The following is a 57,671-nucleotide window of genomic DNA, read 5'->3' on the forward strand; positions in this document are numbered from 1 at the left end:
TGCCGTAGGTGATTCGTTCCGCCATGTTACCGAATTGAAAATTTCTTCGTAAAAATAGTTGATCAGGCCATTTACCCGCGTGCCGACGCTAACGGGCTGGCTTTATCCGATACCGTCCATTAGTTGGTCAACGAATGAAACCGGATTATCCGCACAAAAAGTTAACCGACTTACCTGTTTGGTCAGCCCATAAGGCCCTTGAAACCGGATCGGCTCCCGGAATACCAGCAAGGCCGTGGGCGCTGTCAGAAAGGCACCCTGAAGTTGGCCGGGCTGTTTAGCTGGTTTTTCGTGGATGCGTTCCACTGTAACAATTGCCGGGCGCGGAATAGTTGCCCGCCAGCGTACACCAAATCGTATGTGCAGGTGGGTATCGGTCAGATACGAAGGCCGTTTGACCGTCGCGATGCAATCGGCAATGAAAAACAAAAATCCATAGACACTCGCCAGCGTCACCCAGAATGCGACCGATGGACTCCAGCGATTCAGCAGCAGGTGGACGCCAGCGGTTTCAATAACGCCCACCACCAGCAGGCCGATGACCAGGGCAATCTGCCCCGACTCGCGGTGTGTAGTTACGGCAGTCGACCCGAACGGAACCGCTGATGTAAGCCGCCATCCCAGTAATACATAATAGAGGGTAAGGCCTTCGCCGATGATGAAGCCAGCCGCTTTTTCGCCAAAAACACCAGCCAGACTGCCGTGCAGGGCAGATTCTGCATCCATCAGGGGGCGTAATCGTTTGTAGGTCTGCACGATGGTTCGGATGCGGAAACCGGCCAGCGTCAGGGCCATTGCCTCAGTCAGGACTAACAAGTACGGCCAAAACTGGTTTGACAGGAAAGCGGCTTCGGGCAGTATCAACGATGCTAGTCGCAGCATTAAAATGGCGACCAGGATGGTACGGCTGCGGGGGAGCTGAAGGGGTTTTGCCACGAGCCAGTAAAACAGACCCGTAGTGACGACCACCAGATCGAACAGAACACCCAACGACACGGCTACCGGATGCCGACTAAAACCGGTTGTATGGGTTACGGCCAGTTCAACGCTGATGAGCAGTGCTGTTAGCAGGATGAAAAACCCGGTTTTGGGCGTGAGAAAGAGCCGGACAGAGGCCATAAAGCAGATGAGTTACGTTTGACGAAGGCGGTTCAGGGCACAGTTTATCAAAACTAAACCTTTTTAAGGTTAACCAAATTGGACAGGAACAGGAATAGACTACACTTTAGGAATAACAGGGCCTCCAGGCCTTTAAAACGGTGATTTTCACGCACCATAGGGTTAGATAGTTCGCCTTTTGTCTTATATTTACCTACTCCCTATCTCTCAGTTAAACCAGTTAGTCTTATGGTTTTGGATGTACCGGCCACCAGTACCCCGCTTGGTCGTGGTATCAAACACATTGGCATTGGTAAGTATGGCAGTAAGCCACTCACCCCCGAAATGCTTGCCGAATGTCGTGTTGCGCTGGTCGACCCGACGTCCCATCCGCTCCAGCGCGGGGCTTTTCTGGGAGCCTTGCTGGCCAAAGGACCAACCGACGACGAACGGACACTGGAAGAGGTAATTGGAAAGGGCGCTTTTTCGCATCCCACGTTTTTTATCAATAAAGTTTGCCCCGACCTGCCGGAAGGCATGCTTCATATTGCAACCAAACTGGTGCGGGGAGCAAACCTTCAGGTCGCCGAGGCTGAACAACTGGGCGACTATCTGTTTGGTGATGGTTCCTGCGAGACGTTTCGGGGGCTGGCTGCCAGTATTATGCGGGTGCGTCACGAAACGAATGAAGAATACCAGGGCTTGATGCGGGCCGCCGAACGGACGTTTACACCCGGTTTTGGTCCGATGAGCTGCGCAGACCGGCCGCTCATCCAACTGGCCGAACCCTTCGATGGCGTCGAGAACAGCTACCTGATTACGCCCTTGCTGGCGCAGTTTTTCCAGAAACGCGGCTACGGCGCTATTTCCATGGTGGGCCGGTCCGGTGGGCCGAAGTTTACGCTCAATACCCTCGATTTATACATGAATCTCGGTTGTCGGTTCCTTCAGAGCAACCACGAACTGGATACACCGCTGGCATCATACGGCTGGGTGCTGGATCAAAAAGCCCTGTCGCCCGCGCTAAATCGGTGGGTAGAGCGTCGGCATATCCTTATCAAACGCCCATTTCTGGCCACCCTCGAAAAAGTATTGAACCCCTGCCACGCCCAGATTCTGGTGACGTCGGTGTTTCACATTACCTACCAGATGAAAATGGCCGAACTGGCCATGCTCGCCGGATTCGATGCCGTCATTGTGCTGAAACGTGGGCTGGAGGGTAGCCTGGCTCCATCCACTAGCCGGGCAACGGGGGTATTGTGCGCCGTCCGAACGCCCAAAGGCCATTTGTTCTTCCAACATTTTGAGGGCGATACCCCTGCATTCTCGGCCTTCCGTACGGAGTCGGAACCCGAATATGACCAGCCTCAGGCGCTGGACAATGCCCGACTCGTGAAGCAGTTTATGACCACTGGTCAAACCACGAATGCCGATTTTGACAACCGGGTTCGCTTCGCTCATGCCCTTTACGGCCGGGGCCTCGACTGGATTGAGGGACAGTTGCGGTAACGAGCTGTAATTGCCTATTCTACATCAGCAAAAAACGGCTGTGGCGCTGTACCTTTGTGATTCTTTGCTGGTTTTGAATCAGGGAAGAATGGCTCACTGAACAACCCATGACAGACGTAGTAATTATTGGCGGAGGCATCGTAGGGTTAGCCACCGCGCTTCAGCTGAAGCAGCAACGACCTAACTTATCCGTTATTTTAATCGAAAAAGAGCCCGCTGTCGCGCGTCACCAGACGGGGCACAACAGCGGAGTTATTCACTCGGGATTATATTACAAGCCCGGCAGTCTGAAAGCCACCAACTGCATTCGGGGCTATCACATGCTCATCGACTTTTGCGATGTAGAAGGTATCCCGTATGACCTTTGTGGCAAAATCGTTGTCGCCACCAAACCCGAAGAACTTCCTCAATTAGACACCCTCTACGAGCGGGGCCAGCTCAATGGTCTTGGCGGATTGAAAAAGCTATCGCTGGCCGAAATGCGCGAGATCGAACCGCACGTGATAGGAGTGGCCGGTATGTTTGTGCCCCAAACGGGTATTGTCGACTACAAGCAGGTATCCGACAAGTATGCGGAGAAGTTTCTGGCGCTGGGGGGCGAAATTCGGCTCAACGAGCGCGTAGAACAGGTAACGCCGGGCACAAGCCTGAGCATTGTTGTAACGAACAGGAGTCGGTATGAAGCGAAACTCGTGGTCAACTGCGCGGGTCTGTACTCCGATAAAATAGCTCAGCTTACCCAACGGGAGCCGGTCGATGTACGCATCGTGCCATTCCGGGGGGAGTACTTCAAAATTAAGCCTGAGAAGGAATATTTAGTTAAAAACCTGATCTACCCCGTTCCCGACCCGAACTTCCCGTTCCTGGGCGTTCACTTCACCCGCATGGTTCACGGTGGTGTAGAGGCCGGTCCGAACGCGGTATTGGCGTTCCAGCGCGAAGGCTATAAGAAGTCGGATGTGAATCTGAAAGAACTGTACGAAACGCTGTCGTGGCCGGGTTTCCAGAAGGTGGCCGCCAAATACTGGGAAACGGGTCTGGGCGAAATGTACCGGTCGTTCTCCAAAGCGGCTTTCACCAAAGCCTTGCAGGGTCTGATTCCGGAAGTTCAGGAATCGGATCTGGAACCGGGGGGGGCAGGTGTCCGGGCGCAGGCCTGTGACCGTACCGGCGGATTGCTCGATGATTTTGCCATTCTGGAAAGCGATAAGGCTATTAATGTGGTCAATGCGCCCTCACCGGCGGCCACGTCGTCGCTGTCTATCGGCAAAACAGTTTCCGAGAAAGTGCTCGCTCGGTTTTAAGCCAGATTTAACAAACAATATCAGGGACATCGGGTTTTTTAGTAGAATGGTTTTACACCTTCTAACTGATTAACCTTATGAAAGCTGATAATCGAGTTGACGTACTGGATACGCCCTCTGATCTCAAGGATAAAGGCATACAAAAGGTAGCCGAAGCCGTAAACGGCCTGGTAGCCGATGCCTTCGCGCTCTATATCAAAACGAAAAATTTCCACTGGCATATGTCGGGTCGCCATTTCCGCGACTATCATTTGCTGCTGGATGAGCAGGCCGACCAGATCTTTGCTACCATCGACCCGCTGGCCGAGCGCGTTCGAAAATTGGGCGAAAATACCATCCGGTCGGTAGCGCACATTGCCCAGTTGCAGCGGGTGAAGGACAACGATGAGGATTTCGTTGCACCCAAAGACATGCTGGTCGATCTAATGAATGAGAACAAAAAGATGGCAAAAGCGATGCGCGACGCGCACAAAGTAGCTGATGATGCCGAAGACGTAGCTACTGCCAGTCTTCTCGAAGTCTACATCGACGAAACCGAACGCCGTGTGTGGTTCCTGTTCGAAACAACGCGGGAGTTGAATTAGTGTAGTACCGACTATTATGTAATACCGACCGTCCCGGTCGGGCGAGACACAGGTTAATCCTCGCCCGACCGGGACGGTCGGTACTACATTAGTCAATTACTTCAAACCCGCAATACGGCACCAATACTTTAGGTATCTTGATGCCTTCGGGCGTTTGGTTATTCTCCAGAATAGAAGCCAGAATACGCGGCAGGGCCAGCGCCGAGCCGTTCAGCGTGTGCATGAGTTGCATTTTACCCTCTAATTTGCTTCGTAACTTCAGCCGGTTGGCCTGATAAGTTTCAAAGTTCGATACCGAGCTAACCTCCAGCCAGCGTTGCTGTGCCGCCGACCATACTTCCATATCGTAGGTAAGCGCCGAGGTGAAGCCCATATCGCCCCCGCACAGGCGCAGGACGCGGTAGGGGAGTTCCAGCTTTTGCAACAGGCTCTGCACATGTAGGCTCATTTCTTCCAGAGCCGCGTACGAGTTTTCGGGTTTCTCAATCCGGACAATCTCAACCTTGTCGAACTGGTGCAGCCGGTTCAGCCCGCGAACATGAGCGCCCCACGAACCCGCTTCCCGACGAAAACAGGGCGTGTAACCCACATTTTTGACCGGCAATTGATTTTCGGTCAGAATCACATCCCGGTAAATGTTCGTGATGGGTACTTCGGCGGTTGGGATCAGGTATAATTTATCCTCAGTGGCAAAGTACATCTGTCCCTCTTTATCGGGCAGTTGACCGGTGCCGAAGCCCGAATCTTCGTTAACCAGAATCGGCGGCTGTACTTCTACGTAACCGGCTTTCAGGGCTTCGTCGAGGAAGAAGTTGATCATCGCCCGTTGTATCCGGGCACCTTTGCCTTTGTAGACCGGAAAACCCGCGCCGGTGATTTTTACACCCAGTTCGAAGTCGATGATGTCATACTTTTTGATCAGCTCCCAGTGCGGTTGCGCGGCATCGTGGAGCGTGGGCTTGTCGCCATGCTCCAGCATTACTTCGTTATCGTCGGCAGTTCGTCCGGGTGGCACGCTGCTGTGCGGAATGTTTGGAATGGTAACGAGCACGGCCTGCAACTCAACTTCTACTTGCCGCAGGGCTTCGGCGAGGTCTTTCGAGCGGGCTTTCAACTCAGCTGTTTCGGCTTTGGCGGCTTCGGCAGCGGCTTTGTCGCCGGACTTCATCAATGCACCGATTTGACTGGCTTTGGCATTGGACTGAGCCAGCACATCGTCCAGGTCTTTTTGGGTATCGCGCCGTTTCTGGTCAAGCGTCAGCACATTGTCGACCACTGTTTCGGCATTGGCGAAGTACCGTTTGCCAAGGCCCGCCAACACGGTGTCTTTGTTCTCGCGGATAAAATTAAGTTGAAGCATATTACTGGTTAATCAGACGTTTGATAACGTCAATAAATTCTTGGGTTTGGGGGAGTAGGGGTAAGATGTCGTCTTGGTCGAACGTTGAAAAAGCGGCATAATCACTCTCGTGTCGGGCGTCTGATAGGCGTACATATAATTTCCCCCATCTTGGCTCTACTTTACCGGTTTTTATAAAGTGTAATTCGAACATTGCTTTGGCACCCGAATGCGATTTAATACGAATATCTTCCTGAGCCATCAACGCAGAAACGGCCTGATAGACAGCATAATATAGTCTATTAGCTGCGCCAAACCAGTCCTTACCTTCTATTAGTATTCGGGCCGTTTCCAACGTCATGTCGGCACGTTCAAGACGATAATTTATCAAATCAGCTTTCGTGCCGCTCATAACCTTTTCCCTTCGTCCATTACATTCTGATATAAGTCTGTAACCTCATAACGACGTCTTTGCTGTTGAGGCCACACAATGGTACTAATCATCCGACCGCTTTCTAATTGAATATCATACAATCGATCAGAAAACTGCCATCTGCGTCCCCCCGACAGGTCGTTATTTGTCAGTACTAAAAAATCCCAGTCTGAATCCGCACGCGCATCGCCCCGCGCCCTTGAACCGAATAGCCAAACTTCGGCCTGGGGATCAATAGCGCACACTTGCTTCTTTACTTCCTGTAAAAACTGCTCGTCAGTCATGGTCGGAAAGGTTAATTGTTTTGTTGATCAAACTGGTCAAACGCTATATCTTGAAGATATGGCGTTTGACCAGTTTGATCAACAAAACATCTCAGAACGCAAAGTTACACCGAAAACAATCCGTCGTTCAAGGCATTCAGCGCGTCGGACTTGTAACGGCCGTGAACGAGCAGCGACAGGTTACTTTCCGTGCCACCGTATGATACCATACGAATCGGGATGTTTTTCATGGCGTTGAACACCCGAACGGCAACCCCTTCGTTATCCGCACTGAAATTGCCCACCACGCAAATAATTGTCTGGTCATAGTCAGGTTCTTCGAGCGTACAGAAGGTGTTGAGTTCGTCGGTGATCTCCTGAATCCGTTCGGTATTATCAATCGTTACCGAAACCGAAACCTCGGATGTCGTTATCATGTCGACCGGTGTTTTGTACTTCTCGAAAATTTCGAAAATACGACGCAGAAACCCGTAGGCATTCAGCATGCGGGTCGAGTGAATGTACAAAGCCGTAATGCCGTCTTTAGCCGCAATCGCTTTGAATACCTCTCTGGATGCGGCCGACGCTTCGGGACGGTCGGCGATGAGTGTGCCGGGGGCGGCAGGGTCCATCGTGTTTTTCAGGCGAACGGGTACACCGAACATCCGGGCGGGGGTGATTGTGGACGGGTGCAGAATCTTCGCTCCGAAATACGCCAGTTCAGCCGCTTCATCGAAAGTTAGCTCGCGAACGGGGAAGGTATTTTTAACGATACGGGGGTCATTGTTGTGCATCCCGTCGATGTCGGTCCAGATCTGGATTTCTTCCGCCCGGATGGCACCGCCAATCAGCGAAGCCGTATAATCCGAACCGCCCCGCTTGAGGTTGTCGACTTCGCCCCGTGGGTTCCGGCAAATAAAGCCCTGCGTAACAATAATTTGCTTGTCGTCGTGAGCAGGCAGCAGTTCGGCGAGTTTCGCTTCCGTGTACTGGATTTCGGGTTCGTTATCGGCGTCGATGCGCATGAATTCCAGCGCGGGCAGCAGCGTCGACGGAACGCCTTCCTCGACCAGATACGCCTGGAAAATCTGCGTACTCAGCAACTCACCTTCGGCCACCAGTTCTTTCTCCTGCTTCAGCGTAAACGGTTTGATGCCCGTCAGCGAGCGGATGAATGAGAATTCGCTGTCCACAATCTTCTGACCAGCCGCTTTCCCGCCGGCGGTTTTATAAAGCTCGCTCAGAAACGCATCGTAATGCGCTTTCAGCGTGTCGATCTTGGCATGGGCATCGGCATCGTTGTTCGCTTTCAGCGATTCGCCAATAGCCAACAGCGCATTGGTGGTGCCGGATAAAGCCGACAGGACGACGATCTTACGGGTATCGTCGCTGGTAATCAGAGTACGGATGGAGTGCATACGCTCGGGCTTCCCGACCGATGTGCCGCCAAATTTCCAGACGTGCATTTTAATGAGTGAATTAGGGAATGAGTGAATGATAGAATGAGGAAACGGACTGTGTTATACTATTCGCTCATTCTATCATTCACACAGTCAGAATTAAAATTTGGAGTAAACCTGTTGCTGTAAGCCTAACATTTTAATGGCGGTGATGGCCGCTTCGTCGCCTTTGTTGCCGTGTTTGCCGCCCGCCCGGTCAATGGCCTGTTGCTGGTCGTTAGGCGTCAGGACGCCGAAGATGACGGGCTTGCCGGTTTTGAGGCTAACGTTCGTCAGCCCCTGGGCCACCGCGTGATTGATGTAATCGTTGTGCTTGGTTTCGCCCTGAATAACGCAACCCAGTGCAATAACGGCATCAATATCGTCGCGTTGAGCAAACCAGAGCGAGGCCAAACTCAACTCATAACTACCCGGCACGTTGCCCCGGATAATGTTTTCGGCCTTGGCTCCGTGAAAAAGCAGGGTTTGATAAGCTCCCTCAAACAGGGCTTCTGTCACTTCGGTGTTCCATTCCGAAACCAGAATGCCAAACCGGCGATGAGTTATATCGGGTAATTCGTCTGTTGAAAAGACGCTTAGGTTTTTTAAGTCTGATGCCATCTAAACCGGGATTTATTTGATTTTAATGATTTCCTTGATTAGCCCGCTAAAGCGACCTTTATAGGATTTTTATGATTTCCTTAACTGACCAGTATTCATTGAATATTTGCGAAGGTCCCGCAAATCGAATCATAGTCAGTCAATAAAATCATAAAAATCCAGGTTAAGACAAACAAAAAAAAGGACAAAACCGGGTCGGCCTTGTCCTTTGCTGTATTGATTTGTTCAAGTACGCTTACGACTCACCGACCGCTGCTTCAAGTACGGATTTATACTTTTTGGCAGTAGGTGCTTCAGCCGATTGATTGTACTTCTCGATGATCTCGTTGTAAGCAGCAATTGCTTTATCATTCTGTTTCGCCTGTTCATAGGCAACTCCTAACTTAAGCAGGTAGCCTGGCGAAAAGAATTTGTTTGACTTATAATCAGCCGCTTTCCGATAATGATCGGCGGCTTCGTCAAAGCTTTTCTTTTCCATATAGGCATCGCCAATGAGTGCATAAGCACGCGCCTGCACCAACAGATCAGAAGAGCTAAACCCTTTCAGATGGTCAATGGCTTCATCGTACTTACCTTCTTTCAACAAGCCAAGGCCGGCATAGAATTCGGCCAGGTTACCACCGGGCGTTGACCCGTAATTATCAGCAACAGCTAACAAACCGGGATTTCGTCCGTCGCCGTTGAGCGCTTTTTTCAATGAATCGGCTTCGAGCTGATAAAGTGAGGGGAACATCTCGACCTGGGCCGTTTCGTCCTGCGTGCTGATGTAGTACCGATAGCCGAAGAAACCAACGACCAAGAGTACGATGCCGCCAAGGATGCCGAGCACAATATTTTTGTTCTGCTGGAAATAATCACCAACGTCCTCTAATTTTCCTTCTAATGCGTCTGGATCTTCCAGAAAATCCAGGCCTGGGTTCTTCTTGCTCATGCTTTTGCAATTTGGAGTGCAAAATTAGGAATATTTACTATCATGGAAAAGGGTATGGGTCAAAAGTTTATGATTCATTTTATTCCTGTAGCGCCATATCGCGCACAGCTAATACTTCCGATGATCGAACCGGCCTGATTTGATGCGCCAGAAGCGTCTCAACGGCCACAGATTCGCCGGTTAACGTCACAAATTCGACTTCAAAGCCTTTCCCTTCATTATAGACAGTTAAAATCGTGCCAACATCACCTACTCGTAAGCGTCCGTTAGCTGTATCCTCCTGTAAAACAACTAAATCAAACTCATTCATACGTCAATACACTAGTTCGAAACAAAAACGACCAAGGACGAAATCTTGTTTTGTTAAAATTAAGTTAACTTTGTCCCGCTAATCTTCTAAGGGGTGCCCTAACCTAACGGGCTGAGATTATACCCATTGAACCTGCGCGGGTAATGCCGCGAAGGGAAATGAATTCACAGATTGTGTCTGTGAGTAAATACAACCATCATACCTAAAAACAGGTAGGACAGGCCCCTTGCCTATCGTCATGCTTTTTCGTCATGAAAAAACCGACGACCTATTCTTTTCTTACGATAGCGCTTTTGTGGCTATCGACGTTGCCCGCCTGGGCTCAACTCACCATTTTGGGTACTGTCAGCGATGCCGATGGCGGTCCATTGCCCGGTGCTTCTATTGTCCTTACAGGTACGTATAAAGGTACCTTCACGGATGCCTCAGGCGCTTTTCGTCTGACTAATCTTAAATCTGCCCCCGCATCAATACAGGTATCTATGCTGGGCTATGAAACTAAAAACCAGACGATTGATCCTACTCAAAACGCTTCATTGTCGATAAAATTATTCAAAACGGCTGTTGCAGTCGATGAAGTCGTTGTCAGTGCTACGCGGGCGAATCAGAAATCGGCCATTGCCTACACGGATGTTACGCGCCGGGATCTTAATAAATTGAACCTGGGGCAGGATATTCCACAACTGCTCAATTTCACGCCATCCATCGTCACAACCTCCGATGCTGGGGCAGGTGTGGGCTACACAGGCATTCGTATTCGCGGGTCCGATGCCACGCGGGTAAACGTGACGTTGAACGGGATTCCATACAATGATGCCGAGTCGCAGGGTACCTTCTTTGTCAATATGCCGGACTTTGCGTCGTCTGTCAGTACGATTCAGATTCAGCGCGGGGTGGGTACATCGACCAACGGAGCCGGGGCGTTTGGCGCTTCGGTCAATATCCAAACCAACAAACTGGAAGAGAAACCGTATGCTGAGGTAAACCTGTCGGGTGGTTCGTTCGGGACACGAAAGGTGAATGTGCTGGCTGGAACGGGCCTTCTTAATAACCACTTCGTGCTGGATGCCCGGCTGTCCAAAATTCATTCGGATGGCTACATCGACCGCGCTTCCTCCGATCTGAAGTCTTTTTATCTATCGGGTGGCTACTACACTAAAAAGAGTTTCTTTCGGCTGAATGTGTTTTCGGGTCAGGAGAAAACGTATCAGGCCTGGAATGGAGTGCCGGAGCAATTTCTTAAAACGAACCGAACGTATAATTCCTTCACCTACGATAACCAGACGGATAATTATCAGCAGGACAATTACCAGTTGATCACTTCGCATGAGTTAACCAAAAACTGGCGGGCCAATTTGTCGTTCTTTTACACGAAAGGGAAAGGGTATTATGAAGAATATAAAGCAGACGACCCGTTCAGCAAGTACGGACTGCCCGATGTTGTCATTGGCGATTCGACTATCAAGAGTACGGATTTGATCCGGCGGCTGTGGCTCGACAACGATTTTTACGGCACCGTTTTCTCGTTCGACTACAACAGTTTCGGGAAGTTGACGGCCAATATTGGTGGTGGCTGGAATCAGTACAAAGGCATTCACTACGGTGAAATAATCTGGTCGCGGATGGCCGGAGCCAGCAATATCCGGGACCGCTATTATCAGGACGATGCGACCAAACGTGATTTCAACCTGTTTGCCAAAACGTTTTACCAATTCACGCCCCAACTGAACGGCTTTGTCGACGCTCAGATTCGGACCATCAATTATTCATTTTTGGGCTTTAACAGCCAGTTGCAGAACGTTCAGCAGAACGCTACTCTCACGTTCTTCAACCCGAAGGCCGGTTTTACCTACACGATCAACGACCGCAGCACAGTGTACGCGTCGGTGGGTGTGGGGCAGCGGGAACCAAACCGCAACGATTACACCCAGTCGACACCCGAAAGTCGACCAAAAGCCGAGAAGTTGATTGATTACGAAGCCGGTTATAAAGTTCAGAATGAAAAGCTGGCGTTTACGGCTAATGCGTATTTTATGAACTACAGGGACCAGTTGGTTTTATCGGGTCAGTTGAACGACGTAGGCGCGTATAACCGGGTGAATATACCAAGTAGTTACCGGACCGGCATTGAATTGGAAGCGGGGGCGCGTTTAGCTCAGCAATTGCGCTGGAACGTTAACGCGACCTTCAGCCAAAACAAAGTGAAGAATTTTACCGAGTACCTGGATAATTTCGACAACGGCGAACAGGAAAGTCGGCAGTACCGTGAGACGGACATTTCGTTTTCGCCAAACGTCATTGCCGGTTCACAGTTGTTGTTTACTCCCGCAAAGGGATTAGAACTCGGTCTGCTCTCGAAGTACGTCGGCAAACAGTACATGGACAACACCTCGAACGAAAGTCGTAAGTTGAACTCGTATTTTACGAATGATATTCGAGTGATTTATAGTCTGAAGCCCAAATTCGCACAGGAAATCGCGTTCACGTTGCTGTTCAACAATGTACTCAACGAGCTTTACGAGTCGAACGGCTTCACGGTTCCGTACATTGCCGAAGGCAAAGTAACCGCCGATAATAGCTATTATCCGCAAGCCGGTCGGAATTTCCTGGCTGGCGTTCGGGTAAGGTTCTAGACTGGGATTTTTATGATTTTTTTGACGGACTATGATCTTGAAATTTCTGCTTTCACAGAAGCTTAATCTAAAAATCATAGTCCGTCAAAAAAATCATAAAAATCCTGGTTCAGACTAATTTATTGCCCGCTCCAGATCCTGAATCAAATCTTCCACATCCTCAATACCCACACTGAGCCGGATAAGGATGTCTTTGAGGCCGTTTTTGATTCGCTCTTCTTTCGGAATGCTGGCGTGCGTCATGCTGGCGGGGTGCGTACACAACGATTCAACGCCACCCAACGATTCGCCCAGCGAAAACACTTCGAAGCTCTCCATAACCCGAACGGCTTCGGGCATCGAATCGCCTTTCAATTCAAATGATAACATACCGCCAAAGCCACGCATCTGCTTCTTCGCCAGCTCATGGCCGATGTGCGAAGGCAGGCCGGGGTAATAGACCTGGCTCACTTTAGGGTGCTGCTGCAAATATTCGGCTACTTTCTGTGCGTTCTCGCAATGGCGCTGCATCCGGACGTGCAGCGTTTTGATGCCGCGTAGTACCAGAAAACAATCCTGCGGGCCAGGTACCGCGCCACAGGCATTTTGAATGAATGCCAGTCGCTGGGCGGTTTCGTCGTCGTTCAGGACGATAGCACCCATGACGGTATCTGAGTGGCCACCGAGGTATTTCGTCACCGAGTGCATGACAATGTCGGCCCCTAAATCGAGCGGATTTTGCAGATAGGGCGAAGCAAAGGTGTTATCGACGACTAGCTGAATACCGTGTTGCTTGGTAATGGCCGCTACAGCCGTTATATCCACTAAACGAAGTAGGGGGTTGGTTGGCGTTTCGATCCAAACCATCTTTGTGGCGGGCGTAATGGCCGCTTCCAGCTTCGAGGCATCCGATAAATCGACAAAGTTGAACTTCAGCCCGAATTCCTGAAAAACACGTACCATAATGCGGTAAGTGCCGCCGTAGAGGTCATTACTGGCAATGATTTCGTCGCCGGGTTTGAACAGTTTCAGGATTGCGTCTGTTGCGCCCAGACCCGATGAGTAGCAAATGCCATATTTCCCGTTTTCGAGGGCAGCGAGGTTATTTTGCAGGACTGTTCGGGTTGGGTTTTGCGTGCGGGCGTATTCGTAGCCTTTATGCTTACCCGGCGACTCCTGGACGTAGGTCGATGTTTGATAAATGGGCGTCATAATCGCGCCCGTTGTGGGGTCCGGCTCAATACCGGCATGGATGGCTTTGGTTCCGAATTTCATAATCAAATGTAACGAAGATTGTAACGCAGAGCGGTACGTCGCCCGACAACTAAAACCAGAACGGCCCTTAACCCGTTTGATACAGTGTGAAGTTATCTATTCCAAAATCCGTTACCGGTCCGGCCCTTCTGGGAGTTCTATTGTCGGTAACGCCCATCGTCTTTACCTCGCTATTGACCTACTTTTCGGTAGTTCACGAAGCCACCATTGCGAACTTTACCACCTGGGAGTGGGCACTTATCACACTTGTCTGTTCCATAACATCGGCCGGGCTTACCCCGCCCACCATGCTGGCGCTTATTTTTGGGTATTTTCTAGGCTGGGGTGCTGTGCTCCCTATTTTCATCATCAATTTCGGCGGTATCCTCTTTATAAACATGCTGGTTCACTGGCTCGACCACGACCGATTTATCGCTTTTTTGAAGCGTAATCCCAAAGCTCAGTCGGTACTGGATCGAATCCTGAATAATGAACTGGAAGTTATTTTCTTCGCCAAACTATCGCCCATTCTGCCCTTTGGCCTGACAAATTTGCTTTTCGCTTTATCGGGAGCGAAGCTGAGAAATATTTTGCTGGGTGGTTTTTTGGGGATGACCCCCCGAACGCTGATCGCTATCTGGTCGGGCCACGAAGCCCGGGAAATAAAAGCGTTGCTTGAGAATCCCAACCAGAGCTCCTGGACCCAAATTATTATCGTTGTCCTGATTCTGGTTTCCATTGCCGGGCTCTGGCAAGTTATCCAACGGTCCCTGAGTACTACCAACGACCGTCGACCTGTCGATCCCCCCGCCGGGCCTTAATAGTTCAGTACCTAACTTACGCTAATTTCTCTCCCGTCATTTCGATCAATCGATTGTGCCCCGTTTTTAACACCGTTAGCTCGTAGTGTGGAAGTTGGTCTGTTAAGGGAAGAATGTACGAGCCGGGAATAATCCGATCAAAAGCACCGGTAAAAAAACGAACCTGCACCGAATGCTCCCTGAGTGTTTTGGCAATAGCATTCAGATTCGGGCGGATCAACCGAAATTGCGTCCAGCTCCGGTATACCAGCGCTCGTTGTTCCGGGGTTGCCAGTGAAATTTCGGCAAAGCGCATAATGGTCTTATTCAAAAAGCCGAGCCGTGTCAATAGATGGCCGAACGTGCTTAGCATAGATAGATGGTGCATTACGTAGCGAAATAACGCACGTCCTACCACAGAACTCGTTGCCAGTAGATACCAGCCATTACGAGTAATACCATCAGGAGCAATCAGGATTAATTGATCGAGTCGGTTTGCGAAGGCCTCTGCGGTTACAAGGGCAAATCGTCCGCCCAGGCTAAAGCCCATCAGAGAAAATCGATCGATAGCGTGTGCCTGCAAAAACTGCCCGATCAACTGGCACCAGACGGCTTTGGTTAGCAATTGGTGGCCGAGGTAATGACTATTTCCGTGAAAGAATAAATCGATGGCGAAAATGGTAAATTGCCCCTGTGTAGAGTTTTCCAGCGTCTTGAAAACATGACTGCTTTGTCCGAAACCATGAAACGCCAGTAGAATAACAGGCCCATTACCAAATTTCTGGTAAGTAATGCGGCTATCCTGAAACGTAAACTGTTGACTATCGGCAGTTTCAAACATATTGACAAAATTACGTACGAAGTTGATAATCCTGCTTAACTCTCTTATTCGATTACACGATGAAGATATTCACTGATCTGGCCCGCTTTTCAGCCCATGCCGGGCACTCCTTGGGCGAAACCGACTACCTCACAATTACCCAGGAAATGGTAAATCTGTTTGCTGAGGCTACCGGCGATCATCAGTGGATTCATACGAACCCGGCACGAGCTGAGCAGGAATCGCCGTTCAAAGCACCCATTGCGCATGGGTTTCTGACGCTTTCACTGGCACCAAAATTTATGGCCCAACTCTACCGGATCGATTCTGTCAGGATGGGCATTAATTACGGGGCTAATAAAATCCGGTTTACAAATGTTGTGCCGGTAGGTAGTCGTTTACGAATGAGAGCAACTCTTAAAACGGTGGAACCACAGGATAAAGGGCTTCGTGTAACTATGGAATGCACGTTTGAACTGGAACATTCGCCCAAGCCAGCTTGTGTTGCCGAACTGATCACCTTACTCTTCGAATAAGTAAACAGTATGCATGCATACTATTGTATCTTTTTTACTTACTTTTACGTTACTCTCAACAATCAACAATACTAAACCACACAATTCAGATGGCATCAGCAACGCTGGAGTTACAGGGGTTGAATTTTAATTTATCCGAAGAGCATCTTGCCGTGCAGGAGGCTGCTCGCGATTTTGCCCAAACCGAGCTATTACCCGGCATTGTCGAGCGTGATAACGAAGCCCGTTTTCCGGCCGAGCAGGTTAAGCGCATGGGCGAATTAGGTTTTATGGGCATGATGGTGTCGCCCGACTACGGTGGGGGTGGTATGGACACAGTTTCTTATGTACTGGCTATGGAAGAAATTTCCAAGGTCGATGCCTCGGCTTCGGTCGTCATGTCAGTTAATAATTCGCTGGTTTGTTATGGCCTCGAAGCATTTGGAACCGAAGAACAAAAGCAGAAGTACCTGACCCGGCTGGCATCGGGCGAAACCCTGGGTGCTTTTTGCCTGTCGGAACCTGAAGCGGGCTCCGATGCGACTTCGCAAGCCACCAGCGCTGAAGATAAAGGAGATTATTATTTAGTTAACGGTACCAAGAACTGGATCACCAACGGGGGTTCGTCCGGAATATGTCTGGTGATTGCACAAACTGACCGTGAGAAAAAACACCGGGGTATCAACTGTCTCATCATTGAGAAGGGAACGCCCGGTTTTGTTGTTGGTAAGAAAGAAGATAAAATGGGTATTCGTGCCTCCGACACGCACTCGCTGCTGTTTACAGATGTGCAGGTACCCAAGGAGAACCGGATTGGTGAAGACGGATTTGGTTTTAAATTCGCCATGTCGACGCTTAACGGCGGTCGTATCGGTATTGCTGCCCAAGCCTTGGGTATTGCCGCTGGTGCTTACGAACTGGCCTTGAAATATAGCCAGGAACGGAAAGCATTCGGAAAGCAAATATTTGACCATCAGGCTATTCAGTTTAAATTGGCCGAAATGGTGACCAAAATTGAAGCGGCCCGGTTATTGGTATACAAAGCCGCCCGTCTTAAAGATGAACACAAGGATTACGTACAGGCTGCTGCAATGGCCAAATTATTCGCATCGGATGTCGCGATGTGGGCGACAACAGAGGCTGTACAGATTCATGGTGGATACGGATATGTGAAAGAATTTCACGTGGAGCGCATGATGCGGGATGCTAAAATCACCCAGATATATGAAGGTACATCTGAAATACAAAAACTTGTGATAGCCCGCGAACTCATTCGCTAGCCCATTTCTTGGTAAAATAGAATTTTTCTAAAGGTGTAGTGCGTGTTCGATGCGAATACGCACTATTTTTTTTATTATTTGGAAACTTTTATACTTGTATTAGTTTTGTACAAATTATTAGTTTTGTGCAACTTTACGCACGAATACAATCTAGGAGACGAACCTTTCAGCTATGGAAGACTACAATAAAATTATCGAATCACTGGGCGTGAAGTTTATTAAGGCCCGCAACATTCGGATTCTACAGCCTATCACCATCAAAAATTTTTACGATGTTGAGAATACGCTACTCATTCTTTTCAATGGAGATGTTTCAATTGGAGACGAAAAGATAAAAGTGGATGTAGGGGATATGCTGTTCATTCCGGGTGGCAAACACGTTACCGTAACGTACGGCGACCCCACAAACCCCAAAATCGTTTCGAATGAGGAGTTCATGACGCATCGGGAATCGTATTGGGAAGGAAACCACGACCCCAAGCTAATCGGGCATCTGCCTAATTCCTTTGGCTATGTGTCCTTCGAAGCGAAGGTGTTCGACTCGGTTAACTTCTTCAACTCACTCGACGTACCCCCCTTCATTATCAAGCGGGAAGAACATCTGGCCACAACCATCGATCAGATTCTGGCCGAAGAGATGACCGATTTGGCGGGTAAGGGGCGGATTATTAAGATCAAAACCGAAGAAATCGTTATTGAGGTTGTTCGCTACATTCTGAAAAACCACCTCTTTGTTGAGCAACTGGTTACCAACAGCACCTACTTCAAAGACCCACGACTGATCGACATCTTCGCGTACATCAAGGAAAATCTGGGTGGCGACCTGTCGAACAAAGTGCTAGCAAACGTAGCCAACGTATCGGAAGATTACGTTGGGCAGTATTTTAAAATGCTAACAGGTATCAATCCGCAGGATTATATTGAGTACCAGCGCATGGAAGCGGCCGTTGGCTTGCTACGGACGAGCAAAAAGAGCATCCGGGCCATCGGTGCCGAAGTGGGCTATAAAGACACCGCCTACTTCTGCCGACGCTTCAAAATGATGTTCGGTATTCCGGCCGGTAAAATGCGCCGTCGAGAATCGTTGATGAATGTGTAGTTAAGTTTTAACGTGATTAAGTAATAAATGGTAAGTGGCTGGCGCAAAAGATATAGCGCCAGCCACTTACTATTTCTTACTGCATCGTTATCTCAATCGGCAGTGTATAAAACACCGGTACAGCTTTACCCCCTACCTGACCGGGCTGCCAGCGCGGCATCTTCTCAATAGCAGCAATAATGTTTGTTATGTAAGCCTGTACCCCTCTCAACGTTTTTTTGTCGAGGGGTTTCATCGTAATGCGCACATCCTGAACGTAACCGATGTCATTGATAATAAATTTGGCTGCTATCGGTCCGGTGTCGTAATGTTTCCGCACCATAGATCCCGGCACTTTTATTGTTTCGGCCAGGTAACGGCTTAACGCTGTATACCCGCCGGGAAATTCTGGTTGTACTTCGGCAACGGTATACACTTTTTGAGTCGCTGATTGGGCAGCACTCTGGTGACTTAGTAGGGAACACAAGGTGACAATTACCCCAACCAGTAGGGTTCGTATAAAGTATTTCATGGATTTAGGCTTGAACAACGGATTGGTTAAACTCGCGCACTACAGTGGCTAATTGAGGTAATAAGTCCGGATCCTGCTCCACCCCATTACCTACAACAATCAGATCGGCACCGGCTTTCAGTGCTTCGTAGGCTTTTTCGCCGGACGTTATCCCCCCACCCACAATAATTGGGACATTAACGGCTTTGCGAACCGCAGCAATCATAGCGGTTGAGACCGGTTTGCGTGCTCCACTTCCGGCGTCGAGATACATTAACTGTAGTCCAAGCATTTCGCCTGCCAGAGCGGTACAGGCGGCTACGTCGGGTTTATCGTACGGCAACGGCATTGTACCGCTAATGTAGGATACGGTCGTTTGAGTGCCACTGTCGACTACCATGTAGCCCGTGGGTAAAATTTCCAGTCCACTTTTCTTCAGCAAAGGAGCGGCTATAACATGCTGTCCAATCAAAAAGTCCGGATTTCGCCCGGAAATAAGCGACAGAAGAAGGATGGCATCTGCCGATGGTTCGATATGCAACGGGTTGCCGGGAAAGAGAATAACGGGCGTGTTGGCGTGTCGGCGAATTGTTGCAATTACCTCTTTATGCGAATAATCAGTAACCAGGCTACCACCTACCAGGAAAAAATCGACAGGATAATCAGCCGTGCGATTCAATAGGGTAGAAAACGCGTCTTGCTCGACCTTATCAGGGTCGAGCAAGACGGCAAATGCTTTGCGGCCAGACAGCTTATAATCCCGGAGTATAGTCAACAGGCTCTGTTGAGGCCTGTTTGTGGTATTGGGTTGGTTGGGCAGTTGGATTGATGGCATTATTTGTACGTATGCGGGCTAAAAATCCAGTCAACTGCTCGCGGGCTATGTTGGTCAGAACAGATGTTAGAAGACCACCAATCAACCCACTGGCTGCGGCTGACTTTTGAACTTTGTTGGCCTGCTGCTTTATGGCTTTATGCGCTGGCGCTTTAGGATGAGGGTAGTCGCTATCCTCGTCGTCGCTTTCATCATAGTCATAATCCTCGTCGTCTGGTTCACCATATTTTTCGGCGTACCGATACTCGTCGGATTTGGGCAGAATGGCATTTACAACCAAATATACAGCTAAAGCGGCACCTGCTACAAACGCAGCCGTTTTGCCTACTTCCGTTGCATCTCCTTTAATAGCACCGACGCTATCGGTAATTGATGTTTTAAACTGCTCAGTGGCAGCCATTAGCTGGGCTCGGCGCGCAGTTGTATCGGCAAAAGGTACTTTAGGGTCTTCCATTGCAAATAAGTAAGGATTCGAGTAAAAGGAATCAATAAGTACTAGATTCTTGGTTAGTTATCACTACGCTAACGTAACTCACGGGTTTGCACTGTTGCTCATTGACGATCGCGTTTGGGCCATCAACTGCTCAACGGCATCTGATTTTTCTTCAAGCTTTTTTTCCTGACTCTTCTTAAGTGCGCTATAAGCAGCTTCCCGGATTTTCGATTTAAAGAAATCTTTTGCCGCAATCCAAATTACACTTAAAAGCAGAAAAAAGGCAGCTACGATTAGAAAACCCAGATACTTACTATTTGTTACTTCGTTTAGATAAGCTGCCAGCAGACTGAATAAAAAGATGACCGTCATTGTGCCGAGCAACGCCAACACAATGCTATGAACAGCAACAACAACACCCTCTTCAATTTTTCCCCGACTCTCCAGGGTGAATAGCTCAATACGGGCTTCCAGATAGCGGAATATATTTTCCCGAATTTCTTCCAGGCGTTCAAGCATGATTTCGATTAATTAAATTTTCTTCTGACCTATTTACTCGAAAGTGATTAATTTGTTTAAAATTATAAGGAAAAAAAAGCTCCGGTACCTGGTAGGTACCGGAGCTTTTTTTTCCTTACGAAAAAATAATGCTCTCTTCTTTATTGGTTGTACATAAAAGAGAAAAGATGCCTTTATTTCGACTGGCGCAACTTAGCCTCAATTGTCTGTTGGGTGTGTGGTACAGCCCGAAGCCGCTCTTTAGGAATAAGCTTACCTGTATCCTTACAAATACCGTAAGTTCCGTTCTTGATCCGCACCATAGCCGCATCCAATTGCTGAATAAACTTCTGGAGCCGGGCCGCAAGCTGACTTAGGTTTTCACGCTCACTGGTATCAGCGCCGTCTTCAAGCAGTTTTGAATTGCCAGATGTATTGTCTGTACCGCTGTCGTTGCGTTTGCTAAGCGTCTCTTTTATGTAGTTCAGCTCACTACGAGTAGCATCGAGTTTCTGACCGATCAGCTCCTCAAACTCTTTTAAATCTTCTTCTGAATAACGCTTTTTCTCGTCCTGAACCATATCAAGTACTACGTTAAATGGTGCGTACCTTATTTTGGCCACAAAATTAATGTTTATTAACCATTATTTCAATCTACTAGTTAGCTATTGCTTATTTTTTTAGAAAAATCATCGAATGGACAATTCCTATTTTAACAGATTAAAATTTGGAACTTGTGAATAATAGTGATAAATACGTTTTAAAAGACCTAAAAATCAAGAATGTTCCTATGGTTTATTGTTATTATATTAATCTTAGGAAAAATAGACTTTTCGCAATGTGACCGTTGATTTATTAAGTTTGCGGGACACTTCACCAACAAATTTGTTTCATACAAAGAAGTTAAAGTAAAGACATGGGATATATTGAACCAGCTCCAATAAAAGACAAGGAAAATCCGCTTGAGTCAATGATGTCGCGTTTCGATGCCGCTGCCAAATTGGTGGGCATATCGGACGAAATGTATGATATATTGAAAGTGCCGGCCCGGCAGGTGATTGTAGGGCTACCCGTTACCATGGATAATGGGTCTATTAAGGTTTTTGAAGGTTATCGGGTCATTCACTCCAATATTTTGGGACCAGCCAAGGGAGGTATTCGGCTCGATCCGGGTGTTCACCTCGATGAAGTCCGCGCTCTGGCTGCCTGGATGACCTGGAAGTGCGCCGTCGTTGATATTCCCTACGGCGGAGCCAAGGGCGGAATCGCCTGTAACCCCCGCGAAATGTCGGCCGGTGAAATCGAACGGCTTATTCGGCAATACACCGTTGCGATGCTCGATGTGATTGGGCCCGACCGCGATATTCCGGCTCCCGATATGGGCACCGGTCCCCGCGAAATGGCCTGGATTGTCGATGAATACTCGAAAGCAAAAGGTATGACCGTCAACAACGTTGTAACGGGGAAACCACTCGTTTTGGGCGGGTCGCTGGGCCGTACCGAAGCAACGGGTCGGGGCGTTACCGTGGCGGCTCTGGCGGCTATGGACAAAATGCGCATGAATCCTTACCGGGCTACGGCCGCTATTCAGGGATTTGGAAACGTGGGCTCCTTTGCGGCTGAACTACTGCACGAACGGGGTGTTACGGTAGTGGCCGTAAGCGATATTTCGGGTGGCTATTACAACAAGAGCGGTATTGACATCACGGCGGCTGTAGAGTATCGCAATAAAAATAAAGGAACGCTGGAAGGATTTGGCGGGGCCGAGAAGATTTCGAACGAAGAGTTGCTGTCGCTGGCGGTAGATGTACTGGTTCCGGCGGCTAAAGAAGACGTCATTACGGAAGATAATGCAGCCTCCATTCAGGCCAAGATGATCGTGGAAGGTGCTAACGGCCCAACCTCAGCCAGCGCCGATGAAATTATCAACAGCAAAGGTATTCTGGTCGTGCCCGATATTCTGGCCAATGCTGGTGGCGTTACGGTTTCTTACTTCGAATGGGTGCAAAATCGCATTGGTTATAAATGGACCCTCGACCGGATCAATCGCCGGGCCGACCGGGTTATGAAAGACGCCTTCGATCGGGTATTTGATACGTCGCAACGCTATCAGGTACCGCTGCGGCTGGCCGCTTACGTTGTCGCTATAGACAAAGTGTCAAGCACCTACAAGTTCCGTGGAGGATATTGATTTGCCATAAAAAATATGATGTATACTGTATGATGTCTATTTTTGCTCATACTTGATGCATTAGCAACACATCATACCACACGGGCGATCCCGATCATTCATTATACATTTTATTATGCGCTTACACCGCGAAGGCAAAACCATAATGATTACGACAGGGCTGGTGCTACTGGCCCTGAACCTGCTTGCTTATTTTTATTTGTTCTCCGATAATTCAACAGCCATTGTCTTATTGGCCGTAATAAGTCTGATTCTGTTTTTGCTGGTTGTACAGTTCTTTCGTATTCCAACACGCCTACTAACAACCGGCGAAACGCAGATAATTGCTCCGGCTGATGGAAAGGTGGTTGTTATTGAGGAAACCGTTGAAAGTGAATACTTTAACGATAGACGTCGGCAAGTGTCGATTTTCATGTCGCCACTAAACGTACACGTCAATCGGAATCCGATTACAGGTGTTGTAAAGTATTTTAAGTATTTCCCTGGGAAGTATTTAGTGGCCTGGCACCCGAAATCAAGTACGGAAAACGAACGCACTACGGTGGTTGTTCAGGCCGCAAGCGGGACAGAGATTTTGTTCAGGCAAATTGCCGGTGCAGTAGCCCGACGGATCATCTGGTACGTAAAAGAAGGACAGCCCGTTAAACAGGGCGATGAGTTCGGCTTTATTAAATTTGGCTCCCGGGTAGATCTGTTTCTCCCATTAGATGCCGAAATCAAAGTAAACATTGGCGATGTAACCAAGGGTGGTGTTACAGTAATTGCTGAGTTGCCGGAAAAAGAATAAACAAAGGTTAACAAGAATGCGGCCTTAGAAGTAGACAGGCCATCTACTTCTAAGGCCGCATTCTTGTTTTGTGCTTATTTTTAGAAATAGTTGTAATTTATGACCCTAAAACCTTCTCTGTTATGGACGTCGATTACATTATTATTGGGGCCGGCTCGGCTGGTTGCGTATTAGCCAATCGGCTCTCAGCCGATCCGACAAATTCAGTTCTGTTGCTGGAAGCGGGTGGCCCTGATACGAAAATGGAGATTCAGATTCCGGCGGCTTACACCAAATTACATGGATCGACCGTTGACTGGGGATTCTGGACCGAACCGCAACAAGCCCTCAACGGACGGCGAATGTATCAGCCTCGCGGGAAAACACTGGGCGGCTGCTCATCGACTAATGCAATGGCTTACGTACGCGGCAACCGACTCGACTACGACGACTGGGCTTCGTTTGGTAATCCGGGGTGGGGGTACAACGACGTGTTGCCTTACTTTATCCGGTCAGAGCATAATGAGCAATTCGCTCAGCTCGACTCGCGCTACCACGGTAAGGACGGGCCGTTGAATGTTACGTTTGCTACCCGGTTTCAAACACCGCTTGCCGGCGCTTTTGTCAATGCCTGTATGCAATCGGGCATTCGGAAAAATGATGATTATAACGGAGCCGACCAGGGAGGCACGGGTTTGTTTCAATTCACGATCAAGGACGGTCGACGACATAGTGCCGCAACGGCCTTTTTAAAGCCCGCCCTGACCCGTCCCAATCTTAAAGTCATTACCCACGCGCATACAAAGCAGATTCTGATTGAGCAGGATCGGGCAACCGGGGTCGAGTTTATAATTGGTAAGAACCAGACCCAGCACGCCAGAGCACGAAAGGAAGTTATTTTATCGGCAGGCTCATTTCAGTCACCTCAATTGTTGATGCTATCCGGTATTGGACCTGCCGATGTGCTGCAGTCGGCGGGGGTGTCCGTCAAGAAAGAGCTGCCCGGTGTGGGGCAAAACTTGCAGGATCATCTTTTCTCGGGGGTTAGCAGTTTGTGCTCGCAACGGGGTATTTCGGCTAATTTTCACCTCAAGCCTTTGAACCAGCTGAAAGGACTGGCTCAGTTCCTGATCAGTAAAAAAGGGCCAATGACCATAAGCCCGCTCGAAGCTGTTGCCTTCTACCAAACCGATCTGCTGAGCATCGCCGATGCCGATGCGGGCCGCATCGACATGCAGCTTCACTTTGCCCCGGTTCATTTTGATACTGGCGATAAGACGGACTTCTATGATCTGTCAACTTACCCCGTAACGGATGGCTATACCGTTCTGCCAACCTTACTCAAGCCCAGAAGCCGGGGCTATGTTGGACTGCGTTCCAATAACCCACTCGATGCTCCCCTTATTCAGCCGAATTACCTGACCGACGAACAAGATAGGCAGGTGTTGCTGAGCGGTCTTCGAAAAACGATTGACGTGATGCAAGCCGACGCCTTCGGTCCCTACAGCCGGGGTATTAATGTACCAGCGGTCCATGCATCGGACGATGATCTGTGGCAACATATACTTAGTATATTGGAAACGGTTTACCATCCGGTTGGCACTTGTAAAATGGGACCCTCGTCCGATGAACTGGCCGTTGTGGATGCAGATTTGCGGGTGAGGGGTATTGACGGGCTACGGGTAGTCGATGCTTCCATCATACCGACGATCGTGTCGGGCAATACCAACGCACCGGTTATTATGATTGCCGAAAAAGCTGCCGATCTGATTTTGGGGAAGACTTTCCAGCATAATGAACACCAGTATGAAAGCACTCGGTAAAAGAGCTAAAGGCATTTGACGCCTATACCTCAAAAACTTTCCGCAGAATATCGTCCAGGTACTCCCTTGAATTTGCCAGACGGGGCACTTTGTGCTGACCGCCTACTTTGCCACGCTGTTTCATCCAGGCGTAGAACGTACCCGGTGGCACTATGTGGATACGGGGCCGTTTGAGCACCATATCGTTATACCGTTTAGCGTCGTAGTCGGAATTGATCCGGCGAAGGGTGTCGTCGAGAATTTGATTGAACCGCTGCTGGTCGTTTGGCTCCTGCGAAAATTCGATGACCCACTCGTGGCATCCATTGGCACCGTTGCTCATGTAGCTCGGTCCGGCGGTATAATCGGTGATGACTGCTCCCGTAGCTTCACAGGCCTGGGTAATGGCCGTTTCGGCGTTTTCAACGATTACTTCTTCGCCAAAGGCGTTGATGAAATGCTTGGTCCGGCCGCTGACCTTTAACCGATGCGGATAGAGCGAGGTAAATCGGACGGTGTCGCCCACTTTGTAGCGCCAAAGGCCGCCATTGGTGGAAACGACGAGCGCGTAATTTTTATCCAGCTCTACTTCTTCGATGGTCAACGCTTTAGGAAATGGCTGGTCGGCTTCGTGAATGGGCACAAACTCATAGAAAATACCGTAATCGAGCATGAGCAGCATTTCGCCCACACGCGAAAGGTCGTCCTGAATGGCAAAAAAACCTTCCGACGCATTGTAAACTTCCTGATACCGGACGCTTTTGGAAGGGAAAACGTGTTGCTGAAACAGCTCGCGGTACGGTTGGAAATTAACGGCCCCGTGCATCATCACCTCAAAGTTGGGCCATACTTCCAGAATGTTCGATTTACCCGTTCGGGTCAGGATTCGATCGATGAGCACCATGCCCCAGGTGGGCGTTCCCAACATGCTGGTCACGTTTTCCTGCGACGTAATGTCGACCATGCGTTCCAGTTTGGCTTCCCATTCGTCCATCAGGGCGACCTGGAGGGAAGGCGTGCGGATATACTGTGCCCAGCTGGGCAGATTTTTCATGACTACAGCCGACACATCGCCAGCCGCACTGTTATTTCCGTACGGATTCTGATGAAGACTGCCACCAATGGATAACCCTTTGCCTTCAAACGCCCGGCTATCGGGGTTGTTGGCAATGTACAGGGCCATCATATCCTTGCCCCCTTTGAAGTGACTCTCATCCAGCGACTCGGTCGTGACCGGAATGAATTTGCTCCGTGCGTTGGTCGTTCCGGACGACTTGGAAAACCAGCGTACGGGCGATGGCCAGAGAACTTTATTCTCCCCTTTCAGCACCCGTTCGATGTAAGGAAACAGGTCTTCGTAACTTGAGACCGGCACCTGTTTCTGAAAATCCTGAATGGTTTGAATGGATTTGTACGCGTGTTTTTTGCCCCAATCCGTCCGACGACCGGCCCGAATCAGTTGATTAAAGACTTTTTGCTGCACCACTCCGGGGTTTTGCTTCATAGCCTCAATGCGCGGCAGTCGCCGTTGAAGGAGCCATTTGAGCGTGGTATTTAGAAAAGTCATGGGGCTAAAATAACATAAACTAACCATATAGAAGAGGTTAGTGATGAAAACGTAAAACCAAAGAATCTGTTTACAAGCCGCTTGCCCGGTCTGGATAATCCGTAATGAGCCCATCGACACCCCACCGTTTCAGCCGTTCCATGTCGGCCCGTTGGTTAATCGTCCATGGAATAACCCGAATACCCTGATCGTGCAACCAGGTAATTTTTCGTTGGCTAAGCAGACGGAAATTGGGGCTGTAAATGTCGGGTTTGAAGCCAAGTTCATTAAGATTGGTTGACGGACTTCGCAGGTTCTCTACCAAAGCCGATAGCCGAACAGGTGGATAATTGCTCTCCGCAACGCCTTTCTTCCACTGCTTCAGCATGGCAAAATCAAAGCTTTGAATAACAATCCGGTCTGGGTTAACACGCCCAGTCGGAAACTGTTTTTTTAAGACCATCTGGACAAGGTCACAAAACTCCGCCGGTTCGGGTTGACTTTTCCCGTACTCGGATGGCTCACTTTTGATTTCGATGTTATACGAAAATTGGGGGAGATTATGTGATGCACGATACGCTTCGGTCTGCTCAATAACCTCACTCAACAGAGGCTTGTATACCTTAAGCTTTTGCTGTTCGGGATAAGCTGGATTTCCATTGGAGCCCACATCATAGCGTTTGATGGTGGCATAATCCAGTTTATAAAGAATCAGATTCTTCTGCTCTTTCTTATTAACCGGCACGCCGTCCGGAGCAATACTGAATGCCGCGTTGAAATACGGTTCGTGCGACACAACCACTTGCCGGTCTTTACTGATTACTACATCCATTTCGAGGGTTGTCACGCCAAGATCCAGCGCTTTCAGAAAAGCAGGAGCGGTATTCTCTGGCATTAAACCCCGGCAACCCCGATGCCCCTGTATATCGAACGTAGGTGAATCTGACGAAACAAGAGCATTTATAAGCATAGTAACCAATACGAACAAAAAGCGCATGAGGCAGATGGAATGGCTTCCAAATGTACAATTTCTTTTTTAGTTGTGATTTTTTTCTGAAATCGTCCTGAGCTGTACCCACGATGATTGAGATAGGTAGCTGTTGCCGTAGTTAAATTCCTGTTTTCGCTGGGTAACACCAGTTGCCGGGTGTAGGCTGGCAGGGTTTAGGCGATGATAGACCGCTTCGGGTGCTGTTGCCGTAAATACCCGCAGCGGGCCATTGTTCTGTGTTGCTATGTACCACAACTGTCCATTCGCCACCAGGAGACTGGCCAGTGCTTTGGCATCACCATCAACGACAAAGCCGGATTTGGCTAGTGAAAGTGGTCTGAAATTGCCCCGTCCATCGCCCAGCAAGCCTAACCCAAGCCCCGCATCCTGCCAGCCCGAAAGGACTTCGGTTGCGTAATCGTTACCTACCAAGAGAATATCCAGATTGCCGTCGTGGTTAAGGTCTGTAACCGAACTGCCGAACATGGGTGAAAATTGAGCTTCAAGGGGTAAATCATGTACCAAAAAAGTGCCCGCCCGATTTTCAATGTAAGCAGATGCCAGAAAAGTAGCGCGCTTAACCTGTGCAAGCGTTTTTTTCTCGGTTGATAACAGGCTGGGTAAGGTCGTTTTTCCGTAAGCGGCATAGGTCGTCATCTTCTTTTTGAAAGAAGGGATTTGATCCGTCAGCACATCGCGCGGGTGAACCGGATATTCGACGCCCCCGTTGAAAAAACTCAGGATAGGGTCCAGCGTGCCGTTTTTGTCGTAATCCGCTGCGTAGACGGATATAGGTTGCTCAACTGACGCCCGTAATCGGCTATTCAGACCATTATTTCCCGCTATATAGTCCATGTCGCCGTCGTTGTCGAAATCCCCCGCTGAAAGGCTGTTCCAGAAACCAACGGCTTTAGCCAGTTCAGGCGTGTTAACGGGCGAAAACGCGCGGCCCTGTTGATTCCTAAAGATAATAATGGGCATAAACTCACCCGCCAGCATGAGATCGGGCCAGTTGTCGTTGTCAACGTCGGTCCAAAGCGCCGAACAGATCAAGCCCGCCCGGCTCAGGCCTGGAGCCAATTGATTCGTAACGTTGGTGAAGCGGACTGAGCCCGGTTTGCTGTCATTGCGTAACAAGTAGCTTCGGGCGGGCTCCGGATAGCGCTGCGGTACGATACGGCCGCCGATGAACAGGTCCAGGTCGCCGTCGTGGTCAAAGTCGGTGGCAATGACGCACGAGCCGCTGGACATGGTGTTGGGCAGCGCAGTTGACGACGCTCGAAAATTGCCTTTTCCGTCATTCAGGTATAGACTGTCCTGACAGACTTTTTCATCCCGACCAAACTCAGTGCTGCCATGAACGGTATAGAGGTCGAGGTCTCCGTCGTTATCGGCGTCAAAGAGGAGTACGCCGGTTTCTTCCGGCTTTTTTGCCAGCCGGTCTTTCCGCCGAAAGGAGACGGGTCCTCCGGTTTGGCTTTTCTGTTGCAGAAAGAACGTACCTCCTTTGTAGGCGCTGCCTGCGATGTAAACATCATCTAGGCCGTTGCCATCCACATCGCCAACCGCGAGCCCCGGCCCAATCTGCGAATGTTTATGGGCGAGAAGTGTTTGCTGGGCTTTATAATCGACAAAGTCGTCTTCCTGATGCTGATAGTCCAGACCCGCCAGTTTGGTCGAGACTTCAGTGAGTAAAGGCTTCGCCAGGAGCTGTAACTGCATAAACGAAGGTGACTGAGGAGTGGCTTTTCGCTCATCCAGGGTCAGGACTTGGTTCGTTTTTATAGTCCGAATGAGCTGACCGTTGCCCGTTGGCCAGACGATCTTCAACGAGTCGATGCGTTTGGCAGAACCCAGCCCCACATGAATACCCGACGCCATCGTGGATAGGTAGCCACGTTGCCGGGTATATTCGGTGTAGTGCAACTGCCCGTTCGCCCAGACGGCAATTTTAGCACCAAGGCCCTCCAGATTACCGGGTTTCCCACGCAACTGTATCGTTAGAAAATGCCCGTCCGACGAATCTTTGACACGCTCAACGATCTGATTTCGATAAATGAAGGCCGGGTCGTTGATGTTATTCATGACCAGATCCAGATCGCCGTCGTTGTCGAAGTCGGCGTAGGCGGTGCCGTTCGTGAAGGAGGATTCGGTCAGGCCCCAGTCAGCAGCGACATTGGTAAAGTGGAGGTCGCCGGTATTGTGAAAAAGGAAATTTGGTTTGTAAACGGGCTCCAGATCAACAATCCGTTTCAGGAGCTGGGCACGCCTGTCGGCATCGGTGCCGAAGTTGCCATCATCCCGGTTATAGCTGGTAAAGTCCAGATCAGTAATGTCTTTGCGGTAGCCGTTTGTAATCAGCAAGTCCGAAAAGCCATCGTTGTCCAGATCCGAAAACAGGGCGCTCCAGCTCCAGTCGGTTGCCGCCGTCCCGGCCAGGTAGCCAATGTCGGAGAAGTGGGGGAGGGCAGAGGGTAGGGGGTTCGGGGCAGGGGGCATAGGGGTTTGGGCATAGGGGGTAGGGTTGGGGCTTTCTTTGTTACCCTTTACCCCTTGTCCCACGCCTTCTGCCCTCTGCCCTCTGCCCTCTGCCCCAAACCCACTGTTCAGTTGAAGGACATTTCGAATGTATTGCGGCTGGTAACCGAGCCGACGAGCCATCTGAAAACGGTCGTAGGGAATGGTGGAGAACATGGTTTTCTGCCGAAGGTTATCATCGGGCAGCATGTCCACCACGGCGAAGTCGATCAGTCCATCGTTATTAATGTCGGCCATGTCCATGCCCATGCTGTTGTGGCTCTGGTGTTTCAGGGTTTCGGCAATGCGATTACTAAACGTTCCATCCCGATTATTGACGAGCCAGACATCGTTCGACTGAAAATCATTGGCCACATAAATATCCGGCCACCCATCCTGATTTACATCGTTCACCATCACGCCCAGTCCCCAACCTTCATGAACAAGCCCCGCCTGAGCGGAAACATCTTTGTATTGAGGAGTGAGTTGTTTAGGAGTTAGTAGCGAGGAGCGAGGAGTGAGGAGCCTGCCGGGAGCAGTGGCTGAACGCGATAGCGTTTTCTCCGCCGGATGGCTCCTCACTTCTCGATCCTCGCTACTAACTCCTAAATTCTCATACAGCTTATCCACACTCCGGGCGGAGCCGTCGTTTCTGGGGCCGATGACGTTGTTTCGATTGAAGTTTTCGAGGGCGTTGGTTAACAGGAACAGGTCAAGGTCACCGTCGCGGTCGTAGTCGAGAAAGGTGGCTTGCGTGGAGTAGCTCGAATCGGCTAATCCGGCGGCTTTAGCCGATTCGACAAAATGAGGAATGCCGTTGGCGTCGTTGCCCTGATTAAGGAAAAGCAGGTTAGGGACGGCCTTGTTGCGGTCGGGGTGAATAGTCGATACGTAAATGTCCTGTCGCCCGTCCTGGTTAATATCGGCCACAGCTACGCCCGTACACCAGTAGGTCGTGCCAACGCCCGCTGAGTCGGTTATATCCTCGAAGTTGAAATCACCTTTATTGAGGTACATCCGGCTGGAAACCTGATTCCCGGCAAAGAACACATCGGGTTGGCCATCGCCGTTGAAATCGCCAACGCCAACGCCACCCCCATTGTAGAGATACTCAAATTCCAGCACATTCAGGGAGTCACTTTCTGTAATGGTATTGGCAAAGTCAATACCCGTTCGACTGGCTGTCAGCCGCTCAAATCGTGACGATGAATGCGTACAGCCGACCAATGTAAGTGCCGAAAACGCGGCCAGTCTGAGTAAGTGATGCATACTTGAAATATAGACAAAATCCCCGATTGACAACAAGGCCAGCCGGGGATTCACTATTTACATTAGGTTGGTAATTCGTAAGGATATTAATACCCCGGATTCTGGTCTTGCTGGGACAATTTACTGTTGTTGTCCAGTTCCTGCTGTGGAATGGGCAGTAGCTCCTGTTTTCCCTTCGCGAAGTACGAAATCGGCTCGGCCGGTAGCTTATTTTGGGCCCTCCAGCGCAGAATGTCCCGGTTGCGAATCTGTTCGCCCGCTTGCTCGACTCGTTTCTCGTGGACAACGGCGCGGAACACTTCGGCTTTGCTGTTAACGGGGTATTTGGCCGTTGGGTAGGCGGGCATAGCCACGCTCGCCCGCCCCCGCACCTGGTTGAGCAGCGCAATGGCGTTGGCGCTGTTACCGGTTTCGTTCTCGGCTTCGGCCATCATGAGTAGCACTTCAGCATACCGGATCAGCCGCATGTTGATGCCCGATGTGTAGAAGGTTTCGTTGTTTTTATACATGGCCGTATACTTCCGCCAGCTAACTTTCTGCGTCACTCCATTTACAACCGAAGTGTTGCCCTGCACCTGCGATTCGCCCAGTGTGTTCAAACCATTATTGTAGGTGTCGCCAATGAAGTAAAAATTATACCTCAGGCGCGGGTCCGTTTTGGAATCGCCTTTAACCGTGTTTTCGTATTCGTTCAGCAGACCGTCTGAAGGAATCAGATTTCGCCAGCCAATAGCTGAATACTCCTGGCTGCGGGTCATTGTTTCGTTGGCACCGTTATCGTTGCCGTCGGCATCCCAGTTGAAGTCACCGATTTTGGAGAACCCTATTTCGAGGAGCGACTCCGAGTTGAATTCGGCTTCTTCGATAAAGTTATCGAGGTAGTTATCCGTCAGCTTATATAGCCCCGAACTGATGATCGACTGAAGCTGGGTTTTGGCATTGGCATAATCGCCTTTCTGCATATAGATCCGTGCCAGCAATCCTTGGGCCGCTCCTTTCGTAGCCCGGCCGAGGTCGGCGCCGGTAGCTGTAGCGGGCAGATCAGCCTGAACGGCCAGCAGATCAGCGATGAGCAGCGTGTAAATTTCATCGACCGATGATTTCGCTTTTGTGCCATCTACTTCGGTAACATAGTTGGTATACAGTGGTACTGCACCCCAAAACGTGGTTAGATCGAAATAGGCCATGGCGCGGAGAAACTTCGCTTCGGCCACCACCCGCTTTGCCAAAGTTGGATTGTCTGTAACGGCGGGGCCATTGTCAATTACAACGTTTGCCCGATGAACGACGCGGTAAAGGCCGTTCCAGACCGACAGTGAAACGCCGTTTCCGGGGTTTTGGGCACCCGATAGAATCTGATTTCGGGGCGCTTCCAACTGCCCGCCACCCGAGGCTACGTCGTCGGAGCGGAGATCGTGGAGGAAGAACCATTCACGGCCGGTCAGGTTGGCGCTTTGCCAGACGGCGTAGACCGAGTTGACGCCTTTGAGCAACTCGGCGGAGTCTTTGTAATAATTAGCGGTAATGACCTGATTAGGGTTTACTTTATCCAGACTGCTGGTGCTGCATCCGAAGAACAGCCCCATTGCCACGATACCCGAGGTCCAATATGTCGATTTCATAGTGACGTTGTTTATCTGTGTTTCTTAAAAACCAAGTTGAAGGCCTACCATGAAGGTGCGGGCCTGCGGAAACTGTCCGTAATCGATACCGTTAGTCAGCGTTGGGTTGGTGTTGCTGGTTCGCGAGCCAACTTCGGGGTCGTAGCCGGTATATTTGGTGAACGTCAGCAGGTTGGTCGACGCTACATAAATCCGCGCCCGGCTCAGGGTTCCACGAGAAAACGTCTGTAAAGCACCCGCTGGTATCGAATAGCCAATGCTCAGGTTTTTCAGCCGTAAATAGGAGCCATCTTCAATAAACCGGTCCGAAGTGCGCGAGTTGCCATTGGGGTCGCCATCGACGGCACGGGGTACGTCCGTGACCGTATTGGTTGGTGTCCAGGCCCGCAGCACATCCGTGCCAGCGTTGAACAACCGGAGCATACCCTGCTCAAGAACTTTTACGCCGTTGTAAATTTTGTTACCCTGCACACCCTGAAAAAACAGCGACATATCGAAGCCCCGGTAATTGGCCGACAGGTTCAGGCCATACGTGAACTTGGGCAGGAAGCTGCCCAGATTGACCCGGTCGCTAGCGTCAATTCGGCCATCGCCATTTGCATCAACAAAGCGAAGGTCGCCGGGCGCAGCGTTATCCTGCGTTGGGGCCGCTTTGATTTCGTCGGCGTTCTGGAAAATACCCGCTACCCGCCAGCCGTAGAAATATTGAATTGGCTGACCGGCTTCGGTGCGGGTAATGTCAAATCCGCCGTAATCGGCATTAGCACCATTGAGCAGGGGCGAAACGGTGGGTCCGAGGCTCAGCACTTTATTGTTAATAAAGCTAATGTTGCCCGATGCGTTGAACCGCAGCGCGCCCTTCGTTTTGTTGTAGCCGAGTTGCATTTCGACACCCGTATTTCGCATACTGCCCACGTTGACAATGGGGGATTGCGAGTAGCCAATGGAGGGTGCAATAGGTTGGTTCAGGATCAGCCCGTCCGTGTTTCGCTGGTAAACTTCAGCCGAGAGGGTGATGCTATTGTTGAATAATCCCAGGTCGAGCCCAACGTTGCTCATCTTCGTAACTTCCCACCGAAGGTCGGTGTTGCCCAGACGGTCAAAGTACGTTCCCTGCGAGCGGTCGCCCCCGATGATGGCGTTGGTATTCTGCGAAACGGCCACCTGCCAGGAGTAATCGCCGATGCCGTTGAAGCCCATGGTACCGTAGCTGGCACGAAGTTTCAACTCCGAAATGGCGGGTACATTTTTCAGGAACGCTTCTTCGCTGATTCGCCAGCCTGCCGATACCGATGGAAAATTCCCCCATTTGTTGCCCGGTGCAAACCGCGACGAGCCATCCCGCCGGAACGATGCACCCAAGAGATACTTGCCCGCGTATTCGTAATTAAGGCGCCCCAGATACGACAGCAGCACGTTTTGAGAGCGGGTGCCGTTTAAACCCGCGCTCGTACTGATCACGGCACTTAACTCGCGGATGGTATTGGATGCCGCCTGCCCCGTACCCACTATCTGAAGGCTGTTACCCGCCTGTCGTTCGGCCACAGCTACCACGTTTAAACTATGCTTGCCAAAGGTTTTCTCGTAGGTCAACTGGTTAGAAATCAAGGGCGATGAGTACGTCAGCCGGTCGTCGGAAATGTTGGCCAGTGCCCGGGCGTTGAAACTCTCGCTATAGATCGGCAGGAATGAAAAAGTGCGTGCCGTTACGTAGTCTATACCTCCGCGCAGCCGGTATGTTAGACCATCAATGAGTTTAACGTCAACATAGGCGCTTCCCAGAATTTTCATACGCTGCGTGTTGCTCTGGTCCTGTAGTGCCGCACGAACCGGGTTTTGGGGGTCGGAACCGTCCGAGCCGTCTGGCCCACGGTAGCCACCCACCAGATTAGGGTCTTCAATGGGCATGTAGGGTGTCATGCGGATCATGTTCTGCACCTGAGTCCGGCCGCCGGCGCTTACTTCGTTGAGCTTATCGTCGTACGAGATGGTCAGCGTTTGGCCGAATGAAAAGCGCTTGCTAATGGTGTGGTCGGAGTTGATGCGGAAGTTGCCGCGCTTGTACCCTGTACCGATCATAATCCCCTGCTGATTGAAATAACCAACGGACGAATAGAACCGCGACTTTTCATTACCACCTGACAACTGCACGCTGTGCTGCGTAATGGGTGCAGCCTGGAACACGGCCTTCTGCCAGTCTGTATCCGTTTGGGCATACGTTTGTGATGCACTGGCGTAAATGGGCTGATTCAGGTTACCGAACCGCGTTGGTACTGGCTGACCAGCATTGGTTCGGAGAGCTGTTCCATACTGGATGTACTCGTCCCGATTCAACAAGTCGAGTTGACGCCAAGCGCTTTGTGTGCCTACGTAGCCATCGTAATTAACGTGCAGTTTACCATCGCTGGTACCTTTTTTAGTGGTTACGATGATAACGCCATTGGCGGCCCGTGATCCGTAGATAGCCGCCGAGGAGGCATCCTTCAATACATCGACGGACTCGATGTCGCGGGTGTCGAAGTTATTCAGATCGCTCGTTGGGAAGCCGTCGATAACATACAGGGGGTTGGCTGCATAGTTGATCGAGCCTATTCCCCGGATACGCACAATGGGCGTTTCGCCGGGGGAGCCGTTACTCACGACCGTTACACCCGGTACGCGTCCCTGAATGGCCTGTTCTACACTCGGTACGGGTAATTGCGTGACTTCCTGCGCCGATACCGACGAGATAGCACCCGTTACAGACGCCCGTTTCTGGGTTCCGTACCCGACAACTACCACTTCGCTGATGGATTTTACATCGTCCAGCAGGGTAATGTTAATGCGACTTCGGTTAGCTACGGCTACCTCCTGCGAGGCATAGCCCACAAAACTGAACACCAGCACCGCGTTGTTTGGGGCATTCAAATTGTATTCTCCTTCTACGTTTGTGGTGGTGCCCCGCGTGGTGCCTTTGATAACGACACTCACCCCCGGAATCCCCTGCCCGTTTTTGTCGAGCACTTTGCCCGTGATGTCGGCCAGGGGCTGGGCCGATGTGGTAGACCACCCGATGCGTTCCAGTTTGTCGATGGTCCGGTCGGGTAATCTTACGGCTTCGGTCGATGGATCGGTGGTGGTTTTGGTTTCGATCTGTTCGATTTTACGAAAAAGCCGCGTACTTTTTTCCTTTTCCGGAACAATAGCGTAAAAGCGGGGCTGCACCTTTCGGTACGTCAGCCCAGTGCTGGTCAGCAAATTGGCGAGTTCTGTTTCCAGATTCAGATTGCGCTGATTAACCATCAACACTTTAGTGTTAACCAGGTTGGTTGGGTAAATAAATGAAACGCTGTAGTGCTGTTCAAGCTCACTTAACGCACTTTTCAACGTAATCAGGCGCGTGTCTGTTGGTTGCTTTTGATAGGAAGTGAACCGACTGCTGGAAGCCACAAGCTGGGCCCGGGTCGGTAGTATTCCAATCAACAGCAATGAACCAAGCGCAATTAATTGTTTAGTCATGGCAGTAAGAGGTTGCGTCATTGTATAATAATCTGATTTGATTGTTGAGTAATATGCAGGTCGAATAAAGTGGTAAGGCCGTTGAGTATTGTTTGCATAGATTGATTGGGGATAGTTCCAGAGATTGTTTGCCGCTGAAGGGCTGGGTCGGTAATAATCACCTTCACGCCATAGGTATCTTCCAGCATCTGCGCGACCTCCTGCAGGGTGGTGCCATCGAATGTCAGCTTTCCAGACTGCCAGGCCGACTGCGCGGCCGCATCGACGTGTTTGCGGTAATAGACTTTCGCTTTCACATCGGCATAAAACAAATCGCCGGGGCGCATAACCAGCTTTTCTTTGGCCTGTTCGCCAACATCAAGCCGGATTTTACCCGTATTCAGTACCACCTTAGCCCGCGCTTGCCGGGCCATCACGTTAAACTGAGTACCGAGCACTTCGATGTTCAGTTTGTTAGGCAGGTGGACTACAAACCGTTCGTGATTTTGTTTGTGGGTCACCCGAAAATAACCTTCCCCGTCGAGCCATACTTCACGGGTCTGGTGGCTGGCCCAGCGGGGCGCATACCGTAAACGGCTGTTGCCATTCAGGGTAACCGTTGAGCCGTCGGGCAAAGTCAGCGTCGACATTTTGCCGAAGGCCGTCTGGCGAACGAGGTCGTCGGGATACCACTGCCGATAGGCCATAAATGCGCCCGTTGCCAGCAGGATAAAACCTGCCAGCGCAGCGGCCCAACGCAGCGGTCGTGCCCAGGTCGTGAGTTGTCGAACGGGTATTTCAGTTGGTGTTGTAGCGGGTTCCATTCGCCCACGAATGGCGTTTAGCATTCGTTCGGCATCGGGTGCCGGAACAATAGCCGGTGCCAGCCAGGCTAGTTCGTCAAACTGGGCGTCGAGCCGGGTTTGTAAATACGTCTGACCAGCCTCTGTATTGAACCAGTCCAGCACGCGCCGGGCTTCGTCGGGTGTGACCTGATTAGCAAAATAGCGTTGAAGTAGTTGTTCTGTCATGGGTATAGGAATGCTATGTGCTACCTATACACCACCCGGTAAGGAAAGTATTATCGGAAAGAAAAAAATAATTCAGGATTAACTGCAAAAAGCAGCCATGATGAGGAGCATCGCTTCAATACCCGCGTGTTGACGCAGATAGTCGCGGAGGAACCGGCAGGCCTGGTAATACTGCACCTTGACCGTATTGATGGAAATATGGAGTTTAGACGCTACCTCCTCGTTGGATAAACCCTGCTCGGATCGGAGGGTGAAAACCAGCCGCCGTTGGGCCGAAAGCTTACGCAGCCCTTCCCGAAAAACGGAGCTGTATTCGTTAAGCAGGAGGGTTTCTTCGGTGGTGGTGTCGGTATCAGATTGGCTTACCTGGTGCGTAATGTGCCGCAAAATGGCCCGCTTGTTGTCCCGAATACTGTTTAAGACCTGATGCCGCATGGCGGTAGCCAGGTAGCTCCGAACGGATTGCAATTCGTCCAGTTGAGAACGGTTCACCCATAATTTAAGGTAGATTTCCTGAAGGGCATCTTCAGCCAGCGCGGGGTCCTTTACGTATTGAACAGCAATGCTATACAGATAATGGTAGTACCGTCGAAACAACGTTTCGAACGCTACTTCATCATCTTGTTTGAGACGAATCACTAAATCCTTATCCGTCAGTTCCATATCCATTTTTCTCAAGGATCTGCCAGCGACAGTGGTCAAACGCTAAATTTGAACTATCTCCATTAACAAATGTAAAAAAGAATTACCCTCGTTAGGAAAAGAATAGTTTTTATTTGCTGTATGCAATTATGAACTTGCATTTCTAATACCCCCGTTGCTTATTTTATTATGCGCTACACAAAAGCAGTTATTGTTTCATTACTTACAATCGCACTTATTTGGGCACTTAACCGGTCGTGGGGCAGCGTTCCGGCCTTTGCCCCGCTGCTCAGCCCGTTTGTTGGCTTCTGGCAAAATGCCGAATCGGTTAATAATGCCGATGAAGAGATTACACTTAATGGGACCAAAGCACCCGTTACGGTCATTTTTGACGATTTAGCCATTCCACACGTTTTTGCGCAAAATGACGCCGACGCTTATTTCGCGCAGGGCTACCTGACCGCCCGCGACCGGCTTTGGCAGATGGAGTTCCAAACCCACGCAGCAGCCGGGCGCGTTTCGGAACTGGTTGGGGATAAAGCCCTGGAGCTGGACCGCTATAATCGTCACCTGGGCATGGGATTCGGGGCCGAAAAATCTCTCAAAGAGTTAATGAAAGATTCGCGCACACGCGAACAAGTTGAATCGTACACAGCTGGTATCAATGCCTATATAAAGCAGCTCTCTCCGGCTCATTATCCGCTTGAGTACAAATTACTGGGTTACGCCCCCGAGCCCTGGCAGCCCATCAAGTGTGCCTACTTCCTCAAATACATGTCGGGTGTACTGGCCCTCGGTGCCGATGACCTGAACATGAGCAATGTGCTGAAAAAATACGGCACGGTCGTTACCAGCGATCTTTTTCCGGACTATCCCTTTCGCGAAGACCCCATCATTCCAGCCGGAACGAAGTGGGATTTCGCCCCGGTTAAAATTCCGGATGTTCCGGCTAATCCATTCCCCGATACGAAACCGCTGGCCATGAACTGGCCCGAACACGACCCGGCCATTGGCAGCAACAACTGGGCCGTTGGTCCGCAGAAATCAGCGACAGGTTACCCAATTCTGGCCAACGACCCTCACCTGACGCTTAGTTTACCGTCGATCTGGTACCAGATTCAACTGGTTACGCCAACCATGAACGTGTATGGAGCCTCAATGCCGGGCTCACCGGGGGTAATTATTGGGTTCAATAAACAGATCGCCTGGGGCGTAACCAACGTTGGTGCCGATGTATTGGATTTCTACCAGATTCGGTTCAAAGACGCTTCCCGGCGTGAGTATTGGCACGACAACAGGTGGAAGCCGATAACTCGTCGGTTGGAGGTGATCAAAGTAAAGGGACGTGCCGATGTGATTGATACTGTTTTATATACGCATCATGGTCCAATTATGTACGAAGTGGGCCAGAAGCCGTTCGCGAAAAACGTTCCGGTGGGGTATGCCGCCCGCTGGATCGCCCACGAAGCGTCTAATGATTTTCTGACGTATTATTTACTCGACCGCGCCAAAAACCACGACGATTACCGAAAAGCGTTGAGTTATTACGGTGCTCCAGCTCAGAATTTCGTCTTTGCCGATGTTGCTAAGGACATTGCTATTTCGCCAAACGGCCGGTTTCCATTAAAGTGGAAAGATCAGGGCAAGTTCTTGCTCGATGGCACAAACCCCGCCCACGACTGGCAGGGCTGGATTCCGGCGGCCCATAACCCACACGTTAAAAACCCGCCCAGAAGTTTTGTCAGCTCGGCCAATCAATCATCAACCGACCCTGCTTATCCGTATTACATCAACTGGCAATTTGGCTCTTATGAGCGGGGTGCCCGGATCAATCAACGCCTGACGGCTATGCAAGGGGCCACACCCGACAGCCTGCGTGTCTTGCAGAATGACAATCGGAATTTGCGGGCTGCTGATGCGCTTCCCGTTCTTCTGCCTTATATGCAGGAGAAGATCTTATCCGGCGAGCAAACCAAAGCACTGGCTATCATTAAAACCTGGCGGTACAATAATGACGTCGCGGAGGTAGCCCCAACCATTTTTACAGAGTGGATGCGTCAATACATGGAGGGTGTGTGGCAAGATGATTTCCCGAGCAATGACACTACTACGCTTCGCTACCCCAGCTTTGACCGGACGCTCCAACTTGTCGAAAAAGAACCGACGGCTCATTGGTTCGATAATCTAACAACGCCCACCCAAGAAACAATCGGTAGTGTATTGACCAAGTCATTTCAGTCAACCATCGATTCACTGACCCGCAAACATGGTCCAATAGGGGATTCGTGGCAGTGGGGCAAGCACAAAGCGACACGTATCGGACACCTGGCTCGGTTGGATGCCCTGAGCGCACTGAATGTGCAGATTGGGGGCGGGGCTGGTATCGTTAACGCCACTACCGAGCGTACCGGTCCGTCGTGGCGGATGGTGGTGGCTCTGGGGCCAACACCCAAAGCGTACGGTGTGTATCCGGGTGGGCAATCGGGCAATCCGGGTAGCCCGTACTACCTGAATATGCTCGAAACCTGGCGAACGGGTCAACTCAATGAGTTGCTTTTTCTGCAAACCCCGCAGGATAAAAACTCAAGATTAAAACGGAAGGTGACGCTGAAATAACCAAGTCGTAGACCTATCCAAATAAATATATAAATAGGGCTTCATCTGCCTGCATACAATGATTGAACTCATTCTTATTGCTATTCTGAGTCTGTTGGCTCAACTTTTTCTTCCCTGGTGGAGCCTTGCTATTGTTGCTTTTAGTATTTGCTTCTGGCGCAGCCAACGTGCCGGTGGGGCCTTTTTACAGGGGTTCGTGGGTGTAGGGGTTGTGTGGCTAGGCTACGCCCTACTAGTTCATACACAAACCGATGGCATCTTTATCGGACGCATGAGTGAACTGCTTTTCAAAACAAACACCAACGTGCTTCCCTTGCTGGTCGTTACCCTATTAAGTGGCCTTGTAGGCGGCTTGGCAGGCTTATCAGGTTTTCTGGTTAAAAAGGCAACGGCAAATTAATCCGTTCGGATCACTACCGCTTAATCTGGTTCTTAATTCGATAAATCCCTCTACCTTTGTACTATAAACTGTTAACTAACTGATTCATTTCCTGTGAAGAATGCCTCATTAATTCTGAACGTCGTCCTGACGATTGCCGTAGCTGTACTATACTACCTACATTTTAAAGGCCCCCAGGCAGAAGCTGACTCTGCCGTAAAAGCACCTGTAGAAGCCAAAGGCCGGGCTATTGTCTATGTAAACGTTGACTCGCTGCTAACCAAATACGATTACTTTAAAGACACGCAGAAAGTTCTTGAGAGCAAGCGTTTCCAGTTGGAAAACGATCTGGCTGCCAAAGGCCGGAATTTACAGAATAAAGTGGCTTTCTTTCAGCAACGTGCTGCTACCATGACGCAGGAGCAGGGCCGTGCTACCGAAGCATCGCTTCAGAAAGAACAGCAGGATATTCTGGCCTTTCGGGAGCGTGCCGCACAGGGTCTTGCCAGCGAAGAACAGGACAAGAACAAGCAGTTGTATGACCAGATCTACGACTACCTCAAAAAAGAGAATGCTACCAACAAATATGAATTTGTGCTGGGCTACACAAAAGGTGGCGGTATCCTGTTCGCCGACCCATCCGGCGACCGCACCAGCAAAATTCTGGCCGGTCTGAACAAAGAATACCAGGCGAAGCAAACTAAGAAGTAAATCTTCCTGCCTCTTAAGCAGGTATCGATCCATCCGGCTACTAAGCGAGAGTTTAGTAGCCGGATGTGCTTTTTTTGTGGTCAGACAAACCTCTCTCACTTTTCGGATGTTCATGGTCTTACCAAGTTACCTTTATGTTTCAATTATGGATGTATGACGTACCCACGGGTTTCAACCCGTGTTCTTGAAAAATAAACACGGGTTGAAACCCGTGGGTACGTTATACATCACATATCCTACATCAGTACATGGCTACCGCTTCTATTGTTAAACAAGTTGATATCCGAAACCGACGGGCTTCGTTTGAGTATTCGTTTCTGGAAACCTATACCGCTGGTATTGTCTTGACGGGTACAGAAATAAAATCCGTTCGGCAGGGTAAAGTGAACTTGCAGGACGCTTACTGCCTGATTCATGGCGATGAACTGTTTATTCGTCAGATGAGCATATCCATTTATACCGAAGGAACGCACTACAACCACGAACCCCTCCGCGACCGGAAACTGTTGCTGACAAAGCGCGAAATCCGGCGACTTGCCGAGAAACTGAAAGATCAGGGGCTCACTATCGTACCCATCCGTATGTTCACGAGCGAACGCGGGTTTGCCAAAGTCGATATTGCCTTGGCGAAAGGGAAGAAATTGTACGATAAGCGTGACAGTATCAAAGAACGTGATGTAGAACGGGAGATGCAACGGGAACGATATTAACCGTGATCTGTATCAAAAAATAGTAGTTTTGTAGAGTAATAGAGTACCATTCCTTTCACTGGTGTTGTGTGTTGCTCCTTTTGTCTATTTATTACTTCGTTAATTTTTATCATAGCTATTGTCGTTATGTGGATAACTCTGTAACTTGCTACCGTACAGAGGCTCTAAACGCGATATGGGTAGGAAAGTATTAGTCTTAAATCAAGATTACAGTGCATTCAGCATCTGCTCCGTTCCCAAAGCATTCTTGCTGGTTTACTTAGATAAAGCAGAACTTGTTGCAGAATCTGAGCAGTTCATGCTTCGAACCGTTTCGGCAGAATACCCCATGCCATCGGTCATTCGTCTTCACCGGTACGTCAGTCTGCCTTACAAGGGCGTTATGCTTACCCGGCAGAATATCTTCAAGCGCGATGGGCATCATTGCCAGTATTGCGGCACCACCGAAGACTTGACGCTGGACCACGTACTGCCAAAATCGAGAGGAGGTAAGACCAGTTGGGACAACCTGGCCACTGCCTGCAAGCGGTGCAACTCCCGAAAAGGCGATTATACGCCCGAGGAGGCAAATCTTAAATTACGGCAGAAGCCATTTAAACCAACCTTCCTGGTTTTCCTACGTGAATTTTCAGGCTCCCTTGAGCAAAGCTGGATGCCGTTCTTGGCGAAAAAGGAAAAAGCATTCAAGTAAAAGGAGTAAAGGGCCGAGGGGGAGAAAGGGATCATGCCATGAGCAAACTCCTTTCTCCCCCTTGGCCTTTTCCTCCTTTTATCCTCTCTCTCAAAGACTTTTGCCAGTTTCGAAACTTTTTTTGGAAAGCATTTGCTATCTTTGCAGTCCTTTTTCAAAAGGAAAAAATTCACAACTAAAGTCAGTCCGCCATTGACCCACGGGCTGATGTACTGAGGGGGTCAGGGAAACTTTTTTTATGAGCAAAACGCAGCAACGCGAACTGCCGGCATTTGATTGGGACCGGGCAGACAACAAAGGGTTTGGAAGCGGCTATTCGGTTGAAGAACACAACCGGATGTTGGAACTTTACGACAACACCTTGTCGGAAGTTAAAGAGAAAGAAGTGGTAATGGGAACCGTCGTTGGGATAACGGACCGGGAAGTACTACTCAACATCGGCTTCAAGTCGGATGGCTTAGTGCCAGCTTCTGAATTCCGGGATATGCCGGACCTGAAGATGGGTGATGAAATTGAAGTTTACGTAGAAAATCAGGAAGACCCGAACGGCCAGCTGGTACTCTCTCGCAAAAAAGCGAAAGTGATCACCGCCTGGCAGAAAATTCAGCGTGCACTGGACGAAGACCTCGTTATCGATGGTTTCGTTAAGCGCCGGACAAAAGGTGGCCTGATCGTTGATATTTTCAGCATTGAAGCGTTCTTGCCAGGTTCGCAGATCGACGTGAAGCCAATTCGCGATTTCGACATCTTCGTTGGTAAGAAAATGGAGGTTAAAGTCGTTAAGATCAACTATGCAAACGACAACGTAGTCGTTTCGCACAAAGTCCTGATCGAGAAAGACCTCGAAGCACAACGTGCTCAAATCCTGAACAACCTTGAAAAAGGTCAGGTACTGGAAGGCGTTATCAAGAACATGACAAACTTCGGTGTGTTCATCGATCTTGGTGGCGTAGATGGTCTGTTGCACATCACGGATATTTCGTGGGGTCGTATCAGCCATCCATCCGAAGTGCTGCACCTCGACCAGAAGGTCAACGTGGTTGTACTCGACTTCGACGAAGACAAGAAGCGTATTTCGCTGGGTATGAAGCAACTGCAGGCTCACCCCTGGGATGCTCTGGCTGAAGACATTCAGGTTGGTTCGAAAGTGAAGGGTAAAATCGTGAACGTAGCTGATTACGGCGCGTTCCTCGAAATTCAACCGGGTGTTGAAGGGCTGATCCACGTGTCAGAAATGTCGTGGTCGCAGCACCTGCGCAACCCACAGGAGTTCCTGAAAGTTGGTGACGAAGTAGAAGCACAAGTGCTGACGCTGGACCGCAACGATCGTAAAATGTCGTTAGGCATCAAACAACTGACGGAAGATCCCTGGACTCGTCCAGAACTGCGTACGAAATACGCCGTTGGCACGAAGCACAAAGGCATGGTACGTAACCTGACAAACTTCGGCCTGTTCCTCGAACTGGAAGAAGGTATCGATGGTCTGGTACACGTGTCTGACCTATCGTGGACGAAGAAGGTGAAACACCCTTCGGACTTCATCAAGGTTGGTGACGAACTCGAAGTACTGGTACTTGAACTGGACGTCGATAACCGTCGTCTGGCTTTAGGTCACAAGCAACTCGAAGAGAACCCATGGGATACGTTCGAAACCGTATTCGCTGTTGGAACCATTCACCGTTGCACGATTCTGAACAAGAACGACAAGATGGCCACTCTCGAACTGCCCTACGGCATCGAAGGCTTCTCGTCGCTTAAGAATTTGGGCAAAGAAGACGGTACCTTCGCTGAAGTTGGCGAAACGCTCGACTTCAAAGTAACAGAGTTCTCCAAAGAAGAGAAGCGCATCATGCTCTCTCACACGAAAACGTGGGGTGAGAAAAATGAGCCTGTTAAGGAAGCCAAAGCTCCCAAAGTTGCCGCTCCGAAAGCAGCATCAGCACCGGCTCAGGCCGATCGTGGAGCTACCCTGGGCGACCTCGATGCACTGGCTGCATTGAAAGAGCAACTGGAAGGCCGGAACTAAGCCGTTTCGCCTTAAACGATATAAAATGCCCCTGGCCTTTGTGGCTTAGGGGCATTTTTTTGAGAAAGCGTTTCCTTATAAAGGATAAAGTCCTATCTTTGCACTCCCGGACGCTTGACTCGTCATCTTTGGGGTCAAATTGGTTCCGTGGCCGAGTGGCTAGGCAGAGGTCTGCAAAACCTCCTACAGCGGTTCGAATCCGCTCGGAACCTCACTTACTTTAAATGCCATTTAACTAGCTTTCTATATCAGAGGCCGGTTAAATGGCATTTTTTTATGGTTGATTAGCATTACTCTATAGAAAGAGAAGGAAAGGTTACAAGGTTCTTAATTAGAAACAATATAAATAAAATGGGCTTTGAAATAACTAAAGATCAATTTTTGCCTATACAGCAATCGTGTCGTACTTTTGGGGGCTAATAAAATAGCAGTGCTGATTATGTTGATCAACTCAAAAAATATAGTTCATAAAATGAGTCGCTTCTATAAGCTTTGCGTGGCTATCGTCCTATCGCTGACGCTGTTGGTTTCCAGCAGTCAGGTGAAAGCGCAGGATGCGGCAGCAGGTGGTGCTCCAGCCGCAGACGCGGCTGCCCCTGCGGGCGGTGGTGATGTTGAAAAAGGAAAGTCGCTGTTTACCAATAACTGCGCACAATGCCATGCGGTAACCGCTGAGAAAGTTGTTGGACCTGGTCTGAAAGGAATTGAAGAGCGGGCACCAAGTAAAGACTGGCTGCACAAGTGGATTCGGAACTCTTCGGCTCTGATTGCCTCGGGTGATGCCTACGCTAATCAGGTATTCAATGCCAATGGTAAAGTTCAGATGTCGAGCTTTCCGAACTTGTCCGACGCTGACATCGATGGAATTCTCGCTTACGTTGATCAGGCCAGTAAGCCGGCAGCTGTTGCCTCGGTAGCCGGTGCTGACAATACTAAAAACGCCGGCGGTGCTGGCGGAGCAGGTCCATCAACTGGTGGCCCTTCAGAACTCTTCACGTTCGTTCTGGTTGCTCTGCTGATCGTTATGTTATTAGTGCTTGGCGTTTTACTAGCAATCGTAACAATCCTGTCGAAAGCGGTAACGCCAGCGACAGCTGATGGTACACTGGCAGCTTCGTCGTTCGGTCAGCGGTTAAAAACGGGTCTGTCCGATGCATTCAATAACCCAACACTTCGCTCAATCGTAATCTGGTTGTTTCTGTTAGTTGTAACGAAAGCAACCATCGACGGTGCCTATAGCGTTGGTGTACAGCAGGGTTATGCGCCAAAGCAACCAATCGCCTACTCGCACAAACTGCACGCCGGTCAATACAAAATTGACTGTAATTACTGCCATACAGGAGCACAAAAGGGTAAGAGTGCAACGATTCCTTCGGCCAACATCTGTATGAACTGCCACGGCGTCATCAAGAAAGAGTCGCCAGAAATTCAGAAGATTTATACGGCTATCGAAAAGAATCAGCCAATTGAATGGGTTCGGGTGCACAACCTCCCTGATCTGGCTTACTTCAACCACGCTCAGCACGTAAACGTTGGTAACGTAGCGTGTCAAACCTGTCACGGCGAAATCGAGAAGATGGAAGTGGTAGAACAGCGGTCGTCGTTAACGATGGGCTGGTGTATCGACTGCCACCGCCGGACGGAAGTAAACACCAAAGACAACGCGTACTACGATAAGTTAGTGGCTTTACACAAGAAAGAAAGTAAAGACGCACTTAAAGTAGCCAACATTGGTGGTCTGGAATGTTCTAAATGTCACTATTAATTTAATGTATAGGAACAGTTGAAAGGAAGCTGATTCCGTTTCATTTTGTCGTATACATTCTCATTTTAACCATTGCCGCATACAACACGCATGGAAAATACATCTAAACGGTATTGGAAAGGGGTTGAAGAATTACGCAATGACGCGACGTTTGTCAAGAACGCCAATAGCGAATTTGCTAATCCAGACCTAAGTGAATCATCGAATGACCTGGACGGTTTGCTCGGTGGCTCAAATACCCAACGCCGTGACTTTTTGAAAGTAATGGGCTTTGGTATGGCAGCCGTATCGCTGGCAGCTTGCGAAGCACCAGTTCACAAGGCCATTCCGTACATTAATAAACCAGAGTTCACGTTCCCGTCTATTTCCGATTACTATGCGTCTACGTATAGCGAAAATGGTGATTATGCGGCTGTATTGGTTGAAACACGGGAAGGTCGACCTATTAAAATAGAAGGTAACCCACAATCAAGCATAACGAAAGGCGGTACAACTGCCCGTGTTCAGGCCTCTGTTTTATCATTGTATGACATTGATAAACTGAAAGGCCCCAAGCGTGGCGAGACAGACATTGACTGGTCAACTGCTGACCGTGAAGTTGTCAATCAACTTAACGCAGCCGCTGCAAAAGGCGCTGGTATCCGGATTGTTACATCAACGATCCTGAGTCCGGCTACGAAAGCGGTTGTAGCTGATTTCGTAGCTAAATACCCGACGGCGCGTCACATCATGTACGATGCTAACTCGGTATTTGGTCTTGTTCAGGCAAACCAGACATCGTTTGGTAAAGCGGTTGTTCCTTCCTACGATTTTAGTAAAGCAGAAACGATCGTTAGCGTCGGTGCTGACTTCTTGGGTACGTGGGTAGCTCCGCTTGAGTTCATGAATGCGTATGCGAAAGGCCGTAAAATTGGTGCTGTCGGAAATGGTAAGAAAACCATGTCGCGTCACTATCAGTTTGAAACGGGCCTGTCAATGACGGGTGCCAACGCCGATTACCGGACGCCGATCAAACCATCGCAGGAAGGTTTGGTTGTGGCTGCACTTTACAATAAAGTAGCGGCTAAGTTAGGTGGTACGGCTGTCGGTACGCCTTCGGTTACAGTTGAGCACTTAGACAAAGCAGCCGCCGATTTGGCCAAGTCACGTGGTAAGGCGCTGGTTGTTTCGGGTTCGAACGATCCTAACGTACAAGTCATTGTCAATGCTCTTAATAACCTACTGGGCAGCTATGGCAGCACGATTGATATCAATACGCCGGTCAATTACCGTCAGGGTAATGACCAGCAAATGAATGCCTTCATCAACGAGGCAAAGGCAGGTCAGGTTGGCGCGGTTCTGTTCTTTGGAGCTAATCCAGTGTATGACCACCCTCGTGGCGCTGAACTGGCAGAAGCGTTGCCGAAAATTGCTTTATCGGTGTCTTTTGCCGACCGGGCTGATGAAACGGCTTCGTTATCGAAATTTATAACCCCAGCTCCTCATTACCTCGAATGCTGGAACGATGCTGAGCCAAAGCAGGGATATTACAGCCTGACGCAGCCAGCTATCACGCTCATTTTCAAAACTCGTCAATTTCAGTCGAGCCTACTGACATGGGCCGGTAAGCCTGCTGATTATCAGGTTTATCTGAAAAACTTCTGGCGGACAACACGCTATCCACAGGCCACGGGCTTTAGCTCCTTCGAAGCTTTCTGGGTACAGTCGCTGAATGATGGTGTGTTTGAACCAAACAAAGCAGCTGCCGCTACGGGTGGTGCTTCATTCGCTGGTAACGTAGCTCAGGCTGCTGCTGGTATTGCTCAACGCTACAAGCCAACGACCGGTATGGAGTTATCTCTGTACGAATCGGTTGGTGTCGGTACTGGAGCTTTCGCTAATAACCCCTGGTTACAGGAACTTCCTGATCCGGTTTCGAAAGCGTGCTGGGACAATTACGCGGCCCTGTCGCAGAAAACGGCCAATGACATGAAACTGGCCCAGAATGATCTAGTAACAGTTACGGTCAACGGCAAATCCGTTGAGTTACCGGTGCTGATTCAACCCGGTCAGGCTGATAACACGGTGTCTATTGCGGTTGGATACGGTCGTGAAAAGGCGGGTAAGTCAGCAAACGGTGTTGGTAAGAATGCCTATCCATTTGCGTCGGTTACCAATGGTACGGTAAACTTTGCTTCGTTCACGGCTACGGTAGCGAAGGCGAGTGGTCGTCATGAGATCGCCCAAACACAAACGCACGATACCGTAATGGGTCGTCGGGCGGTATTGCAGGAGTCGAAACTGGCTTCTTATCAGAAGAACCCTAAGGCTGGTCGCTACGAGCCTAAAGTACAAACCTCTGTAGGACCAACCGACCCAACCGATATTACGCTCTGGAATGGTTACGGTAAGCCGAACCACTCATGGGGTATGGTTATTGACCTGAACTCCTGCGTAGGCTGCGGAACGTGCGTAGTTGCCTGTAATGCTGAAAACAATATTCAGGTTGTTGGCCGTCAGGAAGTGCTCAACCGTCGTGAAATGCACTGGATGCGTATCGACCGGTATTACAGCAGCGACGCCGAAGCTGAGGATTTCTCGGGTCTTGAAGTTGCTTCGGCCAATCCGGAGATTACTTTCCAGCCTATGCTTTGCCAGCATTGCAGCAATGCTCCCTGCGAAACGGTATGTCCGGTATTGGCTACCACACACAGCACGGAAGGGTTGAACCAGATGACGTACAACCGTTGCGTTGGAACCCGTTACTGCGCGAACAACTGCCCATATAAAGTGCGTCGTTTTAACTGGTTTAAATACCACGATAACGATAACTACGACTATCATTTCAATAATGACCTGGGCAAAATGGTCATTAACCCAGATGTAACGGTCCGCTCGCGTGGTGTTATTGAGAAGTGTTCGTTCTGCGTACAACGTATCCAGGAAACGAAACTGACCGCTAAGAAAGAGCGTCGTCGGTTAGCACCTGATGAAGTTCAGACCGCCTGTTCGCAAGCTTGTCCAACCGATGCGATCACATTTGGTGACATGAACAATCCGGAGAGTACAATCTCCAAAATTTTGGTTGAAGAACTGGAAGGCCGTGCATTCCACGTGCTGGAAGAGATCAACGTGAGACCGCAAATCTCGTACCTGACTAAGATTCGGAACAAAGACGAAGAAGCTAAGCATAACGAGAATGCTCGTCAGGAAACAAACGCATAAATAAATCACAAGTTACGTGGGTTGGTTTTAGAACAATCTGGGGTCACAAAGCGTAATTTGTCTATCGTAAATCATACATCGTAAATCAGTAAATTATATGTCGCATGTTACATCAGCCGTAAGAACTCCCCTCGTCACCGGTGGTAAAACCTACGCCGACGTGACGGAGGATATCAGCAGACAGGTTGAGGGAAAACCCACTCGCGAGTGGACGATTGCCTTTACCATCTCGGTGATTGTGCTACTTTACGGAACCGCCTGTGTATTCTGGACCTGGTGGGAAGGCCTGGGTGTTTGGGGTCTTAACAAGACTGTTGGCTGGGCGTGGGATATTACCAACTTTGTATGGTGGGTAGGTATCGGTCACGCCGGAACATTGATCTCGGCTATTTTGCTTTTATTCCGTCAGAAGTGGCGGACAGCAGTAAACCGGGCGGCTGAAGCCATGACGATCTTCGCGGTATTGTGTGCAGCAAGCTTCATTCTAATGCACATGGGTCGGCCTTGGTTGGCTTATTGGGCGCTACCGTTGCCTAACACATTTGGGTCGTTGTGGGTGAACTTCAAATCCCCTCTTGTATGGGACGTATTTGCTATCAGCACGTACTTTACTGTATCCCTCGTGTTCTGGTACATGGGTTTGATTCCTGATCTGGCTACTATTCGTGATCGTGCCCGGAGCAAAGTATCCCGGTATATCTATGGCGCATTTGCTATGGGTTGGAACGGTTCGGCAAAGACATGGGCTCGTTATGAATACATGAGTTTGATTCTGGCCGGTCTGTCGACACCTCTTGTACTTTCGGTACACACGATTGTAAGTATGGACTTTGCTACGTCGGTTATTCCAGGATGGCACACTACTATTTTCCCTCCTTACTTCGTAGCTGGTGCTATCTTTTCGGGATTTGCCATGGTGCAGAACCTAGTGTTAATCATCCGGGTCGTTTTCAAACTGGAAGATTACATTACCATCGAGCACATTGAGTCAATGAACAAGGTCATCACGCTAACCGGCTCTATTGTTGGTGTGGCTTACCTGACAGAGTTTTTCATTGCCTGGTACTCGGGTGTTGAATTTGAAAGTTATGCGTTCATCAACCGGGCAACCGGTCCATACTGGTGGGCTTACTGGGCCATGATGACTTGTAACGTAATTACGCCACAGTTATTCTGGTCACGGGCTATCCGCCGGAGCATCGTCTGGACGTTCGTTCTGTCGGTTATTGTGAACATCGGTATGTGGTTCGAACGATTCGTAATTATCGTTACATCGCTGCATCGCGATTACCTGCCATCAAGCTGGGCGATGTTCCACCCAACACTGTTTGACATAAGCGATTATATTTTCTCGTTCGGTTTCTTCTTCACCCTGTTCCTACTGTTTGCGAAATTCCTGCCGGTAGTTAACATGGCCGAAGTTAAAACGATCATTAAATCATCGTCCGAGAAACTGCCGGTTTCAGTATCGGGAGTGGCAAAAGGAGAACGCGTCGCCAATCCGACGTTCAATAAAGACGTAGAATAAGATAGTTTTAGGTTTGCAGTTCCCGGAGGATTGATGCGCAGGCAACCGGGAACTGTAAACGAAACTGCAAACTGAATTAATCATGTCAGATGTAAATGGTAACGGTAAGTTCTTAGTCGGCATCTATGATGATGACGATGTAGTGCTGAGTGCCGTTAAAGAAGTTAAAGGAGCGGGCGTTCGGATTCAGGAAGTCTACTCGCCGTTTCCGATTCACGGATTAGATGTTGCCCTTGGGCACCCTCGTAGTCGCTTAGGCATTGCTGCTTTCTTGTTTGGGCTAAGTGGTACCCTTACTGCATTGGCACTGACATATTACACGGAAGGTTTTGACTGGCCAATGATTGTTGGTGGCAAGGATTCGTACTCGCCCGTAATCTATGTACCGATTATTTTTGAATTAACGGTATTATTCTGTGCGCTGGGTATGGTCGGTACATTCCTAATCTCGAATGGTATGGGACCAACAGTTAAGCCATTAATGTATGACCTCCGAACCACTGATAACAAATTTGCGATGGCCATTGACCTGAGCAAAAACAATATTGGCGAAGGTGATATAGAGCAGATTTTGAGAAAATCAGGTGCTGCTGAAGTCAACATCAAGCAGTTCTAACGATCAGTATAAGGATGATAACTAACCATAAAAGTGTTACTACAGCACTAGCTATTATCGGACTGTTAATCACGGGTACGTCCTGTGAAAGAGGTCATGATGATACGGGGACTGTTTATGCCCCTAACATGTACGAATCTGTTGGATACGAGCCTTACCGTCAGATCCGCCCGAATACAATAAATGTAAGGGAGAATGGTCTCAACATGCGTTTGCCGGCTCAGGGTACTGTTGCACGTCCTAATTACCATACAACATTTAATGAAGGGGCTTTTAAGACCACAGATTTGATGATGTATAATATTCCGGCTGACAGCATAGGTATTGCAGAACGTGTTTTAACAAATCCCATTCAGGATTCGGAGAAGACGCTGGCTGAAGGTCAAGTGCTATATACCCGTTATTGCAGCCATTGTCATGGTGCAACGGGCAAGGGTGATGGACCTGTAGCTGCTCAGTATAAAGGTGTTCCAAACTACTCGGCAGATGCGTACAAGACTATGAATGACGGACATGTTTTTCACGTCATTACCCATGGTAAAGGTCGGATGTGGCCACATGGCTCGCAAATCACACCAGAAGATCGGTGGAAGATTGTACAATACGTTCACAAACTCCAACAAGGATAAATGACGGTGAATGCACCAGCCAATACTAATTCAGTTTTGGCTGTAAGCATCCAGGGTCTTTAAATTAATTGACAAACCAATAAGAATGGCATCGGCTCACGCAATACCGTCCTTAGACGAAGAATTTGAATTTACTGCGGACTCCAAACGTCGGTTAATGATCGGTATTGGAGCCGGAGTCGCGTTAGTAGCAATTGGCGCATACCTGTTGGCATCGGGCGTTGGATCACATGAAACCCATGTGGTACATGAAGCTGGTGCTGGCGCTCATGAAGGCGGTGGTCATCATGCATACAAATGGACTAACCGTTTGTGGGCTAACGTATGGCTAAACGCTGTCTATTTTGCAGGGGCTTCGGTTATCGGGATGTTTTTTATCTCGTATAATTATTTAGCCCAGGCAGGCTGGTCATCGGCATTTAAGCGTATCCCCGAGGCTCTACCCGCTTTTTTACCGTTTACCGGCATTGCCATACTGGCGGTATTCTTTTTAGCGGGACATGATTTGTTTCACTGGCTGAACCCTGCCTTATTTGACCCATCGAGCGCTGAATTTGACCCGATCATTAATGGTAAAAAAGGCTTTTTAAATATGCCCTTCTACCTAACCCGTATCGTTCTCTATTTTGCCTTGTGGTACATGATGTGGCGTGTTATTCGGAACTACTCAATTCAGGAAGACCTGGAAGGTGGTACAGAATATTACGATAAGAGTATTAAACTGGGAACGGCCTTCCTGTTAGTGTTTGGCGTTACTTCGTCAACATCGGCGTGGGACTTCGTTATGTCGATTGATACCCACTGGTTCAGTACTATGTTTGGCTGGTACACGCTGGCTAGCTGGCACGTGACTGGCTTGGCAATAATTACCTTAACGGTTGTTTCATTAAAGGAAAAAGGCTACTTAAAAATTGTCAATGAAAGCCATTTACATGACCTTGGCAAGTTCATGTTTGCTTTCAGTATCTTCTGGACGTATGTATGGTTCGCACAGTTTATGCTGATCTACTACGCCAACTTACCGGAAGAAACAATCTATTATCGTGAGCGTTTTAGCGGGTTTGGCGGGATTTATAAAGCGCCATTCTTTGTTACTTTATTCCTGAACTTCGTGTGTCCATTCTTAATCTTGATGACACGCGATGCCAAGCGTACGTACATAATTTTGAAGCTGGCTGCCTGGTGTATTATTATCGGTCACTACTTTGATTTCTACGTTAATATTATGCCAGGAACGGTAGGTGAGCACGGTGGTTTTGGTCCGATTGAATTCGGTATGATTCTTATTTTCGCGTGTGGTTTTATCTGGAGTGTTTCTAGTCAGTTAACAAAGGCGAATTTGATTCCAAAGAATCACCCGATGCTGGTAGAGACATTACACCATGATATTTAATTTCTAACCTGTAAAAAAATGGTCTATATAGTCGCATTATTAGCAGTAGTCTTTTTAGGATTGGCCGCGATGGTTGTGTCCAAAATGGCAGCTGTTGTTAAAACCGCAGGTGGCCCTAAAGAAGAGGGTGAGATTGGTTTGAGCAACAAGATCAATGGGGCTCTGTTTGTTGTGTTTTTTGTAGTTGGCTTAATAGCCGCTGTTTGGTCGTTTATGTATGCCCGGCAGTTCTTCTTACCCGAAGCTTCATCTCCTCACGGACGGCGTACGGATAACCTGTTCTGGATTTCGATGGCGATGATCACTGCTGCGTTTGTTCTGACGAATGCTTTGCTCTTCATATTTGCATGGATGTACCAGCACAGAGAAGGATATAAGGCAGCTTATTATCCGGAAAACCACAAGTTGGAGTTGATCTGGACAATTGTTCCGGCCGTTATCATGGCCGTAATGGTGTTCACCGGTTGGAGAGCATGGCGCGATATTATGTCAGAAGCACCAGCAAATGCCCAGGTATTCGAAATTGTTGGTAAGCAGTTTAACTGGATTGCCCGCTATCCTGGAGTTGACAACAATAAGCTGGGCAATTTCAACTACAAGTTGATCGACAATAATAACGAGACTGGGATCGACTACACGGATGAATCTTCTTTTGATGATTTCGTATCTACTTCGGAGCTACACATTCCAGCTAACAAGCCCGTTTTGTTGAAAATTCGTGCTCGTGATGTTCTGCACAGCGTATTTATTCCTCACCTGCGTGTGAAGATGGACGCTGTTCCAGGTATGCCAACCCGTTTTTGGTTCATAGCCGATAAGACGACGGACGAAATGCGTAACCTCACCGGAAATCCTGATTTTACCTACGAAATTGCCTGCACAGAAGTATGTGGACAAGGGCACTTTTCAATGCGTATTCGCCTTATTGTTGAAGATGAGGCAAGTTGGGAAGCTTGGTGCAAGCAGCAAAAACCGCTGTTAACCTCAACTCCTGAATTGGCTACTCGTATTCCAGCAAATTTGAAAGCAAAAGCAGCAAAGTATCTGCCTGCTGATGCCACTGCTGCGCCATCCGATAGTTCTACCGCATTAATACCACGCCAAGGTGGAGTTTCTGTAGCAACCACTACACTTCGTTAATTTTTAACTTACAACAAACCAATACGATGGCGACTGTATCAGCTAACCCGGTAATTGTGGCACATGCAACAGAGCATGACCATCACGAGCCGCAAAGTTTTTGGCGCAAGTATATTTTCTCTGAAGACCACAAGACGATTGCAAAACAGTACCTGATCTCTGGTATTCTGTGGTCAATCATAGGAATTAGCTTGTCCGTAATGTTCCGGCTTCAGTTGGGTTTCCCAAACCTGAAGTTGGGTTTCCTGCGCCCGGTATTGGGTAGCTGGATCAATGAGACTGATAAACTTGACCCTGATTTTTACCTGGCATTAGTTACCATGCACGGTACAATCATGGTGTTCTTCGTACTAACGGCTGGTTTGAGCGGTACTTTCTCAAACTTCCTGATTCCGTTGCAGGTGGGAGCTCGTGATATGGCATCTGGCTTTTTGAATATGCTGTCATATTGGTTCTTCTTTATCGCCAGTGTTGTCATGTTCTCTTCGATGTTCATCGAAACGGGTCCGGCAGCTGGTGGATGGGTCATTTATCCTCCACTGAGTGCATTACCACAGGCTCACAAAGGTTCTGAACTGGGAATGACACTATGGCTGATTAGTATGGCCTTGTTCATTGTCTCACAATTGCTGGGTGGTATTAACTACATCACTACAGTGATCAACCTGCGGACTCGGGGGATGTCATTCAGCAAATTGCCCCTGACGATCTGGGCGTTTTTGCTAACGGCTATTCTGGGATTAATTTCTTTCCCTGTATTATTGTCGGCTGCTCTGCTGCTTATCTTCGACCGTAGCTTCGGTACCAGTTTCTACTTGTCTGAGATTTATATTAAAGGCGAAGCATTACCGAACGTAGGGGGTAGTCCAATCTTATTCCAACACTTATTCTGGTTCCTAGGTCACCCGGAGGTATACATCGTTATCCTGCCAGCGCTGGGTATGACATCGGAAATTATTGCGACCAATGCTCGTAAGCCAATTTTTGGATACCGTGCCATGATTGCATCTATGATGGGTATTGCCTTCCTGGCGTTCATCGTATGGGCTCACCACATGTTTGTGACCGGGATGAACCCATTCTTAGGGTCTATCTTTATGTTCCTGACATTGATCATTGCGGTTCCATCGGCTGTAAAAGCGTTTAACTACATTACGACACTATGGCGTGGTAACATTCGCTTTACGCCTGCCATGTTGTTCTCGATTGGTCTGGTATCGTTCTTTATCTCGGGTGGTATCACTGGTCTGATTTTAGGTAACTCGGCTCTTGACATTCAATTGCACGATACATACTTCGTAGTCGCTCACTTCCACCTTGTGATGGGTGCTGCTTCAGCCTTTGGTTTGCTGGCGGGTGTGTACCACTGGTTCCCCAAGATGTTTGGCCGGATGATGGACGAGAAACTGGGTTATATCCACTTCTGGTTAACTTTCATTGGTATTTACCTTGTGTTCTTCCCAATGCACTATGTAGGTATTGCTGGTTTTCCACGTCGTTACTATGCATTCACCAGCTATGATTTCACGAAGAATATCTTTGCTGACATGAATGCATTTATCAGCCTGGCGGCAATCTTCACCTTTGTAGCCCAGTGGGTATTTATCTATAATTTTGTTAATAGCTTAATTAGAGGTAAAAGAGCAACGCAGAATCCATGGAAGTCGAATACACTCGAATGGACAACGCCAATCGTTCCAGGTCATGGTAACTGGGTAGGTGAGATACCAGCCGTTTACCGCTGGCCATATGATTACAGCAAACCAGGTGCAAAGGATGACTTCATCCCACAAAACGTACCTTACTCTCAAACGCCAGAATCAAATCTTCCACACGAGAATGAATTGATTAGCCTGGAAAGTGAGATCGAGGCACAAAACCTGAATGATCAGTTCAAACAGCCTCATTAATAAAAAAGAACAGCGCTTCCAGAGCCTGGCTT

At 49.3% G+C, this 57,671-nt stretch carries 49 protein-coding genes and 1 tRNA gene (2 of these 50 cut by a window edge); 27 read left to right on the forward strand and 23 right to left on the reverse strand.

Features of this window, described 5'->3' with window-relative positions; genetic code table 11:
* Both CRO74_RS23570 and CRO74_RS23575 read right to left on the reverse strand, forming a co-directional pair.
* Window positions 1-25, reverse strand: the start of a protein-coding gene (locus CRO74_RS23570) for an SNF2-related protein (protein ID WP_097129525.1). It extends 3,542 nt beyond the left edge of the window; only the first 25 of its 3,567 coding nucleotides appear in the window; it begins with the start codon at window positions 23-25; the stop codon falls past the left edge of the window.
* Window positions 26-102: 77 nt separating this feature from the next.
* Window positions 103-1,119 (reverse strand): hypothetical protein, encoded by a 1,017-nt coding sequence (locus CRO74_RS23575; protein ID WP_097129526.1) that lies wholly within the window; start codon window positions 1,117-1,119, stop codon window positions 103-105.
* Window positions 1,120-1,347: 228 nt separating this feature from the next.
* On the opposite strand from CRO74_RS23575, the gene CRO74_RS23580 reads away from it, so the two are divergent.
* The 3 genes from CRO74_RS23580 to CRO74_RS23590 all read left to right on the forward strand — a co-directional run bounded on the left by CRO74_RS23580 (window position 1,348) and on the right by CRO74_RS23590 (window position 4,495).
* A complete protein-coding gene (locus tag CRO74_RS23580; RefSeq protein ID WP_097129528.1) occupies window positions 1,348-2,607 on the forward strand; it encodes an anthranilate phosphoribosyltransferase in 1,260 nt (419 codons plus the stop codon).
* Between the two features lie 107 nt (window positions 2,608-2,714).
* Entirely contained in the window at window positions 2,715-3,911 is a 1,197-nt protein-coding gene (gene lhgO / locus CRO74_RS23585) for an L-2-hydroxyglutarate dehydrogenase (RefSeq protein WP_097129529.1), read from the forward strand.
* 77 nt (window positions 3,912-3,988) lie between these two features.
* Window positions 3,989-4,495, forward strand: a complete 507-nt coding sequence (locus CRO74_RS23590; protein ID WP_097129531.1) for a Dps family protein — start codon at window positions 3,989-3,991, stop codon at window positions 4,493-4,495.
* Between the two features lie 88 nt (window positions 4,496-4,583).
* Here the strand turns inward: CRO74_RS23590 and serS are convergent, their stop codons facing one another.
* From serS to CRO74_RS23625, 7 genes are all read right to left on the reverse strand, one after another.
* On the reverse strand, window positions 4,584-5,855 hold the full coding sequence (gene serS / locus CRO74_RS23595; protein WP_097129533.1) for a serine--tRNA ligase: 1,272 nt from the start codon (window positions 5,853-5,855) through the stop codon (window positions 4,584-4,586).
* A gap of 1 nt (window position 5,856) precedes the next feature.
* Entirely contained in the window at window positions 5,857-6,246 is a 390-nt protein-coding gene (locus CRO74_RS23600) for a HEPN domain-containing protein (protein ID WP_097129534.1), read from the reverse strand.
* Window positions 6,243-6,551: a nucleotidyltransferase domain-containing protein gene (locus CRO74_RS23605; protein WP_097129536.1), complete on the reverse strand. Its 309-nt coding sequence runs from the start codon at window positions 6,549-6,551 to the stop codon at window positions 6,243-6,245. The genes CRO74_RS23600 and CRO74_RS23605 overlap by 4 nt, the downstream gene beginning before the upstream one ends.
* Window positions 6,552-6,655: 104 nt before the next feature.
* Entirely contained in the window at window positions 6,656-7,996 is a 1,341-nt protein-coding gene (locus tag CRO74_RS23610) for an aspartate kinase (RefSeq protein WP_097129538.1), read from the reverse strand.
* Between the two features lie 93 nt (window positions 7,997-8,089).
* Window positions 8,090-8,590 carry a 6,7-dimethyl-8-ribityllumazine synthase gene (ribH, locus tag CRO74_RS23615; protein WP_097129540.1) on the reverse strand — a complete coding sequence of 167 codons (501 nt, stop codon included), beginning with the start codon at window positions 8,588-8,590 and terminating at the stop codon, window positions 8,090-8,092.
* 235 nt (window positions 8,591-8,825) lie between these two features.
* On the reverse strand, window positions 8,826-9,521 hold the full coding sequence (locus tag CRO74_RS23620) for a tetratricopeptide repeat protein (protein WP_097129542.1): 696 nt from the start codon (window positions 9,519-9,521) through the stop codon (window positions 8,826-8,828).
* Window positions 9,522-9,600: 79 nt separating this feature from the next.
* Window positions 9,601-9,831: a DUF4926 domain-containing protein gene (locus CRO74_RS23625; protein WP_097129544.1), complete on the reverse strand. Its 231-nt coding sequence runs from the start codon at window positions 9,829-9,831 to the stop codon at window positions 9,601-9,603.
* Between the two features lie 251 nt (window positions 9,832-10,082).
* Between CRO74_RS23625 and CRO74_RS23630 the strand changes: the two genes are divergently transcribed.
* Window positions 10,083-12,464, forward strand: a complete 2,382-nt coding sequence (locus CRO74_RS23630) for a TonB-dependent receptor (protein WP_097129546.1) — start codon at window positions 10,083-10,085, stop codon at window positions 12,462-12,464.
* A 114-nt stretch (window positions 12,465-12,578) separates the two neighbouring features.
* Here CRO74_RS23630 and CRO74_RS23635 read toward each other — a convergent pair whose 3' ends face one another.
* Window positions 12,579-13,718, reverse strand: a complete 1,140-nt coding sequence (locus CRO74_RS23635) for a cystathionine gamma-synthase (RefSeq protein WP_097129548.1) — start codon at window positions 13,716-13,718, stop codon at window positions 12,579-12,581.
* 86 nt (window positions 13,719-13,804) lie between these two features.
* Between CRO74_RS23635 and CRO74_RS23640 the strand changes: the two genes are divergently transcribed.
* Window positions 13,805-14,518 (forward strand): TVP38/TMEM64 family protein, encoded by a 714-nt coding sequence (locus CRO74_RS23640; protein ID WP_097129549.1) that lies wholly within the window; start codon window positions 13,805-13,807, stop codon window positions 14,516-14,518.
* Between the two features lie 16 nt (window positions 14,519-14,534).
* Here the strand turns inward: CRO74_RS23640 and CRO74_RS23645 are convergent, their stop codons facing one another.
* On the reverse strand, window positions 14,535-15,338 hold the full coding sequence (locus CRO74_RS23645; RefSeq protein WP_097129551.1) for an alpha/beta fold hydrolase: 804 nt from the start codon (window positions 15,336-15,338) through the stop codon (window positions 14,535-14,537).
* 59 nt (window positions 15,339-15,397) lie between these two features.
* Here CRO74_RS23645 and CRO74_RS23650 point away from each other — a divergent pair, with 59 nt between their 5' ends.
* The 3 genes from CRO74_RS23650 (at window position 15,398) to CRO74_RS23660 (ending at window position 18,211) form a co-directional block, all read left to right on the forward strand.
* Window positions 15,398-15,853 carry a MaoC family dehydratase gene (locus CRO74_RS23650; RefSeq protein WP_097129553.1) on the forward strand — a complete coding sequence of 152 codons (456 nt, stop codon included), beginning with the start codon at window positions 15,398-15,400 and terminating at the stop codon, window positions 15,851-15,853.
* An 89-nt stretch (window positions 15,854-15,942) separates the two neighbouring features.
* Entirely contained in the window at window positions 15,943-17,112 is a 1,170-nt protein-coding gene (locus CRO74_RS23655) for an acyl-CoA dehydrogenase (protein ID WP_097129555.1), read from the forward strand.
* A 172-nt stretch (window positions 17,113-17,284) separates the two neighbouring features.
* On the forward strand, window positions 17,285-18,211 hold the full coding sequence (locus CRO74_RS23660; RefSeq protein ID WP_046578520.1) for an AraC family transcriptional regulator: 927 nt from the start codon (window positions 17,285-17,287) through the stop codon (window positions 18,209-18,211).
* 76 nt (window positions 18,212-18,287) lie between these two features.
* Here the strand turns inward: CRO74_RS23660 and CRO74_RS23665 are convergent, their stop codons facing one another.
* The 5 genes from CRO74_RS23665 to CRO74_RS23685 form a co-directional block, all read right to left on the reverse strand.
* A complete protein-coding gene (locus CRO74_RS23665; RefSeq protein WP_097129557.1) occupies window positions 18,288-18,722 on the reverse strand; it encodes an energy transducer TonB in 435 nt (144 codons plus the stop codon).
* Window positions 18,723-18,726: 4 nt separating this feature from the next.
* Entirely contained in the window at window positions 18,727-19,536 is an 810-nt protein-coding gene (locus CRO74_RS23670) for a phosphoglycerol geranylgeranyltransferase (protein ID WP_245877966.1), read from the reverse strand.
* A complete protein-coding gene (locus CRO74_RS23675) occupies window positions 19,454-19,990 on the reverse strand; it encodes a hypothetical protein (RefSeq protein WP_097129560.1) in 537 nt (178 codons plus the stop codon). Before CRO74_RS23675 ends, CRO74_RS23670 begins: the two co-directional genes overlap by 83 nt.
* 78 nt (window positions 19,991-20,068) lie before the next feature.
* Window positions 20,069-20,488 (reverse strand): phage holin family protein, encoded by a 420-nt coding sequence (locus tag CRO74_RS23680; RefSeq protein WP_097129562.1) that lies wholly within the window; start codon window positions 20,486-20,488, stop codon window positions 20,069-20,071.
* Between the two features lie 173 nt (window positions 20,489-20,661).
* Window positions 20,662-21,048 (reverse strand): TraR/DksA family transcriptional regulator, encoded by a 387-nt coding sequence (locus CRO74_RS23685; RefSeq protein WP_097129970.1) that lies wholly within the window; start codon window positions 21,046-21,048, stop codon window positions 20,662-20,664.
* 335 nt (window positions 21,049-21,383) lie between these two features.
* Here CRO74_RS23685 and CRO74_RS23690 point away from each other — a divergent pair, with 335 nt between their 5' ends.
* The 3 genes from CRO74_RS23690 (at window position 21,384) to CRO74_RS23700 (ending at window position 25,247) form a co-directional block, all read left to right on the forward strand.
* Window positions 21,384-22,658, forward strand: coding sequence for a Glu/Leu/Phe/Val family dehydrogenase (locus tag CRO74_RS23690; RefSeq protein WP_179830286.1), 1,275 nt, complete (start codon window positions 21,384-21,386; stop codon window positions 22,656-22,658).
* Between the two features lie 115 nt (window positions 22,659-22,773).
* A complete protein-coding gene (locus CRO74_RS23695; protein WP_097129566.1) occupies window positions 22,774-23,445 on the forward strand; it encodes a phosphatidylserine decarboxylase family protein in 672 nt (223 codons plus the stop codon).
* Between the two features lie 122 nt (window positions 23,446-23,567).
* Window positions 23,568-25,247 carry a GMC family oxidoreductase gene (locus CRO74_RS23700; protein WP_097129567.1) on the forward strand — a complete coding sequence of 560 codons (1,680 nt, stop codon included), beginning with the start codon at window positions 23,568-23,570 and terminating at the stop codon, window positions 25,245-25,247.
* A gap of 22 nt (window positions 25,248-25,269) precedes the next feature.
* Here the strand turns inward: CRO74_RS23700 and CRO74_RS23705 are convergent, their stop codons facing one another.
* From CRO74_RS23705 to CRO74_RS23735, 7 genes are all read right to left on the reverse strand, one after another.
* Window positions 25,270-26,793: a GH3 auxin-responsive promoter family protein gene (locus tag CRO74_RS23705; RefSeq protein ID WP_097129973.1), complete on the reverse strand. Its 1,524-nt coding sequence runs from the start codon at window positions 26,791-26,793 to the stop codon at window positions 25,270-25,272.
* A 70-nt stretch (window positions 26,794-26,863) separates the two neighbouring features.
* Window positions 26,864-27,769, reverse strand: a complete 906-nt coding sequence (locus CRO74_RS23710) for a glycerophosphodiester phosphodiesterase family protein (protein WP_179830287.1) — start codon at window positions 27,767-27,769, stop codon at window positions 26,864-26,866.
* A gap of 39 nt (window positions 27,770-27,808) precedes the next feature.
* Window positions 27,809-31,549: a VCBS repeat-containing protein gene (locus CRO74_RS23715; RefSeq protein ID WP_144035971.1), complete on the reverse strand. Its 3,741-nt coding sequence runs from the start codon at window positions 31,547-31,549 to the stop codon at window positions 27,809-27,811.
* Between the two features lie 86 nt (window positions 31,550-31,635).
* Entirely contained in the window at window positions 31,636-33,171 is a 1,536-nt protein-coding gene (locus CRO74_RS23720; protein WP_097129572.1) for a RagB/SusD family nutrient uptake outer membrane protein, read from the reverse strand.
* A 24-nt stretch (window positions 33,172-33,195) separates the two neighbouring features.
* Complete coding sequence (locus CRO74_RS23725; RefSeq protein ID WP_245877967.1) at window positions 33,196-36,669, reverse strand: SusC/RagA family TonB-linked outer membrane protein; 3,474 nt, start codon at window positions 36,667-36,669, stop codon at window positions 33,196-33,198.
* A gap of 17 nt (window positions 36,670-36,686) precedes the next feature.
* Entirely contained in the window at window positions 36,687-37,679 is a 993-nt protein-coding gene (locus CRO74_RS23730) for a FecR family protein (protein WP_097129575.1), read from the reverse strand.
* Window positions 37,680-37,757: 78 nt separating this feature from the next.
* Window positions 37,758-38,348: an RNA polymerase sigma factor gene (locus CRO74_RS23735; protein ID WP_097129577.1), complete on the reverse strand. Its 591-nt coding sequence runs from the start codon at window positions 38,346-38,348 to the stop codon at window positions 37,758-37,760.
* Between the two features lie 162 nt (window positions 38,349-38,510).
* Here CRO74_RS23735 and CRO74_RS23740 point away from each other — a divergent pair, with 162 nt between their 5' ends.
* The 16 genes from CRO74_RS23740 to CRO74_RS23815 all read left to right on the forward strand — a co-directional run.
* Complete coding sequence (locus tag CRO74_RS23740) at window positions 38,511-40,937, forward strand: penicillin acylase family protein (RefSeq protein WP_097129578.1); 2,427 nt, start codon at window positions 38,511-38,513, stop codon at window positions 40,935-40,937.
* A gap of 58 nt (window positions 40,938-40,995) precedes the next feature.
* A complete protein-coding gene (locus CRO74_RS23745; RefSeq protein ID WP_097129580.1) occupies window positions 40,996-41,337 on the forward strand; it encodes a hypothetical protein in 342 nt (113 codons plus the stop codon).
* Between the two features lie 93 nt (window positions 41,338-41,430).
* Complete coding sequence (locus CRO74_RS23750) at window positions 41,431-42,027, forward strand: OmpH/Skp family outer membrane protein (protein WP_097129582.1); 597 nt, start codon at window positions 41,431-41,433, stop codon at window positions 42,025-42,027.
* 248 nt (window positions 42,028-42,275) lie between these two features.
* The gene (smpB, locus tag CRO74_RS23755) at window positions 42,276-42,737 is read left to right on the forward strand and encodes an SsrA-binding protein SmpB (RefSeq protein WP_097129584.1); all 462 of its coding nucleotides are present in this window, start codon (window positions 42,276-42,278) and stop codon (window positions 42,735-42,737) included.
* Window positions 42,738-42,912: 175 nt separating this feature from the next.
* Window positions 42,913-43,428 carry an HNH endonuclease gene (locus CRO74_RS23760; protein WP_012930120.1) on the forward strand — a complete coding sequence of 172 codons (516 nt, stop codon included), beginning with the start codon at window positions 42,913-42,915 and terminating at the stop codon, window positions 43,426-43,428.
* Between the two features lie 238 nt (window positions 43,429-43,666).
* Window positions 43,667-45,454, forward strand: a complete 1,788-nt coding sequence (rpsA, locus tag CRO74_RS23765; RefSeq protein WP_097129586.1) for a 30S ribosomal protein S1 — start codon at window positions 43,667-43,669, stop codon at window positions 45,452-45,454.
* Between the two features lie 141 nt (window positions 45,455-45,595).
* Window positions 45,596-45,666, forward strand: a tRNA-Cys gene (locus CRO74_RS23770).
* Window positions 45,667-45,893: 227 nt separating this feature from the next.
* Window positions 45,894-47,219: a c-type cytochrome gene (locus CRO74_RS23775; protein ID WP_097129588.1), complete on the forward strand. Its 1,326-nt coding sequence runs from the start codon at window positions 45,894-45,896 to the stop codon at window positions 47,217-47,219.
* Between the two features lie 90 nt (window positions 47,220-47,309).
* The gene (locus tag CRO74_RS23780) at window positions 47,310-50,423 is read left to right on the forward strand and encodes a TAT-variant-translocated molybdopterin oxidoreductase (RefSeq protein WP_097129590.1); all 3,114 of its coding nucleotides are present in this window, start codon (window positions 47,310-47,312) and stop codon (window positions 50,421-50,423) included.
* 97 nt (window positions 50,424-50,520) lie between these two features.
* Entirely contained in the window at window positions 50,521-51,951 is a 1,431-nt protein-coding gene (gene nrfD / locus CRO74_RS23785) for an NrfD/PsrC family molybdoenzyme membrane anchor subunit (protein WP_097129592.1), read from the forward strand.
* A gap of 82 nt (window positions 51,952-52,033) precedes the next feature.
* On the forward strand, window positions 52,034-52,567 hold the full coding sequence (locus CRO74_RS23790) for a DUF3341 domain-containing protein (RefSeq protein WP_097129594.1): 534 nt from the start codon (window positions 52,034-52,036) through the stop codon (window positions 52,565-52,567).
* A gap of 14 nt (window positions 52,568-52,581) precedes the next feature.
* Window positions 52,582-53,196: a c-type cytochrome gene (locus CRO74_RS23795; protein WP_097129596.1), complete on the forward strand. Its 615-nt coding sequence runs from the start codon at window positions 52,582-52,584 to the stop codon at window positions 53,194-53,196.
* A gap of 85 nt (window positions 53,197-53,281) precedes the next feature.
* Window positions 53,282-54,589 (forward strand): quinol:cytochrome C oxidoreductase, encoded by a 1,308-nt coding sequence (locus CRO74_RS23800; RefSeq protein ID WP_097129598.1) that lies wholly within the window; start codon window positions 53,282-53,284, stop codon window positions 54,587-54,589.
* Between the two features lie 18 nt (window positions 54,590-54,607).
* A complete protein-coding gene (locus tag CRO74_RS23805) occupies window positions 54,608-55,729 on the forward strand; it encodes a cytochrome c oxidase subunit II (RefSeq protein ID WP_097129599.1) in 1,122 nt (373 codons plus the stop codon).
* 26 nt (window positions 55,730-55,755) lie between these two features.
* Window positions 55,756-57,639, forward strand: coding sequence for a cytochrome c oxidase subunit I (locus tag CRO74_RS23810; protein WP_097129601.1), 1,884 nt, complete (start codon window positions 55,756-55,758; stop codon window positions 57,637-57,639).
* Window positions 57,614-57,671, forward strand: the 5' end (the start) of a protein-coding gene (locus tag CRO74_RS23815) for a COX15/CtaA family protein (protein ID WP_097129603.1). The gene runs 962 nt beyond the window's last position; only the first 58 of its 1,020 coding nucleotides appear in the window; its start codon is at window positions 57,614-57,616; its stop codon lies beyond the right edge, outside the window. The genes CRO74_RS23810 and CRO74_RS23815 overlap by 26 nt, the downstream gene beginning before the upstream one ends.

This window comes from Spirosoma fluviale, assembly GCF_900230225.1.
Lineage (GTDB): Bacteria > Bacteroidota > Bacteroidia > Cytophagales > Spirosomataceae > Spirosoma > Spirosoma fluviale.

What these genes read in the sequence shown, in the direction of transcription:
- serS (WP_097129533.1), bottom strand. Translation starts at nt 5,855, where the DNA reads ATGCTTCAACTTAATTTTATCCGCGAGAACAAAGACACCGTGTTGGCG.
- CRO74_RS23675 (WP_097129560.1), bottom strand. Translation starts at nt 19,990, where the DNA reads ATGGAAGACCCTAAAGTACCTTTTGCCGATACAACTGCGCGCCGAGCC.
- CRO74_RS23600 (WP_097129534.1), bottom strand. Translation starts at nt 6,246, where the DNA reads ATGAGCGGCACGAAAGCTGATTTGATAAATTATCGTCTTGAACGTGCC.
- CRO74_RS23810 (WP_097129601.1), top strand. Translation starts at nt 55,756, where the DNA reads ATGGCGACTGTATCAGCTAACCCGGTAATTGTGGCACATGCAACAGAG.
- CRO74_RS23725 (WP_245877967.1), bottom strand. Translation starts at nt 36,669, where the DNA reads ATGACTAAACAATTAATTGCGCTTGGTTCATTGCTGTTGATTGGAATA.
- CRO74_RS23620 (WP_097129542.1), bottom strand. Translation starts at nt 9,521, where the DNA reads ATGAGCAAGAAGAACCCAGGCCTGGATTTTCTGGAAGATCCAGACGCA.
- CRO74_RS23605 (WP_097129536.1), bottom strand. Translation starts at nt 6,551, where the DNA reads ATGACTGACGAGCAGTTTTTACAGGAAGTAAAGAAGCAAGTGTGCGCT.
- CRO74_RS23575 (WP_097129526.1), bottom strand. Translation starts at nt 1,119, where the DNA reads ATGGCCTCTGTCCGGCTCTTTCTCACGCCCAAAACCGGGTTTTTCATC.
- CRO74_RS23710 (WP_179830287.1), bottom strand. Translation starts at nt 27,769, where the DNA reads ATGCGCTTTTTGTTCGTATTGGTTACTATGCTTATAAATGCTCTTGTT.
- CRO74_RS23685 (WP_097129970.1), bottom strand. Translation starts at nt 21,048, where the DNA reads ATGGTTCAGGACGAGAAAAAGCGTTATTCAGAAGAAGATTTAAAAGAG.
- CRO74_RS23590 (WP_097129531.1), top strand. Translation starts at nt 3,989, where the DNA reads ATGAAAGCTGATAATCGAGTTGACGTACTGGATACGCCCTCTGATCTC.
- CRO74_RS23625 (WP_097129544.1), bottom strand. Translation starts at nt 9,831, where the DNA reads ATGAATGAGTTTGATTTAGTTGTTTTACAGGAGGATACAGCTAACGGA.
- CRO74_RS23650 (WP_097129553.1), top strand. Translation starts at nt 15,398, where the DNA reads ATGAAGATATTCACTGATCTGGCCCGCTTTTCAGCCCATGCCGGGCAC.
- ribH (WP_097129540.1), bottom strand. Translation starts at nt 8,590, where the DNA reads ATGGCATCAGACTTAAAAAACCTAAGCGTCTTTTCAACAGACGAATTA.
- CRO74_RS23660 (WP_046578520.1), top strand. Translation starts at nt 17,285, where the DNA reads ATGGAAGACTACAATAAAATTATCGAATCACTGGGCGTGAAGTTTATT.
- CRO74_RS23760 (WP_012930120.1), top strand. Translation starts at nt 42,913, where the DNA reads ATGGGTAGGAAAGTATTAGTCTTAAATCAAGATTACAGTGCATTCAGC.
- CRO74_RS23630 (WP_097129546.1), top strand. Translation starts at nt 10,083, where the DNA reads ATGAAAAAACCGACGACCTATTCTTTTCTTACGATAGCGCTTTTGTGG.
- CRO74_RS23780 (WP_097129590.1), top strand. Translation starts at nt 47,310, where the DNA reads ATGGAAAATACATCTAAACGGTATTGGAAAGGGGTTGAAGAATTACGC.
- CRO74_RS23690 (WP_179830286.1), top strand. Translation starts at nt 21,384, where the DNA reads ATGGGATATATTGAACCAGCTCCAATAAAAGACAAGGAAAATCCGCTT.
- CRO74_RS23775 (WP_097129588.1), top strand. Translation starts at nt 45,894, where the DNA reads ATGTTGATCAACTCAAAAAATATAGTTCATAAAATGAGTCGCTTCTAT.
- CRO74_RS23720 (WP_097129572.1), bottom strand. Translation starts at nt 33,171, where the DNA reads ATGAAATCGACATATTGGACCTCGGGTATCGTGGCAATGGGGCTGTTC.
- CRO74_RS23645 (WP_097129551.1), bottom strand. Translation starts at nt 15,338, where the DNA reads ATGTTTGAAACTGCCGATAGTCAACAGTTTACGTTTCAGGATAGCCGC.
- CRO74_RS23680 (WP_097129562.1), bottom strand. Translation starts at nt 20,488, where the DNA reads ATGCTTGAACGCCTGGAAGAAATTCGGGAAAATATATTCCGCTATCTG.
- CRO74_RS23655 (WP_097129555.1), top strand. Translation starts at nt 15,943, where the DNA reads ATGGCATCAGCAACGCTGGAGTTACAGGGGTTGAATTTTAATTTATCC.
- CRO74_RS23805 (WP_097129599.1), top strand. Translation starts at nt 54,608, where the DNA reads ATGGTCTATATAGTCGCATTATTAGCAGTAGTCTTTTTAGGATTGGCC.
- CRO74_RS23740 (WP_097129578.1), top strand. Translation starts at nt 38,511, where the DNA reads ATGCGCTACACAAAAGCAGTTATTGTTTCATTACTTACAATCGCACTT.
- CRO74_RS23730 (WP_097129575.1), bottom strand. Translation starts at nt 37,679, where the DNA reads ATGACAGAACAACTACTTCAACGCTATTTTGCTAATCAGGTCACACCC.
- CRO74_RS23795 (WP_097129596.1), top strand. Translation starts at nt 52,582, where the DNA reads ATGATAACTAACCATAAAAGTGTTACTACAGCACTAGCTATTATCGGA.
- CRO74_RS23695 (WP_097129566.1), top strand. Translation starts at nt 22,774, where the DNA reads ATGCGCTTACACCGCGAAGGCAAAACCATAATGATTACGACAGGGCTG.
- CRO74_RS23700 (WP_097129567.1), top strand. Translation starts at nt 23,568, where the DNA reads ATGGACGTCGATTACATTATTATTGGGGCCGGCTCGGCTGGTTGCGTA.
- CRO74_RS23705 (WP_097129973.1), bottom strand. Translation starts at nt 26,793, where the DNA reads ATGACTTTTCTAAATACCACGCTCAAATGGCTCCTTCAACGGCGACTG.
- CRO74_RS23790 (WP_097129594.1), top strand. Translation starts at nt 52,034, where the DNA reads ATGTCAGATGTAAATGGTAACGGTAAGTTCTTAGTCGGCATCTATGAT.
- CRO74_RS23735 (WP_097129577.1), bottom strand. Translation starts at nt 38,348, where the DNA reads ATGGATATGGAACTGACGGATAAGGATTTAGTGATTCGTCTCAAACAA.
- CRO74_RS23580 (WP_097129528.1), top strand. Translation starts at nt 1,348, where the DNA reads ATGGTTTTGGATGTACCGGCCACCAGTACCCCGCTTGGTCGTGGTATC.
- CRO74_RS23715 (WP_144035971.1), bottom strand. Translation starts at nt 31,549, where the DNA reads ATGCATCACTTACTCAGACTGGCCGCGTTTTCGGCACTTACATTGGTC.
- CRO74_RS23670 (WP_245877966.1), bottom strand. Translation starts at nt 19,536, where the DNA reads ATGCCATCAATCCAACTGCCCAACCAACCCAATACCACAAACAGGCCT.
- rpsA (WP_097129586.1), top strand. Translation starts at nt 43,667, where the DNA reads ATGAGCAAAACGCAGCAACGCGAACTGCCGGCATTTGATTGGGACCGG.
- CRO74_RS23800 (WP_097129598.1), top strand. Translation starts at nt 53,282, where the DNA reads ATGGCATCGGCTCACGCAATACCGTCCTTAGACGAAGAATTTGAATTT.
- smpB (WP_097129584.1), top strand. Translation starts at nt 42,276, where the DNA reads ATGGCTACCGCTTCTATTGTTAAACAAGTTGATATCCGAAACCGACGG.
- CRO74_RS23610 (WP_097129538.1), bottom strand. Translation starts at nt 7,996, where the DNA reads ATGCACGTCTGGAAATTTGGCGGCACATCGGTCGGGAAGCCCGAGCGT.
- CRO74_RS23665 (WP_097129557.1), bottom strand. Translation starts at nt 18,722, where the DNA reads ATGAAATACTTTATACGAACCCTACTGGTTGGGGTAATTGTCACCTTG.
- CRO74_RS23635 (WP_097129548.1), bottom strand. Translation starts at nt 13,718, where the DNA reads ATGAAATTCGGAACCAAAGCCATCCATGCCGGTATTGAGCCGGACCCC.
- nrfD (WP_097129592.1), top strand. Translation starts at nt 50,521, where the DNA reads ATGTCGCATGTTACATCAGCCGTAAGAACTCCCCTCGTCACCGGTGGT.
- CRO74_RS23745 (WP_097129580.1), top strand. Translation starts at nt 40,996, where the DNA reads ATGATTGAACTCATTCTTATTGCTATTCTGAGTCTGTTGGCTCAACTT.
- lhgO (WP_097129529.1), top strand. Translation starts at nt 2,715, where the DNA reads ATGACAGACGTAGTAATTATTGGCGGAGGCATCGTAGGGTTAGCCACC.